The organism is Bartonella sp. AA97HXZ (genome assembly GCF_042196985.1).
Lineage (GTDB): Bacteria > Pseudomonadota > Alphaproteobacteria > Rhizobiales > Rhizobiaceae > Bartonella.
The window spans coordinates 1-57,671 of record NZ_JBHIRC010000008.1 but is presented as its reverse complement, the minus strand read 5'-3'; the positions used below and the strand labels follow the sequence as shown (position 1 = coordinate 57,671).

44 protein-coding genes and 2 other RNA genes are annotated in these 57,671 nt (G+C 39.0%); 31 read left to right on the top strand and 15 right to left on the bottom strand.

From position 1 onward, the window contains the following. Positions 1-960 precede the first annotated feature (960 nt). The 22 genes from ACFINE_RS05870 to ligA all read left to right on the top strand — a co-directional run bounded on the left by ACFINE_RS05870 (position 961) and on the right by ligA (position 28,548). Positions 961-1,338, top strand: a complete 378-nt coding sequence (locus ACFINE_RS05870; protein WP_375613361.1) for a hypothetical protein — start codon at positions 961-963, stop codon at positions 1,336-1,338. A 1,361-nt stretch (positions 1,339-2,699) separates the two neighbouring features. Then, complete coding sequence (locus tag ACFINE_RS05865; RefSeq protein WP_375613362.1) at positions 2,700-3,209, top strand: lytic transglycosylase domain-containing protein; 510 nt, start codon at positions 2,700-2,702, stop codon at positions 3,207-3,209. A gap of 83 nt (positions 3,210-3,292) precedes the next feature. Further along, an RNA gene (rnpB, locus tag ACFINE_RS05860) (RNase P RNA component class A) lies at positions 3,293-3,683 on the top strand. A 264-nt stretch (positions 3,684-3,947) separates the two neighbouring features. Continuing rightward, on the top strand, positions 3,948-4,946 hold the full coding sequence (rsmH, locus tag ACFINE_RS05855; RefSeq protein WP_375621372.1) for a 16S rRNA (cytosine(1402)-N(4))-methyltransferase RsmH: 999 nt from the start codon (positions 3,948-3,950) through the stop codon (positions 4,944-4,946). Next, the gene (locus ACFINE_RS05850) at positions 4,943-5,347 is read left to right on the top strand and encodes a hypothetical protein (RefSeq protein ID WP_375611988.1); all 405 of its coding nucleotides are present in this window, start codon (positions 4,943-4,945) and stop codon (positions 5,345-5,347) included. The genes rsmH and ACFINE_RS05850 overlap by 4 nt, the downstream gene beginning before the upstream one ends. Beyond that, positions 5,347-7,089, top strand: a complete 1,743-nt coding sequence (locus tag ACFINE_RS05845) for a peptidoglycan D,D-transpeptidase FtsI family protein (RefSeq protein WP_375613364.1) — start codon at positions 5,347-5,349, stop codon at positions 7,087-7,089. The genes ACFINE_RS05850 and ACFINE_RS05845 overlap by 1 nt, the downstream gene beginning before the upstream one ends. A gap of 23 nt (positions 7,090-7,112) precedes the next feature. Beyond that, positions 7,113-8,564 carry a UDP-N-acetylmuramoyl-L-alanyl-D-glutamate--2,6-diaminopimelate ligase gene (locus ACFINE_RS05840; protein ID WP_375611990.1) on the top strand — a complete coding sequence of 484 codons (1,452 nt, stop codon included), beginning with the start codon at positions 7,113-7,115 and terminating at the stop codon, positions 8,562-8,564. Beyond that, entirely contained in the window at positions 8,561-9,982 is a 1,422-nt protein-coding gene (gene murF, locus ACFINE_RS05835) for a UDP-N-acetylmuramoyl-tripeptide--D-alanyl-D-alanine ligase (protein ID WP_375613366.1), read from the top strand. Before ACFINE_RS05840 ends, murF begins: the two co-directional genes overlap by 4 nt. A 22-nt stretch (positions 9,983-10,004) precedes the next feature. Next, positions 10,005-11,075: a phospho-N-acetylmuramoyl-pentapeptide-transferase gene (gene mraY / locus ACFINE_RS05830; RefSeq protein WP_375611992.1), complete on the top strand. Its 1,071-nt coding sequence runs from the start codon at positions 10,005-10,007 to the stop codon at positions 11,073-11,075. Positions 11,076-11,079: 4 nt separating this feature from the next. Then, positions 11,080-12,474, top strand: a complete 1,395-nt coding sequence (gene murD / locus ACFINE_RS05825) for a UDP-N-acetylmuramoyl-L-alanine--D-glutamate ligase (protein WP_375621371.1) — start codon at positions 11,080-11,082, stop codon at positions 12,472-12,474. Between the two features lie 143 nt (positions 12,475-12,617). Beyond that, entirely contained in the window at positions 12,618-13,772 is a 1,155-nt protein-coding gene (locus ACFINE_RS05820; protein WP_375621370.1) for an FtsW/RodA/SpoVE family cell cycle protein, read from the top strand. Beyond that, complete coding sequence (murG, locus tag ACFINE_RS05815; protein ID WP_375621369.1) at positions 13,765-14,901, top strand: undecaprenyldiphospho-muramoylpentapeptide beta-N-acetylglucosaminyltransferase; 1,137 nt, start codon at positions 13,765-13,767, stop codon at positions 14,899-14,901. The genes ACFINE_RS05820 and murG overlap by 8 nt, the downstream gene beginning before the upstream one ends. Next, entirely contained in the window at positions 14,885-16,312 is a 1,428-nt protein-coding gene (gene murC, locus ACFINE_RS05810; RefSeq protein ID WP_375621368.1) for a UDP-N-acetylmuramate--L-alanine ligase, read from the top strand. Before murG ends, murC begins: the two co-directional genes overlap by 17 nt. Beyond that, positions 16,290-17,267 carry a UDP-N-acetylmuramate dehydrogenase gene (gene murB, locus ACFINE_RS05805; RefSeq protein ID WP_375621367.1) on the top strand — a complete coding sequence of 326 codons (978 nt, stop codon included), beginning with the start codon at positions 16,290-16,292 and terminating at the stop codon, positions 17,265-17,267. The genes murC and murB overlap by 23 nt, the downstream gene beginning before the upstream one ends. A gap of 237 nt (positions 17,268-17,504) precedes the next feature. Continuing rightward, the gene (locus tag ACFINE_RS05800; RefSeq protein ID WP_375611998.1) at positions 17,505-18,425 is read left to right on the top strand and encodes a D-alanine--D-alanine ligase; all 921 of its coding nucleotides are present in this window, start codon (positions 17,505-17,507) and stop codon (positions 18,423-18,425) included. Further along, the gene (locus tag ACFINE_RS05795) at positions 18,413-19,324 is read left to right on the top strand and encodes a cell division protein FtsQ/DivIB (RefSeq protein ID WP_375621366.1); all 912 of its coding nucleotides are present in this window, start codon (positions 18,413-18,415) and stop codon (positions 19,322-19,324) included. The genes ACFINE_RS05800 and ACFINE_RS05795 overlap by 13 nt, the downstream gene beginning before the upstream one ends. Continuing rightward, positions 19,321-20,622, top strand: coding sequence for a cell division protein FtsA (gene ftsA / locus ACFINE_RS05790; protein WP_375621365.1), 1,302 nt, complete (start codon positions 19,321-19,323; stop codon positions 20,620-20,622). Before ACFINE_RS05795 ends, ftsA begins: the two co-directional genes overlap by 4 nt. Positions 20,623-20,685: 63 nt before the next feature. After that, positions 20,686-22,458, top strand: coding sequence for a cell division protein FtsZ (gene ftsZ, locus ACFINE_RS05785; protein ID WP_375621364.1), 1,773 nt, complete (start codon positions 20,686-20,688; stop codon positions 22,456-22,458). 214 nt (positions 22,459-22,672) lie between these two features. Further along, entirely contained in the window at positions 22,673-23,557 is an 885-nt protein-coding gene (lpxC, locus tag ACFINE_RS05780) for a UDP-3-O-acyl-N-acetylglucosamine deacetylase (RefSeq protein WP_375621363.1), read from the top strand. A 158-nt stretch (positions 23,558-23,715) separates the two neighbouring features. Further along, the gene (locus ACFINE_RS05775) at positions 23,716-24,609 is read left to right on the top strand and encodes an outer membrane protein assembly factor BamD (RefSeq protein ID WP_375621362.1); all 894 of its coding nucleotides are present in this window, start codon (positions 23,716-23,718) and stop codon (positions 24,607-24,609) included. A 6-nt stretch (positions 24,610-24,615) separates the two neighbouring features. Then, the gene (recN, locus tag ACFINE_RS05770) at positions 24,616-26,277 is read left to right on the top strand and encodes a DNA repair protein RecN (RefSeq protein WP_375621361.1); all 1,662 of its coding nucleotides are present in this window, start codon (positions 24,616-24,618) and stop codon (positions 26,275-26,277) included. A 111-nt stretch (positions 26,278-26,388) separates the two neighbouring features. Beyond that, complete coding sequence (gene ligA / locus ACFINE_RS05765) at positions 26,389-28,548, top strand: NAD-dependent DNA ligase LigA (protein WP_375621360.1); 2,160 nt, start codon at positions 26,389-26,391, stop codon at positions 28,546-28,548. A gap of 595 nt (positions 28,549-29,143) precedes the next feature. Here the strand turns inward: ligA and ACFINE_RS05760 are convergent. From ACFINE_RS05760 to ACFINE_RS05750, 3 genes are read right to left on the bottom strand one after another with little or no spacing between them, the layout of a single operon-like run. Then, positions 29,144-30,970, bottom strand: coding sequence for an aminopeptidase P family protein (locus tag ACFINE_RS05760; RefSeq protein ID WP_375621359.1), 1,827 nt, complete (start codon positions 30,968-30,970; stop codon positions 29,144-29,146). A 22-nt stretch (positions 30,971-30,992) separates the two neighbouring features. Further along, positions 30,993-31,862, bottom strand: coding sequence for a 50S ribosomal protein L11 methyltransferase (locus ACFINE_RS05755; RefSeq protein WP_375621358.1), 870 nt, complete (start codon positions 31,860-31,862; stop codon positions 30,993-30,995). Between the two features lie 26 nt (positions 31,863-31,888). After that, positions 31,889-32,470, bottom strand: a complete 582-nt coding sequence (locus ACFINE_RS05750; RefSeq protein ID WP_375621357.1) for an SCO family protein — start codon at positions 32,468-32,470, stop codon at positions 31,889-31,891. A gap of 136 nt (positions 32,471-32,606) precedes the next feature. Between ACFINE_RS05750 and ACFINE_RS05745 the strand changes: the two genes are divergently transcribed. After that, positions 32,607-33,236 (top strand): chloramphenicol acetyltransferase, encoded by a 630-nt coding sequence (locus ACFINE_RS05745; RefSeq protein WP_375621356.1) that lies wholly within the window; start codon positions 32,607-32,609, stop codon positions 33,234-33,236. 56 nt (positions 33,237-33,292) lie between these two features. Here ACFINE_RS05745 and ACFINE_RS05740 read toward each other — a convergent pair whose 3' ends face one another. From ACFINE_RS05740 to ssrA, 5 genes are all read right to left on the bottom strand, one after another. Next, a complete protein-coding gene (locus ACFINE_RS05740) occupies positions 33,293-35,632 on the bottom strand; it encodes an ATP-dependent helicase (RefSeq protein WP_375621355.1) in 2,340 nt (779 codons plus the stop codon). Between the two features lie 120 nt (positions 35,633-35,752). Then, the gene (locus ACFINE_RS05735; RefSeq protein ID WP_375612010.1) at positions 35,753-36,004 is read right to left on the bottom strand and encodes a ribbon-helix-helix domain-containing protein; all 252 of its coding nucleotides are present in this window, start codon (positions 36,002-36,004) and stop codon (positions 35,753-35,755) included. A gap of 10 nt (positions 36,005-36,014) precedes the next feature. Further along, entirely contained in the window at positions 36,015-36,197 is a 183-nt protein-coding gene (locus ACFINE_RS05730) for a DUF4169 family protein (protein ID WP_375621354.1), read from the bottom strand. An 8-nt stretch (positions 36,198-36,205) separates the two neighbouring features. Beyond that, positions 36,206-36,757, bottom strand: a complete 552-nt coding sequence (locus ACFINE_RS05725; RefSeq protein WP_375621353.1) for an SspB family protein — start codon at positions 36,755-36,757, stop codon at positions 36,206-36,208. 179 nt (positions 36,758-36,936) lie between these two features. Beyond that, positions 36,937-37,293: a transfer-messenger RNA gene (gene ssrA, locus ACFINE_RS05720) on the bottom strand. 96 nt (positions 37,294-37,389) lie between these two features. Here ssrA and ACFINE_RS05715 point away from each other — a divergent pair. Further along, positions 37,390-37,695 carry a DUF2853 family protein gene (locus ACFINE_RS05715; protein WP_375612013.1) on the top strand — a complete coding sequence of 102 codons (306 nt, stop codon included), beginning with the start codon at positions 37,390-37,392 and terminating at the stop codon, positions 37,693-37,695. A 69-nt stretch (positions 37,696-37,764) separates the two neighbouring features. On the opposite strand, the gene ACFINE_RS05710 is transcribed toward ACFINE_RS05715, so the two are convergent. The 3 genes from ACFINE_RS05710 to ACFINE_RS05700 all read right to left on the bottom strand — a co-directional run bounded on the left by ACFINE_RS05710 (position 37,765) and on the right by ACFINE_RS05700 (position 43,294). Beyond that, positions 37,765-39,072 carry an MFS transporter gene (locus ACFINE_RS05710; protein WP_375621352.1) on the bottom strand — a complete coding sequence of 436 codons (1,308 nt, stop codon included), beginning with the start codon at positions 39,070-39,072 and terminating at the stop codon, positions 37,765-37,767. A gap of 650 nt (positions 39,073-39,722) precedes the next feature. Further along, a complete protein-coding gene (locus ACFINE_RS05705) occupies positions 39,723-41,033 on the bottom strand; it encodes an MFS family transporter (protein ID WP_375621351.1) in 1,311 nt (436 codons plus the stop codon). A gap of 953 nt (positions 41,034-41,986) precedes the next feature. Then, entirely contained in the window at positions 41,987-43,294 is a 1,308-nt protein-coding gene (locus ACFINE_RS05700) for an MFS family transporter (RefSeq protein WP_375621350.1), read from the bottom strand. A gap of 213 nt (positions 43,295-43,507) precedes the next feature. Between ACFINE_RS05700 and ACFINE_RS05695 the strand changes: the two genes are divergently transcribed. The 7 genes from ACFINE_RS05695 (at position 43,508) to ACFINE_RS05665 (ending at position 52,332) form a co-directional block, all read left to right on the top strand. Next, positions 43,508-44,302 (top strand): thymidylate synthase, encoded by a 795-nt coding sequence (locus ACFINE_RS05695; protein WP_375612017.1) that lies wholly within the window; start codon positions 43,508-43,510, stop codon positions 44,300-44,302. Then, complete coding sequence (locus ACFINE_RS05690) at positions 44,299-44,808, top strand: dihydrofolate reductase (protein ID WP_375621349.1); 510 nt, start codon at positions 44,299-44,301, stop codon at positions 44,806-44,808. The genes ACFINE_RS05695 and ACFINE_RS05690 overlap by 4 nt, the downstream gene beginning before the upstream one ends. 119 nt (positions 44,809-44,927) lie before the next feature. After that, positions 44,928-46,067, top strand: a complete 1,140-nt coding sequence (gene hflK, locus ACFINE_RS05685) for an FtsH protease activity modulator HflK (protein WP_375621348.1) — start codon at positions 44,928-44,930, stop codon at positions 46,065-46,067. A 2-nt stretch (positions 46,068-46,069) separates the two neighbouring features. Beyond that, on the top strand, positions 46,070-47,008 hold the full coding sequence (gene hflC / locus ACFINE_RS05680) for a protease modulator HflC (protein ID WP_375621347.1): 939 nt from the start codon (positions 46,070-46,072) through the stop codon (positions 47,006-47,008). A gap of 151 nt (positions 47,009-47,159) precedes the next feature. Beyond that, positions 47,160-48,683, top strand: coding sequence for a Do family serine endopeptidase (locus ACFINE_RS05675; protein ID WP_375621346.1), 1,524 nt, complete (start codon positions 47,160-47,162; stop codon positions 48,681-48,683). A 706-nt stretch (positions 48,684-49,389) separates the two neighbouring features. Beyond that, positions 49,390-50,262 carry a tRNA (adenosine(37)-N6)-dimethylallyltransferase MiaA gene (gene miaA, locus ACFINE_RS05670; RefSeq protein WP_375621345.1) on the top strand — a complete coding sequence of 291 codons (873 nt, stop codon included), beginning with the start codon at positions 49,390-49,392 and terminating at the stop codon, positions 50,260-50,262. A 270-nt stretch (positions 50,263-50,532) separates the two neighbouring features. Next, positions 50,533-52,332: an acetolactate synthase 3 large subunit gene (locus ACFINE_RS05665; RefSeq protein ID WP_375621344.1), complete on the top strand. Its 1,800-nt coding sequence runs from the start codon at positions 50,533-50,535 to the stop codon at positions 52,330-52,332. A 1,145-nt stretch (positions 52,333-53,477) separates the two neighbouring features. Here ACFINE_RS05665 and ACFINE_RS05660 read toward each other — a convergent pair. The 4 genes from ACFINE_RS05660 to ACFINE_RS05645 form a co-directional block, all read right to left on the bottom strand. Continuing rightward, positions 53,478-53,831, bottom strand: a complete 354-nt coding sequence (locus tag ACFINE_RS05660) for a hypothetical protein (RefSeq protein ID WP_375621343.1) — start codon at positions 53,829-53,831, stop codon at positions 53,478-53,480. A 973-nt stretch (positions 53,832-54,804) separates the two neighbouring features. Continuing rightward, complete coding sequence (locus ACFINE_RS05655) at positions 54,805-55,233, bottom strand: MFS transporter (protein WP_375621342.1); 429 nt, start codon at positions 55,231-55,233, stop codon at positions 54,805-54,807. A gap of 230 nt (positions 55,234-55,463) precedes the next feature. Next, positions 55,464-56,390: a D-2-hydroxyacid dehydrogenase family protein gene (locus ACFINE_RS05650; RefSeq protein WP_375621341.1), complete on the bottom strand. Its 927-nt coding sequence runs from the start codon at positions 56,388-56,390 to the stop codon at positions 55,464-55,466. 236 nt (positions 56,391-56,626) lie between these two features. Then, on the bottom strand, positions 56,627-57,664 hold the full coding sequence (locus ACFINE_RS05645; RefSeq protein ID WP_375621395.1) for a tyrosine-type recombinase/integrase: 1,038 nt from the start codon (positions 57,662-57,664) through the stop codon (positions 56,627-56,629). Positions 57,665-57,671 lie beyond the last annotated feature (7 nt).

The following is a 57,671-nucleotide window of genomic DNA, read 5'->3' as shown; positions in this document are numbered from 1 at the left end:
TGGTTATTGTAAAATGGTTTATCGTTATTTGGAATGACGATGGGGCGTGATTCGAAAAAAATACCTTCAGAGTTCTCATTTTCTCATAAGATTAAGCTGTTTAAGTTCCTCATTGATTGTTACATGAGGGATGTAACAATATTTTAATGATCATTTACAGAAATTTTTTTATAAAGATAGATAAGATTTTATTTTCTCTAATTTATTGTTTTATTTAAATAATTCATAGCTTTCTTGCAAGAAGATGTTTTCCATTTTTTACGGTTATTTGTGTAAGATTTTAAAAATCTACGTTTTTCTTTTTGTGGTGATTGCTGTTGGAAAAGTGATTCTACTTTTACGTAGTTTGATTTTTATAGGGTGGATACGTAGAAATTACGGTTTTTTAATATGATCATCAGAGTTATGAAAGAAACTATTTAAAAGTTATAATGATCGTAGATTCTAATTGATGCTTATTGAAATAAAATTGCTTCAAATTGGGTCATTTTAAACTTTTTTTGCCTAAATTTAAACATTTTTAAATAATTTATAATTCTTTTATGTTTTTTTGCGTAGAAGATGATAAGAATTTCTTGTTGTTTAAAGAATTTTATTCCATAGCAAGAATATTGCATCGGCTATCTTAGTGGTTGATGTAAGAGGACAATCGGGGAACCTCCTCCCCCCCCCCCCGCGTGGATCCCCTAGATTGTCTGGCCTGACTGAGGATTTCCTCAGTCAGGCTTTTTGTAATTATTTTAGGAAATGTAAGGTGTTATTAGGGGGGGAGTGTAAGATCTGTTATTGTTTCGCCTATAGTACCTAAATACATAGAGGGGCGAGTCTTATTGGGCGGATAGTGTTAGCGTATTCATTTTTAATAATTTGATTTTTCTTTATTGAGGCATTGTTGCATGTTATAAGAAGAATCATAAAAGGAAGCTATGTTTGTATTCTGTGATCTTTAGGTAAGAGATAATGGGATCTTTTTCACATCGTATTATTTTTATTTTATTTGTATTTTTTATTTCTGGCGCTGTCTTTTTTGCTTCTCAAAGTAGTGCTGTTTATCAGTTTTTTTCCGGTCGCTCTTCTTTTTCTTCTCAGCAGCTTGATGTAACAGAGGAGGAGTTGTTAGAGAGATTATCCGTATCTTTTCCAGATATTATCAAGCATCTTTCTAAGATGACCCCTCAACAGCAGGAGTTGTTTATTGCGCAGCTGCGTCGTGATGTAATTGCGCTTGCTTCTAAAAGTGGTCAGAGTCGTGAGCAGGCTCAAAAATCTGGTGAAACTGTTGCTATGGCTCTCTCAAAAGCGATTTCTCGTCCTTCCGTTGCTAATGCTTATTTTTAGCTATTTTTTAATTGCGCTTTTGGGTTTTATTTTAAGGAGAAAGAGCTTTTCGTGAAATTTTGAAAAGTGCGAGGAGATAATCAATTTTTAAGGTATTAACAAAATTTATCTCTCAAAAGGTAAGCAATTGGAGTATAAGGGTAATGTTGCAATCATTACAGGAGTGATAGAAAGTCTATCAAGGGTATTGGTCCAAGTTAATTGCATTATCAATCGCTACAATGACAAAAGCAGTATTGATTATAATAAAACACGTTAACTGCATTTTATATGCCGGTTATTTTTTTATTTGATATGAGAAAATAAAATTTTTTAAAGGATTTAAGCTTTTTTTGTTCTACGGATTTTAGGATATTTATCCACTTGTATGATTTCTGAAAATGAGGTGCAAGACTGATAAGATGATAGTCTGTAACAAAGAAAAAATATTTGAATGAAGATGAGAGGTCTATTTTTATTTAAAAAGGCTTTGGGGGTATTGAGTTTTCTAACATTTTTCAAAAAAATAGACACAAGTAATTTTTAAGCTTTGTTGTAGGGATAAAAACGGATATAACTTTTTTAGTATATTGTTTTATAATGATAATTTATCATTTTATATTGAATGAGAATCTTAAGAATTGTAAAATCCTCTCATTTTAAATTTATCCATGGTGAAAAAATTAAAATCAGTTTCTTGTATACCACAAGTAGAGGCTTGTGTGGATAAAAACTCTTTTAAAAAGGAATTAAAAAGCTTCTTTGAGACATCTTGAGAGCTAAAAGTCTGTTCCAATATTTTGAATTGGTAAAGAGTATGATGGTTTTAATATATTTATGAATTTTTTATGCGCAATGATGGGGAGATTTGTTTTGTGATTTTTTGAGGTTTTATCGGACATAAAGAGTGCAGTGGGTGTTTATTAATCAGAGAGAAGCGTTGATAACGGTTTATATTTTTTGTGAACCTTTTTTGATATCGAGCATCTTCGGTAAAAAGATGCTCTTGTCTCTCTTTCTTTGAGGGATTGATCTCAATAAAAAAATTAATAATCTTATGTAAAAAATATTACATCTAGTTCAGATGCTATTTTTTTAATATAAAAATTGATTGATACAACAGTGATAGCCGAAAGTTATAGATTATATCATTTTATTTGATACGCTATAAGATTAATTATAGTCTTTTTATTTTTTTATTTTATGATATAGAGAAATCTGAGACTTGTGCATAAAGATATATTCTGTTATTTCATAATTTTAGCTTGAAATTGTCTTACTATTTCCTTTTTAAAGACGTTCTTTTGCTTTCTTTTTTGTATAATACATTTGCAAATTACTTGCGGCTAGAATTTGAGAATGTTTGAGTGAAGAGAAAGAAAATGCAATTTTTGAAAATCTTGTTAAATACAGCATGTGCTGTATTTTTTGTATTTGATATAAGTTGGACTCATAGTGTCTTAAATGTTGCGGAATCAGGAGAAACCTCAGTGATTGTTGCTTCTAAGATTTCTGCTCGTCCTTATGAGTTTCTTATTCAGAAACTTGCGAATAAATATAATGTTCCCGTTAATTTAGCACATGCTGTTGTAAAAGTTGAAAGTAATTATAAGGCAGGTATAAAGGGGGCTGCTGGTGAAATAGGTTTGATGCAAATTAAACCCTCTACGGCACGAGGATTGGGTTTTAGTGGTTCTGTACAGGATTTGTACGATCCTGCGACCAATCTTGAATATGGTATGCGTTATTTGGCACGGGCCTATAAACTCAGTGGTGGAAGTACGTGTGGTACAATCCTTAAATATAACGCAGGTCATGCTGCAAAAAAAATGAATTCCATTTCAGCGAAATATTGCGCAAAAGTAAAGACTTATCTGGCTTCATTAAAATAAAAACATCTGTTGAGAGAGGTTTGTCATAAAATATTTTAAGATGCTATTTTCACGGAGCAGAAAATGTTTTATAAACTAGTATGTCAGTCGGCTGGGCAGCCGCGCTTGTCTGATACTGAAATATGGCAGGTGAGGAAAGTCCGGGCTCCATGGAAAGACGGTGCCGGGTAACACCCGGCGGGGGTGACCCTAGGGAAAGTGCCACAGAAAGTAAACCGCCTATTTTTATAGGTAAGGGTGAAAGGGTGGAGTAAGAGCCCACCGCGCATTCAGTAATGAATGTGGCAAGGTAAACCCCACCGGGAGCAAGACCAAATAGAAATGACGTGCAAAATTTAATTTGCAGCCGATTTCCGGGCGAGTCATTCGGGTAGGTTGCACGAGGCGGATGGTAACATCCGTCCCAGATGAATGGTTGCCATGTAAAGTGTAAGCTTTACTCTACAGAACCCGGCTTATAGGCCGACTGATATTTCATGATGATACGCGATATTTTATAAGATCAATTATATACGGTCTTTTATGGAGTCTATGTGTTTGAAATAGACACTTGAGCAAAGAGTGTTTTAAAAAATTATAACATTTCTTTAAGTATAATGCGTTAGGATCTGTTTTGGGATAACTTTAGTTTTTTCGTTCATTGTGATTAATGTGAAAGTTGAAGGCCAGGTTATTCTAAGATCAGTTGCCATGAGAGAGCTGTTGATTTAAGACGGCATAACTTCAAGATGGATTATTTTGATAAAGCAGGATCAAAGAGCTGAACGCCATATTCCAGTGTTGTTACAGCCAGTTTTGGCTGGGCTTATGCCATTGGTTGGAGCAAAAGTGATTGATGGCACCTTTGGTGCTGGTGGTTATACGCGCGCTTTGTTAAAGGCAGGGGCACAGGTGATTGCTCTTGATCGTGATCCTCATGCTATCAGTGCAGGACAATCGCTTGTTGAAGAATTTTTTCCACGCCTTCGTTTGGTCCATATGGCGTTTTCACAGCTTGATCGTGTCGTTGAAGAGAAGGTGGATGCAGTTATTTTGGATATTGGTGTCTCTTCAATGCAGCTTGATGAAGCAGAAAGAGGTTTTTCTTTTCAAAAAGATGGTCCATTGGATATGCGAATGGCTCAGACTGGTTTTACAGCCAGCGATGTTATCAATCATTTAAAAGCAAGGGATTTGGCACGTATTTTTAAGATATTAGGGGAAGAGCGTTATGCGGGGCGAATTGCACGGATGATTGAAAAGCGTCGTGTTGTGCAGCCTTTTTTGCGTACAGGTGATTTGGCGTATGCTATCGAAACGTTGATAGGACGTAAGCTGGGAGATCGTATTCATCCGGCAACACGTGTATTTCAGGCTCTTCGTATCTATGTTAATGATGAAATTGGTGAATTGGCATGTGGTTTATTTGCTGCTGAACGCGTTTTAAAAGCTGGAGGCCGTTTGGGGGTTGTCAGTTTTCATTCTCTTGAAGATCGTATGGTCAAAAGATTTTTTTCGGCTCGTTCTGGAGAATGTATGAGATCACGCTATCTGCCAGAAATAAAGGCTGCTCCAGCGACATTTTTTCCTTTGTTTCGAGGTGGGATCACGGCAACTAAAGAGGAGTTACAGAAAAATCCTCGTTCACGTTCTGCGAGGTTGCGTATTGGTGTACGGACTGAAGCAGAGGCTCTTGCAGCAGATATGAAATTATTTGGTTTAGCAGAGATTGCCAGTTTTGAAGGCAGCAAAAAATGACAGTTTTTCGTACATTTGATATGATTTTAGTGTTGATTATGATTTGTATGGCAGGACTTACTTATAAGGTAAAATATGATGTTCAAAAGCGAATGAACGAAGTTCTTCATCTTGAGCATGAAATTGCTGCAGCAAAAAATACGGTAAGTTTGCTTCATGCTGAGTGGGCTGTGATGATAAGGCCTTCACGCATGCAAAAACTTGCGAAACGTTATCAGAAAGAACTTGGGTTAGAGGTTATACAGCCGCGTCAAATCGTGGAGTTTAAAGACATTCCGGTACGGGTACATGATCAAATTGAAGAAGTGATTAAACAAAATATCTTGGAAGATAATCAAGATATTTTGACAAATAATCGGGCTTCTCAGATCAATAGTGTTGTCCAAAAAGGCGCGCAGTAATGAAATCGACTTTTTTATTCTCACAGAAGAAAAAGCGCTTAAAGAATTCGTTGAATAATCATAATGTTTCTGTTCGTCGTCCCTATTCTAGTCGTCCACGTTTGCTTTTTTCGTTGTTCTGCTTTTTAATTTTATATGGCATCATGGGGGCTTGCCTTATTTCTTATGGGTTGGAAGGTGGACAGATTGAAGAAGCAAAAGGGCCTGGAGTTCTTCAATTGATGGCACGGCCTGATATCGTTGATCGTAATGGTCGTTTATTGGCAACAGATATTAAAACTTATTCACTTTTTGCTGAGCCACGACGTATTATTGATGTGGATGAAACAATTGAATTGCTCTCAACAGTTTTGCCTGATCTTAATTGGCAGGAAACCTATAAGCGCTTAAAAAGAAAATCTAGTTTTTCTTGGATACAGCGGGGGTTAACACCAATGCAGAAGACGCAAATTATGGCTCTTGGTATACCAGGAATTGGTTTTCGGACTGAAATTCGTCGTTTTTATCCTGATGGACCTGTAACTTCCCATATTCTCGGTATGGTGAATGTTGATAATCAGGGCATTGCAGGTATGGAAAAATATATTGATGATGCGGGGTTGAGTGCTTTGCGTGCCGCTGGTCTTGCCATGGAAGAATCGTTAAAACAAGTTCAGCTTTCGATTGATGTGCGTGTTCAGGCAATTGTTCATGATGAACTTATTCAGGCTATGAAGCGTTATAAGGCAATTGCTGCAGGAGCTGTTATTTTAAATATACATACGGGGGAAGTTTTGGCTTTGGCATCACTACCAGATTTTGATCCTGGAAATCCTATCGAAGCTTTAAAAAGTGATCGTCTCAATCGGATGACGGCAGGAGCTTTTGAAATGGGATCAATTATTAAGAGTTTTACGACCGCCATGGCACTTGATTCCAATATTTTTCATTTAAACAGTATTATTGATGCTTCAAAGCCAATAAAAGCAAGTAGTGGGTATACTATTCATGATTTTCATGGAAAAAATCGACCCTTAACGTTATGGGAGGTTTTTATTTATTCTTCTAATATTGGTTCTGCTAAAGAGGCATTGGCGATAGGGATTGATAAACATCGTGGTTTTTTACAAAAACTTGGATTACTGGATCGTCTCACAACAGAGTTGCCTGAAGTTGCCCACCCTATTGTGCCACATCATTGGAAGGATATACATTCTATGACGATTTCTTTTGGGCATGGTATGGCAACAACACCCTTGCAAACAGCTGTCGGGGCTGCTGCTTTAATGAATGGTGGTTGGTTAATTGCTCCGACATTTTTAAAACGCACAAAAGAACAAACTCTGCACCATGCAAAACGGGTTTTGCAGGCTAAAACAAGTCAAAATATGCGTTACCTTTATCAATTAAATAGTGATATTGGTTCTGGACGTAATGCAAAAGTAGAAGGCTATCGTGTAGGTGGTAAGACAGGAACAGCTGAAAAAGTTGAAAATGGAAAATATTCTAAAACAAAAAATTTCAATAGTTTTCTTGCTGCTTTTCCTATTGAAGATCCTGCTTATGTTGTTTTAACAATTATCGATGAACCAAAGCCAGAGGAGGGACAGCGTTCAGCAACAGCGGGAATGAATGCTGGACCAATGCTTGCTAATATTGTTCGTCGCACAGCTAGTTTTCTTGGTGTAAAACCCGATTTTAAAAAAGAATATGAGCCTCTTTTAAGTAAAAAGAGCAATTCAAGTTTCGTTAAACAACGGTAAAATGAATATAAAGGTGCGTTATTATGTTGTTGGGAACAGTTTTTACAGAATGTGTTGAAGATGAAAGTCTTTCTTCAATAGAAATAACAGGAATAAGTGTGGATTCTCGGCAAGTTTTGCCAGGCTATGTTTTTGTCGCTGTTCAAGGAAAAAAAAGTGATGGAAGGCACTATATAGATGATGCGATAAAGCGTGGCGCACGAGCAATCGTTACAGATTATCATGCTGTTCTTGAGGATTTATCTGTTCCCATTTTACGTGTTTCTAATGTTCGTCATAGTTTAGCGTTGGCAGCTGCACGTTTTTACGGTTCTCAGCCTGAAACGGTTGTTGCTGTGACTGGTACAAGTGGTAAAACATCTGTTGTCTCTTTTCTTCGGCAAATTTGGACTTATGCTGGATTTTGTGCTGCGAGTATAGGAACGGTTGGTGTTGTTTCTCCTAAACGGAATGTTTATGGTTCTCTCACAACACCTGATCCGGTCGTCTTGCACCGTCTTCTTTATGAAATTTCTCATGAAGGTGTGACTCATGCAGCTCTTGAAGCTTCTTCGCATGGGCTTGACCAAGGACGACTTGATGGAGTCCGTTTAACGGCTGGTGCCTTTACCAATTTAGGGCGAGATCACATGGATTATCACACGGGGGTAGAGGATTATTTGCGGGCTAAAATGAGGTTGTTTGATACACTTTTGCCTGTATCTGCTCCTGCTTTGATTTTTGCTGATGATGTTTATTCACAAAAGGTTATTGATGTTGTTACACAAGCGCGCCGCCGTGTCTTGACAATTGGTCGTAAGGGGCAATTTATCACGATTAATCGTGTCGAACATCAACGCTCAAAACAGTGTATTGAGTGTCGTGTGGAAAACAATATTTATACATTTGATTTGCCTTTAGCTGGAGATTTTCAGGTCGCCAATGCGCTTATGGCAGCGGGGTTAGCAATTGCAACGGGCGTTTCACCTCGTAAGGTTTTTTCTGCGCTTGAAACTTTGCAGGGGGCACCTGGGCGGTTAGAGTTTGTGGGAAAGACAGAAAATAATGCGCTTGTTTACATTGATTATGCCCATAAACCAGAAGCTTTGGAGCAGGTTTTGCTTTCTGTTCGTCCCTTTACGCAAGGGCGCTTGATCGTTGTTTTTGGTTGTGGAGGAGATCGTGATCAAGGGAAAAGACCTTTGATGGGAAAAATTGCGGCGGATAAAGCGGACATTGTTATTGTAACGGATGATAATCCTCGCACAGAAATGCCAGAAAAAATACGCAAGGATATTTTACAGGCGGTGCCAACAGCAATAGAGATAGCAGATCGTGGAGAGGCTATTTCTTACGCGGTGGAGCTTTTGAAAGTTGGTGATACATTAATCATTGCTGGAAAAGGTCATGAGGATGGCCAAATTATAGGGCAGACAACTTATCCTTTTTCAGATCGTCTGAAAGCGATAGAAGCTTTAGAGGACCGAAAGAAATGACAGCTTTATGGGATAAGCAAGCACTTGTTGCTGCAGTTAATGGTGTTGTAATGGGAAGCCTGCCAGAAACTTTTTCTGGGGTTTCCATTGATAGCCGTACTCTTGCGGAAGGGGATGTTTTTTTCTGCATTAAAGGGCATCATCTTGATGGTCATGATTTTGCTGCGCAAGCTTATGAACGAGGTGCAGGCGTTCTTATCGTTACGGAACACCGTTTGAGGGATATGAAAAAGATATCGGCTCCACTCATTGTCGTTCCTGATGTTTTGAAAGCCTTAGAACAACTTGCACAAGCTGCACGCAAACGTTCAAGAGCTAAGATTATCGCGATAACAGGATCGGTGGGAAAAACAACGACAAAAGAAGCTTTGAAACAAGCACTTGCAACGGCTGGGAATGTTCATGCGAATCTCGCTTCTTTAAACAATTGCTGGGGGGTTCCACTCACTTTAGCGCGGATGCCTGTGGAGAGTGATTATGGTATCTTTGAAATTGGCATGAATCACAGAGATGAAATTCGCCCTCTGGTCAAACTGGTTTGTCCGCATGTTGCTCTCATTACGCATATTTGTGCAGGACATATGGGTTTTTTCAAGGATCTTGAAGAAATAGCAAAGGCAAAAGCTGAAATTTTTGAAGGATTGGATGAGGAAGGCATTGCCATTTTAAATGCGGATAGTGATTTTTTTTCTTATCTCGTTCAAAAAGCAAAGAAATGCGGTGTAAAAAAGATCTTAAGCTTTGGTGAGACTAAAGATGCTGATTATCAAGCGCATGATATACGTCTTCTAACCGATAGTTCTTCTATGATTGTGCGTATGGGGGGGCGGGATAGGGAGGTCCAAATTGGTGCTCCTGGGCGCCATATTGTGCAAAATAGTTTAGGGGTTATTGCTGCTTGTGATGCTATGGGGGTTGAGCTAGAGCCTGTTTTTCTTTCTTTTCGCCATTTTTCTTCTCAAAAGGGGCGAGGTGTTCGTTATCGACTGTCTTTATCAAATGGGGGTGAATTTTATCTCATTGATGAAAGCTATAATGCAAATCCTGCTTCTATGCGTGCTGCACTTGAGCTTCTTGCTACAGGGCCTGTAGGGAAAGGGGGGCGGCGAATTGCTATTTTAGGAGATATGCTAGAGTTAGGGGAGTATAGTGAAAAGCTTCATCGTGATTTAATAAAACCAATACGTCTTTCTGGTGCTAATCCGGTTTTTCTATTTGGTGAGGCGATGAAATCTTTAGTCAGTGATTTGTCTGCTGGTGTTAAGGTTCATTATGCTGAAAATATTGAGAAAATTTTATCGCTTCTTTTAGCAGAAATTTCTTCTGGGGATCTGCTTATGGTTAAATCATCCAATAGCCTTTGTTCATCAAATATTGTGACTGCATTGCTTGATCGCTATAAAGCGGTTTCTTCATAGTTTTAAGAGGTTTTTTTATTCCATGATGCTATTTTTTTCTTCGTTTAGTGATTGGCTTCCAGGTGTGAATGTATTTCGTTATATTACTTTTCGCACGATAGCGGCTATGCTTACTTCGGGGCTTATCGTCTTTTTGTTTGGACCTAGCATCATTGCTTCTCTTAAATTGCGGCAGGGTAAGGGGCAACCGATTCGTGCTGATGGTCCTCAAACACATTTTAAAAAGGCTGGAACACCTACAATGGGTGGATTGATGATTTTAATCGGCATTGTGGTATCGGCATTTTTATGGGGTAATTTATCGAATATTTACTTTTGGGTATCGCTATTGGTTATGCTTTCTTTTGGGGGAATTGGATTTTATGACGATTATCTTAAGGTCACAAAACAAACAGACAAAGGATTTTCTGGGAAAGCACGATTAAGCTTGGAGTTTTTTGTTGCGGCAATTGCGGCTTTTGCCATCTTGAAAATTGGCTCATCTGGATTAGCTTTGCCTTTTTTAAAAGATTATCTTATCAATTTGGGCTGGTTTTTTATTCCTTTTTCTGCTTTCGTCATTGTTGCGACGGGTAATGCGGTTAATTTAACGGATGGACTCGATGGGCTTGCTATTGTTCCTGTGATGGTTGCAGCTTTATCTTTTGCTCTGATTGCTTATCTTTCTGGTAATATGAATTTTGCTGATTATCTCCAAATCCATTATGTATCGGGAACAGGTGAATTGGCTGTTTTATTGGGAGCTGTTGTTGGGGCAGGGCTTGGTTTTTTATGGTTTAATGCACCACCTGCAGCTATTTTTATGGGAGATACTGGTTCATTGGCTCTTGGAGGACTCTTAGGGACTGTTGCGGTTGCTACGAAACACGAAATTGTTTTGGTTCTTATTGGTGGGCTTTTTGTTGTGGAAGCTTTTTCGGTCGTTATTCAGGTTGGTTATTTCAAATTAACAAGAAAACGCGTGTTTCTTATGGCACCGATACATCATCATTTTGAGAAAAAAGGCTGGACTGAAAGCCAAGTCGTGATACGCTTTTGGATTATTTCGATTGTTCTCGCTCTCATAGGTCTTTCAACACTTAAATTGCGGTGAGAATGTGATTTCTGTTGCGTGTTATAAAGGTCAAAAAGTTGCTCTGTTTGGATTGGGACAGTCTGGACTAGCAACGGCACAAGCATTGATGTGCGGTGGCGCAGAAGTGGTGGCGTGGGATGATAGTTCTTCAAGCGTGCAAATGGCTTTTCGGCACAATATTCCAACACGAGATCTCCGTTATGAAGATTGGTCAGAATTTGTTGCATTGATTGTAGCTCCTGGAGTTCCTTTAAGTTATCCTCAGCCCCATTGGATTGTTGAAAAAGCACGAAAAAAAAATATAGAAATTATCGGTGATATTGAATTATTTGTTCGTGCGCGCCAGCATTTTTTACAACATTATGGTTTGTGTGACCAAGATGTTCCTTTCATTGCGATTACGGGGACGAATGGCAAGTCAACCACAACGGCTTTACTTGCGCATTTGTTGGAAAAAATGGGCTATGATGTGCAGATGGGGGGAAATATCGGAAAAGCAATATTGACGCTTAAGCCATTTGTTAAAAAACGTATCTATGTGATTGAATGTTCATCATTTCAAATTGATCTTACTCCCTCTCTTCAGCCGACCATTGGACTTTTATTGAATTTAACACCTGATCATATTGATCGACATGGGAGTTTTGCCTGTTATGTGCAAACCAAAAGGCATCTGATTGCTCAGGCTTCTCAGGCTTTCATTTCAGTTGATGATGCAGCTTGTCGGGTTTTATATCAACAGTTACTTCATGATGGGAAGCAAATTGAGGCAATTTCCAAGGATCATTTTGTTGAAAATGGTTTTTATGCAGATGGGACCAAGCTCTTTTCTGTTCGTCAAGGACAGAGTCATATGCTTGCAGATCTTGCTCCTATGGCGGGGTTACGTGGGAGTCATAATGCGCAAAATGCCCTTATGGCATTAGCAACATTGCAGGCTTTAAAAATAACCGATCCTTCTGTGAACAAGCATTTGGCAAGTTATAAAGGGTTGGATCATCGTATGCAGCAGGTGCGTAAAATGGGGGCGGTTTTGTTTATCAATGACAGCAAGGCTACTAATGCAGATGCAACAGCTCCTGCGCTTTCCACCTTTAATGATATTTTTTGGATTGTTGGAGGACAGGCAAAAAAGGGAGGGATAGAGTCTCTTAGAGAATTTTTTCCTAAAATTCGTAAAGCCTATTTGATTGGGAGCGCGGCGGAAGAATTTGCTCGCACTATTGGATCTGCTTTTCCCTTTTCTATGAGCTTAACTTTGAAAAATGCGGTGTGTGAAGCAGCTGTTGACGCAATGGATTTTCAGGCAAAAGAGGTGACGGTTCTTTTGTCACCTGCTTGTGCAAGTTATGACCAATTTAAAAATTATGAAATGCGAGGCGAAGCATTTGTCTCTTTTGTGATGCAGTTACAATAAAAAAGCATCAGTTATAAAAAAATATTTTTGCGTTAAGACTCCAGAATCTTTTTTTGTGTAATTTAGTTTTTAAAGTGTTTGTTAAACAGGCTGGGGAACCATATCACTTTGAGATAATTTATAAAATGGATAAGGTGGATACCATGGTGACGCGTGCAGATAGAGATCCAATTGCTAATTGGTGGTGGACGATTGATCGCTCTATCTTTGCAGCTTGTTTAATTTTAATGGGAATTGGCATTATGCTGTCTTTTGCTGCCAGCCCTATTATTGCAAAAAAAATCGGAATTGCTGATAGTTTTTATTTTGTTCGGTGGCATATCATTTTTAGCATTTCAGCATTTTTTACGATGGTTACCATTTCCTTTTTTTCGCTTTCTAATATTCGTCGTTTATGTGCTCTTTTGCTCATTGTAACGCTTGCTCTTATGGTTGCAACCTTATTTTGGGGTCCAGAATTAAAGGGAGCACGGAGGTGGATTCTACTATTTGGTTTTTCTGTACAGGCGTCAGAGTTTATGAAGCCAGCTTTTGTGGTTATGTCCGCTTGGCTTTTTTCGGAACAGATACGCAAGAGGGGCATTCTGGGTTATACGTTAGCGATTCTACTTTATGCCATTTGTTGTGTGCTTCTGGTTTTGCAGCCTGATATTGGACAAACAGTTTTAATAAGTGCAACATGGGGGGGGCTGTTTTTTATTGCTGGTGTCCCTCTTACTATTATTTTTCTCTTTCTCATTTTAGGCGTTGTAGGAATTATTTTAGCTTATTTTTTTCTGCATCATGTGCGCGAGCGGATCAATGGTTTTTTGACAGGTGAAGGAGATACTTTTCAAGTGGATGTGGGACGTGAGGCTATTTTGAATGGTGGTTGGTTTGGGCAAGGTCCTGGGGAGGGCACAGTAAAACGTATCATTCCTGATAGCCATACAGATTTTGTATTTTCCGTTGCTGCTGAAGAATATGGTATTATTCTTTGTTTATTAATTATGATGCTGTTTGGCTTTATCGTTATGCGTTCATTGTATATAGCCATGAATACACGTGATTCCTTTATACGTCTTGGTATTACTGGCATAGCAATGATGATTGGCTTTCAATCAGCTATTAATATGGCCGTTAATCTTCACTTAATTCCTCCAAAAGGTATGACATTGCCTTTTATTTCTTATGGTGGTTCTTCGATGGTGGCGATTGCGTTTTCAATGGGCATTTTGCTTAGTTTAACACGTCGTTGGCCAGAAGCGCGCCTTTCAGCTTTTTCTTCCTCTTCTGTCTTGGATACCCCTTATGAATGATAAAAAAGTTATTATTTTGGTGGCTGGTGGTACAGGTGGACATCTTTTTCCTGCTGAAGCCCTTTCTGTTGAATTAAGGCAGCGTGGATATGATGTTCATTTAATAACAGATGAAAGAGCACGCTCTTTTGTTCGGTGTTTTGATGAAGAGCATATTCATATCGTTTCATCGGCAACATTTACACGACGCCATCCTTTTGCTCTGATAAAGACGTTTTGGTCTTTGCTAAGGGGTATGGGGCAATCGTTGGCGTTGTTTTATAAATTACGTCCTGTTCTTGTTGGAGGATTTGGGGGGTATCCGAGCTTTCCTCCTCTTTTTATTGCGGCTTTAACGAGGCGTGTGACATTTATTCATGAACAAAATGCTGTTATGGGGCGTGCCAATCGGATGTTGGCAATTTTTGTGCGTGCAATCGCTGGTGGTTTGTTGTCACCAAATGGCGCTTATGCTCATAAAATACTTTTGACGGGGAATCCTGTCCGTGAGGCTGTGTTGAAGGCGGCCAAAATTCCTTATCATTCTTCAGAGGGAGAAAAGCCATTTAATTTTTTGATTTTTGGAGGTAGCCAAGGGGCTTCTGCTTTTTCACATATTGTTCCAGAAGCTATTGCTTTATTTGATGATAAGAACCGTAAACGTTTACGAATTGTACAGCAAGTCCGCGGTGAAGCAGGAAGGTTGATCAAAATCTATCGTGATATGGGGGTACAAGCAGAAGTTGCTCCTTTCTTTGATGATATGGCTGAACGTATGGCACATGCTCATTTTATTTTGTCGCGCGCTGGGGCTTCGTCCGTTTGTGAGATAGCGGTGATTGGTAGACCTGCTCTGCTTGTTCCCTATCCCCATGCTTTAGATCATGATCAGGCTGCCAATGCAGCTTTGCTTGCTCGTGTGGGGGGAGCGCAAATTATATCAGAAAAAGATTTAAATGCACAAAAGCTTTCTTCTCTTTTAATGCACGCTTGTTGTGCGCCCCATTTATTGGAAAAACAAGCGCTTGCTGCAAAAAAAGTTGGACAACCTCATGCAACCCGTCGCCTTGCTGATATGGCTGAATCCTTAATTGCAGGGCGATTGTTGTCAGATATAAAAGAGGAGCTTTTTAATGAAAATGCCACTTGATATAGGCGTTATCCATTTTATCGGAATCGGGGGGATCGGTATGAGTGGAATTGCGGAGGTTTTTTATAATCTTGGCTATAAAGTTCAAGGGTCAGATCAAGTTGAAAGTGCAAATGTTGAACGTTTGCGGAAAAAAGGAATTAACGTTCATATAGGTCATTGTGCTGAAAACTTAGGGAATGCAGAGGTTGTTGTTTTTTCTACTGCCGTTAAAAAAACAAATCCTGAGTATATTGCTGCAAAGGAAAGACATTTGCCGCTTGTCAGACGTGCAGAAATGCTGGCGGAGCTGATGCGGTTTCGGCGTGCAATTGCGGTGGGTGGTACACATGGTAAAACAACAACCACATCAATGGTCGCAGCCCTTCTTGATGCTGGTCATTTTGATCCAGTGGTGATTAATGGCGGTATTATTAATGCTTATGGTACGAATTCTCGTACAGGAGATGGCGATTGGATGATTGTTGAAGCTGATGAAAGTGATGGTACATTTTTAAAGCTGCCTGCTGATATTGCTGTTATTACTAATATTGACGCTGAGCATTTGGATCATTATGGAAGTTTTGATGCTGTGCGTGAGGCTTTTCGGCAATTCATAGAAAATGTTCCTTTTTATGGTTTTGCTGTTTTGTGTCTTGATCATCCAGAGGTTCAGTCATTGGCGGGCCGTATTGATGATCGTTGGGTGATCACTTATGGTGCAAATCCACAAGCGGATGTTCGTTTTCTTAATCTTTCGATGGATGGTCAAAAAACGCATTTTGATGTTCTTGTTCGCTCACGCAAAACAGGAAGAAAGATTGAGTTGAAAAATTTGCTTTTGCCCATGGCAGGGCAGCATAATGTTGCCAATGCAACGGCGGCGATTGCTATTGCACATGAACTTGGTATTTCAAATGAAGCTATAAAAAGGGGCTTAGCAGAATTTGGCGGAGTAAAACGGCGTTTTACGCGAACAGGAAGTTGGCGTGGCATTGAAATATTTGATGATTATGGACATCATCCTGTTGAAATAAAGGCAGTTTTGCGTGCTGCACGTGAGAGTGCAAAAGGGCGTGTTATTGCGATTGCACAACCCCATCGGTATTCGCGTTTGTATCATTTATTTGATGATTTTGCTGCTTGTTTTAATGATGCAGATACAGTGTTGATTACGCCCGTTTATGCGGCTGGTGAAGAGCCTATTGTAGGATTTGGTTCTCAAGAATTGGTAGAGCATATTAAAATGGCGGGTCATCGTGATGTGCGCTTGATACATGGTTTGGAAGATGTTGTGTCTCTTGTCTCAAAATTTGCTCAGGCAGAGGATTATGTTGTTTTTCTTGGTGCTGGCAATATCACACAATGGGCTTGTGCGTTGCCTCATCAGTTAGCGGTATTGGATGGTCATGATAAATTTTCAGCACATTGATGGTGAGGCGCTATTGGCGCAATTGCAACCACTGTTGGGTGGCGTGAGAGGAAAGCTTACACCTAATGTTGAGATGCGTAAGGTAACGTGGTTTCGCACGGGCGGGTTGGCAGAGCTTTTTTATCAGCCTGTTGATGAAGAAGATTTGGCTCTCTTTCTTCAAAATTTGCCTGAATTTGTTCCTGTAACAATTGTCGGTATTGGTTCTAATCTTCTGGTGCGTGATGGGGGGGTTCCTGGTGTTGTGATTCGTCTTTCGCCAAAAAAATTTGGGCAAGTGAAACAAGTTTCTCCAAAAGGCTTTTTAGTTGGTGCTGGTACGGCGGATAAACATTTAGCTGCTGCCGCTTTAGAAGCTGAGATTGCAGGTTTTCATTTTTATCATGGTATTCCTGGAGGTCTTGGGGGAGCTCTCAAAATGAATGCGGGTGCGAATGGTGTTGAAACCGCAGCGCGTGTTGTCGAGGTCTATGCGCTGGATCGTAAAGGGCAACGTCATATCTTGAGTGTGAAAGATATGCATTATTCCTATCGCCATTGTGATATTCCTAAAGATTTTATTTTTACGGCTGCTTTATTAGAAGGAAAACTCGGCAATAAAGATGATATTCGTGCTGCTATGGATGAAGTTGCCCTCCACAGAGAAACAGTGCAACCTATTCGCGAAAAAACAGGGGGATCAACTTTCAAAAATCCTGAGAATATATCCGCGTGGCGCGTGATTGATGAAGCAGGGTGTCGTGGTTTACAGATTGGTGGCGCTCAAATGAGTGAAATGCACTGTAATTTTATGATTAATACAGGGCAAGCAACAGGATATGATCTTGAAGCATTGGGAGAAACAGTGCGTGCGCGTGTTTTTGCAAATTCAGCCCACCTTTTACAATGGGAAATAGAGCGTATTGGTCAATTTGAGCGTGGTCGAAGTGTTTCTCCTTTTGATCCATTTCATTGATTTATTGTTCACTAAAAAGTGAAAATAAAAAATTGAGTCATTTCAAAGAGATAATAAAAAATTTCTATTAAGAATCAATAAATTAACAAAGAATCTCTTGCATCAGGCTTTTGAGTCTGATTCATTATGCAAAATGCTAGGTTATTGATTCGCAAGGATAAACTTTGTTTTTCCTGTATGTAGTGCTGATGTATTCTATATAGGCTACATATAGTATGCGAAAGAGGGTGATTTATTATGAAAGATAAACATATAGCTGTGTTAATGGGAGGTTTTTCTTCTGAACGGTCTATAAGTTTATCTTCAGGGGCGGCGTGTGCTGATGTTTTAGAGGTGCAGGGGTATCGCGTGAGCCGCGTGGATGTTGATGCTCATATTGCTTCTGTTCTTGAACAGTTGCAGCCCGATATTGCCTTCAATGCATTGCATGGTCCATTTGGTGAAGATGGTCGGATTCAGGGGATTCTTGAATATTTAAAAATTCCTTATACTCATTCTGGCGTGATGGCATCTGCTTTGGCAATGGATAAGGGACGTGCAAAAATTATCGTTGCAAATGTTGGGGTTTGTGTTGCTCCTTCTCGTATCATGAGCCGCTTTGCTTTGGGCCGAACGCATCCCATGGAGCCTCCTTATGTAATTAAACCTGTGTGTGAAGGATCAAGTTTTGGTGTTGTCATTGTTCAAGGAAATGAAGCTGCACCGCCGCATAATATTGGGGGAGCTGAGTGGGGGTATGCCGATGAGGTGATGATTGAAAAATATATTCCTGGTCGTGAATTGACTTGTGCTGTTTTGGGGAATGAAGTGCTGGATGTGTGTGAAATTCTTCCCGATAAACACTTTCCATTCTACGATTATGACTCAAAATATAAAACGGGTGGTTCTCTTCACATTTGTCCTGCACAACTTTCACTAAATATTTACCAAAGTGTGCAAAGAATGTCTTTAGCAGCCCATCAGGCGATAGGGTGTCGAGGTGTTAGCCGTTCTGATTTTCGTTTTGATGAAAAAACGGGAGAATTGGTTTGGCTTGAAATTAATACGCAACCAGGTATGACCTCGACGTCTCTTCTTCCTGATATTGCAAAAGCGAGCGGCCGTACTTACGGCGATATTGTTCAATGGATGGTGGAGGACGCATCATGTATGCGTTGAATGTTAATAAAACAAATGTTCCGATGAAGGTGCTTTCAGTGCCGGCTTTGCCACGTCTTTATCGTCGTTTTCTTCGGTTTATGTTTGAGTTTGTTTTTGTCAATATTCATATTCCACGCCATTTCGGCTCTTTTGCTGTTGTGTGGTTTTTCTTTGTTACGGCTTTTTATGGACTTTCATCAAGTGGTCAGATGGCTGTGATCGTAAATACGATCATATTGGATAGTAGTTTTGTGGTCACTCATGTCGATATAAGCGGTAATAAGCGCTTGGCAAAGCAGGATATTTTTAAAATTTTAAAACTTGATGTTGCGCCTTCTATATTCACTTTTGATGTTGAAAGAGCGCGTTCTCTGTTGGAAAAACAGGCTTGGGTGCAATCGGCTAATGTTCAGAAAATTTATCCCAATAGAATGCGCATTTCCATCGTGGAGCGTGAACCCTATGCCATTTGGCAACATGATGGCATAATGGATATTGTTGATAATACAGGTCGTGTCATTGTGCCTTTTAAAGGAGAAATTGTTCGGGATTTACCTCTTGTGGTTGGGCAGGGTGCACAAAATGCTGCTAAAGTGTTTATTCAAGCGCTGTCAGTCTATCCGGAAGTATATGATCGTATTCGTGCTTTTGTGCGGGTAGGTGATAGACGTTGGGATCTTGTTTTGAATAATGGAATGCGCGTTATGTTGCCTGAAAATGGTGCTCTTGAAAGGCTTTCTTCTCTTTTTTCGTCCGGTATAATGCAAGATCTTTTATCTCGCGATATTCTCAGTGTTGATTTACGTCTTGCTGATCGAATTACTGTTTCTTTATCAGATGAAACGTTGGAGCGTTATCATGCTACTGTAGCAGAAGAAGAACGTATTTTAAAAGCGCGAAAGGCAGGAAGCCTATGATGCTACTCAGATCACATCATTTGAAGGGGCGTAAAACACGTTTTTTAACGGTACTTGATGTCGGTTCAAGTAAGATTGTTTGTCTTATTGCTTGTTTGCGTCCTTTGAAGCATGCGCACTATTTACATGGTCGTACACATTCTACGGAAATTCTAGGCTTTGGAGTGCAGCGTTCACGTGGTATTAAATCTGGTGTTGTCATGGATATGTTTGCAGCAGAACAATCAATAAGATTGGCTGTTGATGCGGCAGAAAAAATGGCGGGTTTGGTGGTGGATTCAGTGATTGTGAATTTTTCCTCAAGTCGATTACAAAGTGCTTTGATTAATGGAAAGGTTCATTTGAATGGTCGTGAAGTCACCAAGCGTGATATGCGTATGGCCTTTTCAGATGTTTCGCGTAAAGCCTTTGATGCTGAACGTCATGTTATGCACTCAGTTCCAGTTTCGTATGTATTGGATGGAGATAAAGGAATTTTTGATCCTATTGGCATGGCAGGGGAAACATTTGGTGTCGACGTGCATGTGGTAACAGCAGAAACAGCCTCTTTGCGTAATTTGGAAACTTGTATTAATCGTGCACATTTGAGTGTTGAAGCAATGGTTGCTACTCCCTTTGCAAGTGGTCTTGCTGTCTTGATGAATGATGAGGCGCGTTTAGGGGCTGCATGTATTGATTTTGGTGGTGGAACAACAACATTTTCAGTGTTTTTTGAGGGGAAATTTATTCATGCAGATGCTTTTGCTGTTGGGGGGCATCATGTCACTCTTGATGTTGCGCGCGGATTTTCTATGTCTTTAACAGAGGCGGAACGTTTAAAAGTTGTTTATGGTTCAGCACTTTTAACAAGTGCTGATGAGCGGCAAATGATTAATGTAGCAGAAATTGGGAGTGAACAGCGTGGAACTCAATATCCTCGCGCGGTTCTTGGGCGTATCATTCGTGCGCGTGTTGAAGAAATTTTAGAAATGGTCCGTGATTGTTTAAATCGTTCTGGTTTTGGTCACATCATTGGTAAACGTGTTATTTTGACTGGGGGAGCAAGCCAGTTAACAGGATTGCCAGAAATGGCACGTACTATATTAGGAAGAAATGTTCGTATCGGGCGGCCTTTAGGTATTTCGAGGCTTCCTTCTCTTGCAAAAGGGGCGGCGTTTACATCTGCTGTTGGGTTGTTAATTTATCCGCAATTGGTGGGTTTTGAAGAAAAAACAATGCAGGCGGCAGGAAATCATTTATCGATGGGCACGCGTGGATATTTTCAGCGTGTTGGTCAGTGGTTGCGTGAGAGTTTTTAGTTAAGTCTAGTTGGATAAATTTCATCGCTTTGGCTTGCGGTGTCTTATGAGAAGGAAAAGAAAATGACGATTAATCTGCATCGGCCAGATATCGCGGAATTGAAGCCACGCATTACCGTTTTTGGTGTTGGAGGTGGTGGCGGGAATGCCGTGAATAATATGATAAATGCTGGTCTTCAGGGAGTTGACTTTGTTGTTGCAAATACGGATGCACAGGCTTTGGCTATGTCAAAGGCTGAACGTGTTATCCAACTTGGGGCAGCTGTGACAGAAGGTTTGGGTGCTGGGGCTTTGCCTGAAGTTGGACAAGCGGCGGCGGAGGAATGTATTGATGAAATTATTGATCATCTTGCAGACTCTCATATGGTTTTCATTACTGCTGGTATGGGGGGAGGAACTGGAACAGGGGCTGCTCCCGTTGTTGCTCGCGCAGCGCGTGAAAAAGGTATTTTGACTGTTGGTGTTGTGACAAAGCCGTTTCAGTTTGAAGGCGCACGTCGTATGAAAACGGCAGAGGCAGGTATTGAAGAATTACAAAAGTCTGTCGATACATTGATTGTTATTCCCAATCAAAATCTTTTCCGTATTGCAAATGATAAGACAACGTTTGCTGATGCTTTTGCTATGGCTGACCAAGTGCTTTATTCTGGTGTTGCTTCCATTACGGATTTGATGATTAAAGAGGGTTTGATTAACCTTGATTTTGCTGATGTTCGTTCTGTTATGCACGAAATGGGTCGAGCCATGATGGGAACGGGTGAGGCATCTGGTGATGGGCGTGCTTTGGCTGCGGCTGAAGCTGCTATTGCAAATCCATTGTTGGATGATACCTCTATGCGTGGGGCGCGTGGTTTATTGATTTCTATTACGGGTGGTCGTGATATGACTCTCTTTGAGGTTGATGAAGCTGCTAATCGTATTCGTGAAGAAGTAGATGCTGATGCGAATGTGATCTTTGGCGCTATTGATGATGAGTCATTGGAAGGTGTTATTCGTGTTTCTGTGGTTGCCACCGGTATTGATCGTGAAGTTAGTGATGTGGTTCAGTCCTCTCATCCTCAGATTCAAAGGCCTGCTTCTTCAATACGCAAGAGCGATCCTGGAACGTCACACAGTTCTTTTCATGTTCAATCATCGCCTCTGCGTTCTGAGTCAATGGTAGAAGTGATCGAATCACTTGAAATAGAGAAGGGTAAATCAACCGGAGAACAGTTCCGTCCCAAAAGTCAAATTTTTGCACAACCTGCAGAAGCAATGACGACACGAAGTGCCACGAATGCTGTTGCGTATGGTTCAAATGCTGTTCAGGAACAGAGATCCAATGTGCCTCGTATGCAAGTAAGCCGTGGTTCTCAACAGGCGATGACGGCTCCTGTGAGTATGGAGGCAACAGCGCATGTTCTTGATGAGATGACAGGGCTTGTGAAGCAAAAAGAAAAGCCAGTGCAACCAAAACAAATGCAACAAATGCAAGCGCGCGCTCCAATGCGTATGCCTGAGTTAAAGGATTTTCCACCTGTTGCTCATGGACAAAGTCAAAGAACATTTGTGACTGATCAAGGTCCTCGTAATCTTTGGCAGCGTTTGAAACAGAGCTTGACACATCGTGAAGAAGCTGAGCCAGAAGCGAGGCTGGAGCCTGCTGTTAGATCGTCTCAGCAGAAAGATTCTCATGTTTACAATAAAAATTCTCAGACGCTTTCTCAAGATGCTTCTGTTTATGTTCCACGTCGTTCTGGTGAGCTGCATCCTCAGGTACCACAAGATCAGCGTACTTTTATAAGTGAAGAAGATCAGTTGGAAATACCAGCATTTTTACGTCGTCAGGCAAATTAATTGATGAAAAATGAGGTAAAGTAAGAAATTTTATTATTTCTTTAATGCTCAGTCAAAAATTATACAGTAAAATATATTACTGTTTTTTGGATAAAATACTTTGTTTTAAAAAGACCGCTTACAATAAGCGGTTTTTTTTTATTATTTACTATGAATATTTTTTATAGTTTTATAAATTTTGTTAAAAGATGTACAAGCAATTTAATAAAATGATATGATGAATTTAGTACCAAAATATCAGTCTACTCTTAAAAAAGCAGTAACATTTAAGGGGATTGGCGTTCATAGTGGCTGTTTATCAGTGGTAAAGGTTTGTCCAGCGGATGTTGGGTGTGGTATTGTTTTTAAGCGTTGTGGATTAGACGGAACAGAGAAAGTATTTCAAGCCCATGCATCGCAAACAGGAAAAACTGAATTATCAACAGTACTTGGAGATGGAGATGTAAGGGTTGAAACAATTGAACATTTGATGGCGGCAATTGCTGCTTATAATTTGGATAATCTTGTTATTGAAGTATCACATAATGAGATTCCTATTTTGGATGGTTCAGCGTGGCTATATTGCCAAGCTTTTGAAGATGTTGGTATTGTAAAGCAAAATGCGTTGCGTTCTTATTTCATTATAAAAAAGCCGGTGCGGGTTGAAGGAGCTCATGGTGTTGCAGAGCTTTTGCCATTCGATGGACGTCGTTTTGATATAACGATCTCTTTTCCTTCTTCTGCTATTGGTAAGCAACATTTCAGTTTTGATCTTACCACTCGAGGGTTTAGGGATGATTTGTCACGTGCGCGCACTTTTGGTTTTATCAAAGACGTGGAAGAATTAAGGCTTTCTGGAAAGGCGAGAGGCGCTTCTTTGGAAAATTCTCTTGTTATCGACCTTAATGATAAAATTTTAAATCCCGATGGTCCTTATTGGGAGAATGAATGTGTTCGGCACAAGATGCTTGATGCGATTGGTGATGCTGCTTTGCTTGGGGCACCTTTTATTGGATTATTTCGTTCTTATTGTAGTGGGCATAGAATTAATGCGCAATTGGTGAAGGCTGTTTTGGCAGACGAATCATATTATGAAAAAAGCTTTTTAGAGAAAAAGTAAAAAAATTGGCAAGATTTTTTTATCGTTTATTTGATTTTTAAGGGGATGATTGACCTAAACTGCTAAATTGGTTATGTGGATTTTAAAGTGATATGGTATAAAACCTTTGATAAATTGTTTTTGCTACAAGGTGATATTCTGTGGAGGCCGGAAAAACTATGAAAAAATCTCATGTGTGCATTGGAAATATGACATATAGAAAATCTAACATTGTACGCAAGATATTGGGGGTGGTGCTTTTGGGAAGCACCTGTATGTTAGCGGGATGCCTCTTTAAAGAGAAAAATACCCTTGATCCATCTGCTTATGTTTTGAAAATAGAGCCACCAGATGTTTTATATAATCAGGCGCTTGCTAGCCTTGAAAGTGGGCGGCTTGGGGATGCATCGAAGAAGTTTTTGAAGATTGAAAAACAGTACGCTTATACAGACTGGGGACGTAAATCTTTGGTCATGGGTGCTTTTACTAATTATCGACTCGGAAAGTATGATGATTCAATTAGTATGGCTCAACGCTATATTACTCTTTATCCAGGGTCGACTGATTCGGCTTATGCATACTATATTATTGGTCTTTCTTCTTTCCGTCGGATTCCTGATGTTACGCGTGATCAACGTGACACGAAACGTGCTATTGCTGCTATGCAGCTTCTTATAGAGCGTTATCCTAATTCTGAGTATGTCAAGGATGCTAAGGATAAAATCCGTTTTGGTCGCGAACAACTGGCTGGTAAAGAAATGCAGATTGGCCGTTATTATGAAGAGGGGCGGCGCTATCTTGCGGCAAGTAGACGGTTTCGTACCGTGGTTGAAGAGTATTCTGATACAAATCAAATTGAAGAAGCACTTTTCCGCTTGACTGAGGTTAATCTTGCTCTCGGCTTAACGTCGGAAGCACAGACGGCAGCAGCTATTTTAGGACGTAATTATCCCAAAAGTGAGTGGTATAAATTTTCTTATAATCTCTTGCAGAAGAATAAAATATCACCACGTGAGCATAAATCTTCTTGGATCTCAAATGCTTTAGGTGGTGACAAGAAGAGGGTACGTTGATTCTCTATGTTGGTGCAGCTTTCGATTCATAATATTGTTTTGATCGAAACGCTCGATATTCATTTTACAGCGGGGTTGACGGTTTTAACTGGAGAAACGGGTGCGGGGAAGTCTATTCTCCTTGATGCTTTATCACTTGCTCTAGGGGGGCGGGGTGATGCTTCGCTTGTGCGTCATGGGGCTGACCGCGGGCAGGTCACAGCTGTTTTTGATGTGTCTGTTTCACATCCTGCACGTCAACTTATTCGTGAGAATGGTCTTGATGATGAGGGTGATATTATTTTACGACGTGTGCAATCAAGTGATGGACGTAGCCGTGTTTTTATCAATGATCAGGCGTCTAGTGTTGCATTGATGCGGAGTGTTGGCCGTTTGCTGGTTGAAATCCATGGACAACATGATGATCGTGCGCTTGTTGATGTTGCTACACATCGCCAATTATTAGATGCCTTTGGTGGTCTTGAAAATGAAGTGGAAAATTTGCGTCAGTGTTATCACACATGGCGTGAATTTGAGGAGCGTTTGCAACGGCAGCGTCTTAAAGTAGAGAGTGCTGTACGGGAGGTTGATTATCTTCGTGCGTGTGTAGAAGAGCTTGAAAAGCTTGATTTTAAAGTTGGTGAAGAGGAAGCTCTTTCTCTTCGTCGTGCTGATATGCTTAAATTAGAAAAAATAGCGACAGATATTAAAGAAGCGGATGATCTTTTAACGGGTCAAAAATCACCAATCCCAGTGCTTTCTAATTTGGTGAGGCGTTTGGAGCGGAAAATTCCTGAGGCGCAAGAACTTATTGCACCAGTGGTGAAATCTATTGATGAGGCATTGCATGCACTTGCAACAGCACAAGAAGGTATTGAGACGGCAATACGAGCATTAGATTTTGAACCTGATGAATTGGAACGGATAGAAGAGCGTCTTTTTTCTCTTCGGGGTTTTGCTCGTAAATATCAAGTTTCTGCGGATGAATTGATTCAGTTACGCGATAAAATGGACGCAGAACTCGCTGATTTTGAAGAGGCTCAGACTATATTGACATGTTTTGAAGATGAGGCAGAGCAGGCAAAGAAAAATTATGATACATTGGCGCAAGCCTTAACAATAAAGCGTCGGGAGACAGCAAAGCATTTATCTGAAAGTGTTATGGCTGAGTTGCCGGCATTGAAATTAGAGAGGGCTGAATTTATTGTTGAAATGCAAAGTGATATGGAAAAGCGGAGTGCAGAGGGATGTGATCGTATTGAATATTGGGTGCGAACAAATCCTGGAACACGTGCTGGGCCGATGCTTAGTGTGGCTTCTGGCGGTGAATTATCTCGTTTTTTGCTGGCATTAAAAGTTGTTTTATCTGATCGAGGATCAGCACCGACGCTGATTTTTGATGAAATTGATACAGGCGTTGGGGGGGCTGTTGCAGCGGCTATTGGGCATCGGTTGCAACGCTTATCAGAACATGTCCAAGTTTTTGCTATTACGCATGCTCCACAGGTTGCATCGAAAGCGCATGGTCATTTTCTTATTTCAAAAATTGAGAGTCATGATAAAGGACGCTTTGTTACTGCGATTCATAAAATGAAAGAACATGAGCGTGCAGAAGAAATTGCCCGTATGTTGGCTGGAGAACAGATTACTGAAGAAGCGCGTGCAGCGGCTCAAAAGCTTCTAGCATAAAGGTAATTAGTCAGCGATAAAAATACTAGAAAGCTTATATTTATTGAGATTCACTTGATGAGGAGGCGTGGGAGGCCCTTGTGGCAGCGCTTGTAATGTGGAATAGATTTTATGAACAAAGATGCATATAAAAATCTCACAGCTGTTGAAGCAGAACGTGAATTAGAGTGGTTGGCAAAAGAGATTGCACGTCATGATGTGCTTTATAATCGTGATGATCAGCCTGAAATTTCTGATGCAGAATATGATGCTTTACGTCGTCGTAATGCAGAAATTGAAGCTCTTTTTCCAGAGCTTATACGTATTGATTCTCCTTCACATAAAATTGGAGCACCAATTTCTGAAAAATTTGAAAAATCTGTTCATGCACAGCCTATGCTTTCACTTGATAATGCGTTTAGCTCTGAAGATGTTACTGAATTTGTTGAGCGTATTCGTCGTTTTTTACGGCTTCCAGAAACACAAGTGTTGGAAATAACAGCGGAGCCAAAAATTGATGGTTTATCTTTGTCTTTACGCTACGAAAAGGGGCGGCTTGTGCGTGCGGCAACGCGTGGGGATGGAACTGTCGGTGAAAATGTGACGGCAAATGCCCGAACAATTGCTGATATCCCACAAGTTTTGCAAGGTGATTTTCCTGATATCATTGAGGTGCGTGGTGAAGTTTATATGGGGCGGGAAGATTTCCAAGCGCTGAATATCAGCCAACAAGAGAAGGGCAAGTTAACCTTTGCCAATCCTCGAAATGCGGCGGCTGGTTCACTCCGTCAGCTTGATTCACGGATAACCGCTAGCAGAAAACTTCAATTTTTTGCTTATGCTTGTGGTGAGGTGAGTGAAATATTGGCAGAAAGTCAAATGGAGATGATGAAAAAGCTAAAAGAATATGGCTTTTTTATCAATCCATTAACAAAAGTCTTTAAGACAGTAAAAGAAATTATTTCGTATTATCACGATATCGAAGAATGCCGTCATTCTTTAAGCTATGATATTGATGGTATTGTTTATAAGGTTAATGATTTGATGCTCCAAAAGCGTTTGGGGTTTGTTTCTCGTTCGCCGCGTTGGGCTATCGCCCATAAATTTCCAGCAGAAAAAGCGATAGCGCTTTTGGAAGATATTGACATTCAAGTTGGTCGCACGGGAGCTTTGACACCTGTTGCACGTCTTACGCCTATTACTGTTGGTGGAGTGGTGGTGACCAATGCTAGTTTGCATAATGAGGATTATATTAAGGGAATTGGTCATAAAGGAGAGCCCATTCGTGAAGGACGTGATATCCGTGTAGGTGATAGCGTGATTGTACAACGTGCTGGTGATGTGATCCCTCAAGTTATTGATGTTATCATTGAAAAACGCCCGAAAGATGCTGCTGTTTTTATTTTTCCTCATTTGTGTCCAGCTTGTGGGAGTCATGCTGTTCGTGAAGTGGGAGAAGCCGTGCGTCGCTGTACAGGGGGGCTTATTTGTCCTGCACAAGCAATTGAACGTATTCGTCATTTTGTTTCACGCAATGCTTTTGATATTGAAGGCTTGGGTAAAAAACAGGTAGAGTTTTTTTTCCATGTTCAAGATGAGGCGCTTTGTATTCATACACCAGCCGATATTTTTACTTTACAACGGCGCCAAGAAAAGTCTTTGATACGTTTGGAAAATATGGAAGGTTTTGGTACTGTTTCAGTGCGGAAATTGTATGATGCCATTAATGCGCGCCGAGAAATTCCTTTGAGCCGTTTTTTGTTTGCATTGGGGATTCGTCATGTTGGCGAAGTGAATGCACGCCGCCTTGCACGTGCTTATAAAAATTATACAGCTTTTGAGACTGCGGCTATGGAAGCATTTATGCCATGTGATAAGGAAAATGAAGAAGGAAATGAGGCTTGGATAGAGCTTACCAATATCGAAGGAATTGGACCACAGGTAGGGAGCGCAATTGTTGATTTTTATCAAGAAGAGCATAACCGTGAGATTTTATCTGTTTTGCTTGAAGAAGTAACTCCTCTTGATGAGGAGCCTATCATAGCAGATTCTTCACCAATAGCGGAGAAGATCATTGTTTTTACAGGAACTTTGGCGCATATGTCACGTGATGAAGCAAAAGCATTGGCAGAGCGATTGGGGGCTAAAACATCTGGTTCACTTTCTAAAAAAACAGATCTTCTTGTTGCAGGACCTGGAGCGGGCTCCAAATTGGCTAAAGCTGAGGAATTAGGTGTTGAGGTTATCGATGAAGAGGCTTGGCTACAGCTGATTGAGAAACATAATGTTTAGAGGATGTTTTCTAGAAGATCGTATGCTGTTTGTATGATTATCTCTCTTACATTTTTTGGGGGATGAAATCAAAAAGAGGGATAATAGTGGCTGTTTTTTGCAAAAACAGAGCGCCATATATTTTAATATTTATTACGTTATTTAAAATAATTAACGTTGAGCTTAAATATTAAACTTAAACTATTATGATGAAGAATATACAAGGTTATTATTAGTAAAATTTATAAACTATCATTGTGAAGCAAGGTAAAAATTGTAAATAAATATGTATAATTTAATCCAAAATGCCGTAATAAACCAATTATAATGACGTAATAGAAATATAATGCGGAAAATTACAAAATATAACGAAAGTTTCCATATAAAGGAAATAGGGATATAATAATGTCTAGATGGAGATCGCCAAGATAAGTATTACCACGTATAGGTGTATCTCATCTTGCTTCACCTAGGTTAGCGTTTACCATACCAGCAAAAAACTTGAAGTATCTTGTAGAAATATTTTTCATATTTCCTGACGCAGATAAATATTTTTCCCTTAAAAAGAGAAAATCCTGTGTTTTGTAGAAAGAGTAAAAGTTATAGGTTGCTTCATTTAAAGGGGCATTGTTGCTTCTTTTGCCCATTTTTTATCTTCTTCATTTAAGTAAGGTGCATTCATCTGATAAACGCGCGCATGGTAATCATTGAGCCATTGTCGTTCTTCTTGTGTCAAAAGCTCTGGAAGGATTAACCGTCGATCAATGGGGCAATGTGTGAGTGTTTCGAACGAGAGCATTTCTATATCTCCGCCATCAATTTTTTGTGCTGGTTTCACAATCATCAAATTTTCAAGACGGATACCAAAAGCGCCTTCGCGGTAATAGCCTGGCTCGTTTGAAAGAATCATACCGGAGATGAGTTCTTGGCACCCTTTGCGAGAAATATTTTGCGGTCCTTCATGGACAGAAAGATAAGATCCAACACCATGACCGGTGCCATGGGCATAATCAAAACCAGCTTTCCACAATGCAATGCGTGCAAGAGCATCAAGGTCTTGCCCTCGTGTGCCTTTTGGAAATCTGATAGTTGAAAGAGCAATCATGCCTTTGAGGACAAGCGTAAAACAGCGTTTTTCTTCTTCTCCAATATTCCCAATTGCTACGGTGCGTGTGACATCAGTCGTGCCATCACGATATTGTCCACCTGAATCAACGAGGTAAAGTTCACCGGCTTTGAGTTGTTTATTTGTTTGCGTTGTTACACGATAATGAATAATGGCACCATTTTCTCCTGCTGCTGAAATTGTATCAAAAGAAAGATCTTTAAGTTTTTCTCCCATTTCTTTTGCTGTATTTATGCGAAATTCTTCTAATTTTTGAGCAGCAGAAATTTCACTTATTGACCCTGGTATTTGTTTATCTAACCAAGAAAAAAAACGGGTTAGGGCAACACCATCGCGTAGATGCGCTTTGCGTGCGCCATTGAGTTCTGTGTCATTTTTAATGGCACGTGGTAGAGCAGCAGGATCGGTAAGTGTGATAAAAAAGCTATTTTTTTCTTCAATAACAGTTCGTAATTTTTCGCATGTTAGCTGTGGATCTAAGGCAAACACTGTCCCTTTTTGAACATACTCTTTGATCTTGGGAATAAGCTGTTCTGGTTCATATAATTTTGCATAACGTTCTAGATATTGTTTCTGTTCTACACCAAGTTTTTTGCTGTCAATGAATAAAGCTGGTGTTTCGTTAAGTGGAATGAGAGCAAAACAAAGGGAAAAAGGCGTGTTGGAAACATCATTGCCCCGTATATTGAATGTCCATGCAATGGAAGAGGGGTCTGTAAAAATAAAAGCATTTGCATGAGTTTGCTGTATATCTTTGTAAATCAAAGCGAGTTTTTCATCTGTATCGCACCCAGCATATTTGAGAGGGTGAATTGATAAGGCAGATTGTGGTAATTTTGGTTGATTATGCCAGAGCAAATCAATGGGATTATGTTGAACTTCTACAAGTTTTCCACCTGCTTTCATTTCTAATGCATTTCTCAATGCATTGGTGGCAGCAATCGTGTGGAGCCATGGATCAAAGCCAATAGAAAGTTTTTGACCATTTTTTTCAAGCCATTGTGAGGGAGGACAAGTTATGAGATCTTCATAATTAAAAATATCAGGATCAGTTTGTTGGCGAATTTGGAGCTTATATCGCCCATCTGTAAATATGATGGCTTTGTTTTTTAAAATCAGTGCAATCCCAGCTGATCCAGTAAAGCCGGTTAACCAGCTAAGGCGTTGAGCATGAGGAGGGACGTACTCTCCTTGATGCTCATCACACCGCGGAACAAGAAAACCATCGAGTCCAAGGTGATCGAGTTCTTTACGAAGGCAAGAAATGCGTTCTGCTGCATAAGCAGGATTTGTTGTCGCCTCAAAAGATTGATACATAACGACGTCCTTTTCTTTTATTTTATTTCAGATGTATCGTAACCCATCCTTGCCGGTGGTATGTTTCGATATGCTTCATTCCTTGTTTTATATAAGTCTCCAAAACATGGGCATGTTGTTCTTCAAGAATTCCAGAGAGTATAAGTGATCCCCCTTTTTGAAGTGCCTTTACCACTTCTTGCGCAAGTTCAATAAGCGGATTAGCAAGGATATTGGCAACGATGAGATCAAAAGGGGTTCGTGATGCAATTGCATCATGGGCAAAATCTGTTGCTGTAATAGCTGTAATATATTCCTTGACACCATTGAATTCGATATTGTGTTGTGCAACTTGAACAGCAATTGGGTCAATATCGGATGCAAGCACAGTAATTGGTTTGAGCATTGCTATACCAATGGCTAGTACACCGCTCCCAGTACCAAGATCAAGGGCATTTTTTGGATTTTCGTGTTTCATGACTTTGGCAATCATTTCTAAACAACCGGCTGTTGTTCCATGATGTCCGGTGCCAAAAGCTTGATTAGCTTCAATTTCAATAGGGAGAACATTTGCTGGAATGGCGTTTCGGTTGTGACTTCCATGAAGGAAAAAAGGACCAGCTTGCACAGGTTTTAGTCCTTCTAGGCTTTTTTGTACCCAATCAATGTTGGGTAAAACTTCCATATTAATTTTATCAAAATCTATAGAGAGAACGCTTGCAAAATGTTTTAATGCGTTCTCTTGATTGTCTTGATCGACATATAGAGAAAGCTCATATACAGCATTTTGTTCATCTATCTCTGTAAGAGCAAGAGGATAACCTTCTTCGTCAAAGGCTGTTTCTATAAGGGTATAGAACCGTTCTGCTTCATTTTTAGAAGCAGTATAATAGAGGCGAATTTGTTGCGACATGCTGTTCTTTCTTTTGATCGGTTTTTTTAGTTTAAGACGAGTTTTTTTAACCGTTCAATGGCGATTTCATCTTTTAATTCGCTATCGCTTTCTTTCGTGTCATAACGGATAACGCCAGCTAATTTTCCACCTTTTTTAAGTAAAAAAATTGCTGCTGTATGGTTATATGTATAGTTTCCATCTGTTTCAGGAACTTTTTCAGCAACGATGTTGAAAGAATTGACCATTTTATGAACCTTATCAGGATCTCCACTAATGCCAACAATTTTATTGTTAAAATTACTGAGATAATCATGGAGTACTTTTGGTGTGTCACGTTCAGGATCAACAGTCACAAACCATATACCTAATTTATCAGCTTCAGGCCCAAGGGCTGTAAGCCATCGATCAAGATTCATCAGTGTGGTAGGGCAGCTTTCAGGACACATAGTGAAGCCGAAAAAAATTATTGAAGGCTTGCTTCGAACATCAGCCTCAGTAATATTTTTTCCATTAGAATCAGTGAGAGTAAAGTTATCACCTAAAGGCTTATTTGTCAGCGTATCATAAATAAAAACACCTGCAAGAAATATGATTGTCAGCCCCAAGATGCGTATTACATTTTTCATAGTTTGACTCTCTTAGATAGATCGAGAAATTGTAACATCGGCAGGTTTGTTTTGCAATGTTTGTTTCATGGTTGATTTTATTGTCTTGATTGGTATGTCTTTCCATATCTATTGATAAAACATTGGTGAAAGATGTATGAATATTGAGAAAGATCTTCGATTTCATGAAAGTGAACCTCGTATCCATACGACAGCGCGGCTGCATGGTTGTAAATTAGGGCGCTATGTGGAAATTAATGAGCGGGTGATTTTACGGGATGTAACCGTTGGAGATTTTTCTTATTTAGAGCGTAATAGTGAGGCTATTTATAGCGATATTGGGCGTTTTTGTTCTATTGCATCTCATGTACGGATGAATGCGTTGGAGCATCCTATGGAGCGCGTTTCAACGCATAAAATAACCTATCGTCCAAACGAATATTTTCGTTATATGGCATTAGATAGTGGTTTTCGTGAAAGGCGTTGTGCAAAACGTGTTATTATTGGGCATGATGTGTGGATTGGACATGGTGCGGTTATTATGCCTAGAGTGACAATTGGTCATGGCGCTATCATTGGCGCGAACGCTGTTATAACGAAAGATGTTATGCCTTATACGATTGTCGTTGGGGTGCCTGCTAAGCGATTGCGGATGCGTTTTCCCAATCATGTGATAGAATACCTTTTAGATATGGCTTGGTGGGATTGGCCACTTGATAAAATTCACGACGCATTGCCTGATATGCAAAATCTGCCCATTGAAGCCTTTGTTCGTAAATGGAAATGATAGTCAGAATAAAACAAAATGATCTCTTGGAAAAACGGATCATGGTTTGCTTGTAATTAAGCTTTGTTTACAAAATTGTCTAGTACACGCTTTTCTCCGGCTTTTTCGAACATTATTGTCAATTTATGATCGTCTATTGCTGTAATATGACCATAACCAAATTTTATGTGAAAAATCCGATCATTGACAGAAAAATCTGATGGTACATGAGAGATTGATTGCGTGATAATTTTTCCTTCAATATTCTTGTTTTTTTGTGCACGCTTTTGTCTTGGTGTTGCATAGTCATTATAAAAAGAATCGTGATATTGAAAAGAAGATTTTCCATAACCACCATAGGATGTTTCCATTTCTACAACTTCTATATGTTCTGCTGGTAATTCATCTAGAAAACGGGAGGGAAGAGCAGGTTGCCAAAGTCCATGAATTCTTCGATTCGATACAAACCATATATGCAAATGTTTTTTTGCTCTTGTTAGACCTACGTAAGCAAGACGCCGTTCTTCTTCTAATCCTGAACGTCCACCTTCATCTAATGAGCGCTGGTGGGGAAAGAGTCCTTCTTCCCAACCTGGAAGAAAAACTGTTTCAAATTCAAGTCCTTTGGCTGAATGAAGTGTCATGATGTTGACTGCATCCATATTTTCATTATTTTCCGTTTCCATAACGAGTGCAACATGTTCCAAAAAACTTTGAAGATTTTCAAATTGTTCCATGGAACGAATCATTTCTTTAAGATTTTCTAGTCTTGTAGGAGCCTCTGGTGAGCGATCTTCTAACCACATGGTTGTATAACCAGAATCATCAAGGACGATCTCGGCAAGTTCTCTATGAGGAGTGTCTTGAAGCATATTTTGCCAGCGGCGGAAGTTTTCAATGAGGCTTCGTAACGCACTGCGTGCCTTAGGCTTTAATTCATCTGTTTCAATGATGTCAGCGGCAGCAGAAAAGAGAGGAACAGCACGTGCACGTGCACTCTCATAAAGAATGCGCAGGGTTGCATCTCCTATGCCGCGTTTGGGTGTATTAATAACACGCTCAAAAGCTAAATCATCAGTGGGTTGGACAACAACGCGTAAATAAGCCATGGCATCACGTATTTCCATTCGCTCATAAAAACGAGGACCACCAATGACGCGATAATTAAGGCCAAGCGTTACAAAGCGATCTTCAAATTCACGCATTTGAAATGATGCGCGTACCAATATAGCCATATGATTTAATGCATGACCGGTTTGTTGTGCACGTTCGATTTCTTCTCCGATTGCTCGTGCTTCTTCTGCCGAATCCCATGCTGAATGAATTTTTACCTTTTCTTCCTCACTCTTTACTTGAGCAGAAAAAAGGACTTTTCCCAGTCTTTCTTCATTATGAGCAATGAGATGGGAGGCGGTTTTAAGAATATGAGATGTTGAGCGATAATTGCGTTCTAGACGAATAATTTTAGCAGAAGGAAAATCTTTTTCAAAACGTAATATGTTTTCGACTTTTGCACCACGCCATCCATAAATGGATTGATCATCATCGCCAACACAACAAAGATTAACATGTTGACCTTGAGGATGTTGGGCCAAAAGCCGAAGCCAAAGATATTGTGCTGTATTTGTATCTTGATATTCATCGACAAGAATATAACGAAATTGAGAATGATATTCGCGAAGAATATCTGGATTATGTTGGAAGATAGAGATAGAATGAAGTAGAAGGTCACCAAAATCACAAGCATTAAGATCTTTTAATCGATTTTGATAACTGTGATAAAGTTCACGTCCCATGCCGTTACCAAAGGAATGAGCATCACTTTTTGAGATATGTGTTGGTGAAAGTCCTTGATTTTTCCAAGAATCAATCATCATGGCAAGGTTTCGTGCGGGCCAACGCTTATCGTCTAATCCTTCAGCTTGAATAAGTTGTTTTAAAAGTCGAAGAACATCATCGCTATCGAGAATTGTAAAGTTTCTTTTTAAATCAACAAGCTCTGCGTGACGGCGTAAAATTTTAGCTCCAGTGGAATGAAAGGTTCCAAGCCAAGGCATACCTTCAACAACTTCTCCAATAAGTTCACCAATACGTATTTTCATTTCACGGGCTGCTTTGTTGGTGAAAGTGACAGCAAGTATTTGCTGAGGAGAGGCAAGTCCAGAGCGTAAAATGTGAGAAATACGGGTTGTTAAAACGCGTGTTTTTCCTGTACCAGCACCTGCAAGAACTAAAAGAGGTCCCTCAGTACTCATAACAGCTTGTTGCTGTTCTGGATTGAGTTGTTCTAAATAGTCTGTGTTATATGATTTTTGTTCTTTTAGAGTATGGGAGAAAAAACCAGAGCTCTTCTTATCATGGTCTGGAGGGGAATCTTCTTCAAAGAAAGGTATGGTGTGATCAGAAAAATTACTCATTATATCTCTTTTGTAGTCTTTTTTTTATTGAAGTTCTAGATTAAAAAAACTTCTCTTAAAAAGTCACAACAGTTTCAGTTGAACAGACAGAAAGAGAACGTAAAAAAATAAGCACAACCATTAAAGGCTTTGGGTGAGAACGCTTTGAAGGGCATAAACGCGTAACGAAGCCGAAAGATTTACTTGTTGTGGTCTTTTGCTATCAATATCGGTAATAATAAAGGCTAAAGATTGTCCTTTTTTGCGGGCTATATCTTTTAGAATATCTAAAAATGGTGGTTCTAAAGAGACGCTTGTTGCGTGTCCATCAACGCGAACAGATATCTTTCGTGGAATGACTTTTGACCAATCGATAGAATTATTTTCGTGCATTTTTCCACCTTTATTCGTCGTTTCGCAAACGATTTTGATCAAGAAATTTTTGCATTTTTAAAGATTTTTGCCGCTCAAAATTTTTTTCAGTTTTTGTTCGTCCAAAACGATAACGATTTTGCTCAGCACAAAGAGATTTTTCTGTACGTTTTTTTTGTTTTCGAAATTGGCGAAGATTAATCAATTCAGTCATGAGAAAAATTATTTTTTCCGAAAGGAATCTAAAGAGACAACATCAGCACTTTGATTTTGTTTTGCATCGTTATTTGAAGGTTCTTTATTTGTACTGAGATTTTGTTCTTTTGTAAGCGTATTTTCTATTTTTTGTTTGTTTGATAAGGTAATAGGCGTAGTTGAGGTATTTTCTGAATTTTCACTTTCTCCAGAGGTCAGATTTGAGGGCAGATCAAATGCTGCTTCAAATGCTGCTACAGGATCATAAAAGACCTGAATGGAAGTAAAAGGAATCACGAGCTTTTCGGTTATTTCCCTGAAAGAGAGGGTTACTTCGAAAGCTGTTTCTGAAACACTGAGATTTCTAAATTGATGTTGTAAGACGATTGTCATTTGCTCGGGATAGCGATTTTTTAGCCGAGGGGAAATTTTAACGCCTAGGGCATTTGTCAAAAAAGTTATAAAAAAATGATGATTTCCCGGAAGACCTGCTTTGGCAACTTCCGATAAAACTTTACGGATAACTCCACGAAGCGCATCCTGAACGAGAATATCGTAACGGATTTGATCTTTAACCATCGAAGTTTATTCCTTTTATTTCACGTAGCAGAATGGGGCGTATTGATATTGTGTGACAGAATATATTTTAAATTAGCAGATTTTTTCTACGATGCACCTCAATAAATCGAATAAATACGAAACTCTATGGTAAATAATGTCTGATAATGTCTGAAAGATCAATCAACAACATTTAAAAAAGTGAAGGCTTCTGTTGCCAGGTGCCTCCGAACCCCGCTTAAACCTGCGACGGTTTAAGACTTAAATTGAAACATTCACACCACCTTAAGCGGCGAGACGTGCTTCCGCATAGTTGTCATTTGCAACTACTCATTTAGCCCGATAACGGTGGTACAATGCCGAGTAAAAGAGCGATCTTTACACCCTTGTCGATCCTATTTCGCCCCCACCAAAATATAATTTTGATTTTTTATATTTTGGTGGAGGCGCCGGGTACCGCCCCCGGGTCCAATAGGTTTATTTCACCGTCCATTTATTACCATAGCTGGTAAACCAGCCCTCTAAATATAGATGAAGAACAGTCTTAGGAAAAGGGGGGTTGTTAATATTTTTAATCCTCTAATTATTTATGGAGCTATATGATGCGGCTGTAAAATATAGACCGCTCATTTTTGGAGAGGAGATGATGCAAAATGACAAATAATCTAGCAGATATTAAACTATATGATTCAAATCCCGATGAAGCAGCAGTAGAACGACTTAGCCGTCGTTTAGCTTTAGTGATGAAAAAGCAGGATGCAGCGCTTGTTGCTACATCGGATCCAAAAGAGTTAGAACGTGTTGAAAAATGGGTTCAAGATGTTTTAGAAGCCGATGAGAAGAGTGCTAAAATGGCTGTTTCAAAAGTGGCTGAGATGATGTCTGGAGAGCGTAGAAAAAGTCGTGTGACTTTTTATTATCTAGTTGCTAAGCACCTTAATGCACTTCATAAAATTTAAACAATATTAAATTTGTGATAATGATAAAAAAAAGCCCAATTTCTTGGGCTTTTTCGTTGATAAAAAGGGTTAATGTTTTTCATCCTCTTGGAGGTAGCCTCCTTTACGCATACTCGGGACAAAGAGAAGAGCAATGAATGCCATGATCATCACGACGGTTATATAAAAATAAAAGAGTGATTCATGACCGTACTTTTTTAATCCAAGCGCAACGTATTCAGCAGAACCACCAAATAAGGCGTTGCCAATGGCATGAGAGATGCTAACGCCTAATGCGCGTATTGAAGAGGGAAACATTGCTGATTTGACGACACCAGAGATGGATGTATACATGCTCATAATGAAGAGCAAGCCAATAATGACGGAAAAGGCAACCCATATACTATGCGTATTACCGATTATCCAGAGTCCAGGAAATGTAAAGATGGCAGAGAGTATACTCCAAATAATAAGTAAAGTTTTTGTTCCAATTTTATCGGCTATGATACCAGCTATGGGTTGGAATAGGATGAAAATGAATAGTACAGCTGTCATAATCGTTGTTGCGGTATGTTTATCAAAGCCGGTGGTTGTGATCAGATATTTTTGCATATAAGTCGTAAAGGTGTAAAACGTGAGTGATCCTCCTGATGCAAAGCATGCAATTACGACAACGGCTTTTGTATGCTTGGTGAGAAGTTCCTTAAGACTGCCAGAGTGTTTGTGAGAGCGGCTTTCTTTCGTGGTTGTTTCGTGGAGAGAACGACGCAGATAAATCGCAATCACTGCCCCGAATCCACCAATTACAAAAGGAATACGCCATCCCCATGCTTTTAACTGATCTTCAGAGAGATAAGATGCTAGAATAAATATAATGAAGCTGGCAAGAAGTTGACCTGTAATAAGGGTGGCTGATTGGAAAGAAGCAAAAAGCCCACGATGTTTTTTGAGAGCAACTTCGCTCATATAAGTGGCTGCTGTACCATATTCACCACCCGCTGAAAGTCCTTGCATCATCCGAGCTAAAAGTAAAAGGATTGCTGATGTTATTCCTAAGGTTTCATAGGTGGGAAGTATGGCGATGAAAAAAGAGCCACCACACATCATAAAAATGGATATAAGCATCGAGCGTTTACGTCCATAACGATCGGCGACAAATCCTAAAAACCAAGCTCCAATAGGGCGCATAAGAAAACCAATAAAAAACACACCTGCGGTTTTTAACAGTGGTGTAATCGTATCACCATCGGAGGGAAAAAATTGTGATGCAAAATAAATTGATGCAAATGAGTACACGTAAAAATCATACCATTCTACGAGATTTCCTGATGCGCTTGCTATAATAGCAAAAACACGTTTTCTTGCATCCTGTGATGCTGAAGTTGTTTCATTTTTCATGAATTGTTCCCCTTTTGGATTTATAGTTCATATTTTCTAAACATAATTGTTTATGATTTCCAGAAAAATTCAATGGTATTATAACAATTTCTTAGGGAAACTCTTTAAGATGATTTATTAGAGTTATGTTGTCATTCGTTTTAAGATTTTTACTTGTGTTATAGAATAAAAAGTTATCACGTTGCATTTAAAGGGAGAGGACATTGAAAAGTAGATCAAGATACCTTTAAACTTTATGAGAAGAATGCAATTATTGGCATACCGGAAGATTATAGAAGAGATGGTCTTTATGAGCAGAAAGCCCCAAAACTGAAAATATTTCAAAAAGCTTAAGTAATGTAAAAGGGGATTTTGTGTCCTTAATTATCTTATTGTATCATAACACATCATCATTTAGGAGGGTGAGGTAAGCCTCAGATAAGGTTTTCCGTATGAGGTGTTTTTTAGATATCGTGATAAATATTTAGGGTAGGGCTGCCCATAGAATCTTATCAAGTAAATTACATAAAGAGGGCAGTAACTATAGACAATTTAAAAGAAACTGAGTTGTTTGTAAGACGAATGCGGGGCGGGTTTTCGTTCTTTACTAGGGTGGAGAGGAGATCAAAAAAAGCCCAATTTCTTGGGCTTTTTTTATCCAGAAAATAAGTTTAATGAAGTCTATCGTCTTTATCGAGATATCCTCCTTTATCTATATCGGGCATAAGAAGAATAGAGATGAGTGCAATGACCATCATACCAACGATGTAAAAAAAGAAAACAGATTCGTATCCCATATTTTTTAATCCAAGCGCTACATATTCAGCAGAACCGCCAAAGAGTGCGTTGCCAATGGCAAAAGCAAATCCAACACCAATTGCTCGGATTGAAGCAGGGAACAATTCTGCTTTTATGATACCAGCAATGGACGTATAAAAACTCATAACACAGAGTATTCCAATAATAATTAAGAGTGCTGTCCATGGATTATGGGCATTACCGATCATTTTAAGTACAGGAATGGTGCAGATAATGGATAATGCCCCCCAACTAATGAGTGAAGCTCTTGCTCCAATTTTATCGGCTAGGGAACCAAAAAGGGGTTGGAGTAGCACAAAAACAAAGAGGGCGGCAGTCATTATCGTTGTTGCGGTTTGTTTATCAAAACCAGTGGTTGTGATCAGATATTTTTGCATATAAGTGGTGTATGTATAAAATGTGAGAGATCCACCAGCTGTAAAGCCAACAACCAAAAAGAAAGCTTTTTTATGATTACGAAAAAGTTCTTTAAGACTACCAGCGTGTTGTTCAGAGCGGCTTTTGAGGGTTGTTGTTTCATGAAGCAAGCTACGCAGATAAATTGCAACGATTGCTCCAAAGCCACCAATGATAAAGGGAATACGCCATCCCCATGCTTTTAACTGATCCTCGTTAAGGTAAATGGCTAAAATAAATATTATAAAACTTGCCAGAAGTTGACCTGAGATCGTTGTTGCATATTGAAAAGAAGCAAAGAGACCACGACGATTTTTGGGCGCAACTTCACTCATATACGTTGCTGCTGTACCATATTCACCGCCAACGGAAAGCCCTTGAAACATACGGATTAAAAGGAGAAGAAATGCTGCTGTTATTCCCAAGGTTTTATAAGTGGGAAGTATGGCAATGAGAAAAGAGCCACCACACATCATAAAAACAGAAATAAGCATTGAGCGTTTACGTCCATAACGATCCGCAATGTATCCAAAGAGCCATGCTCCAATTGGACGCATAAGAAAGCCAATAAAAAAGATTCCTGCCGTTTTTAACAGTTGTGTAACAATATCTTCATCTTCAGGAAAAAATTGTGATGCAAAATAAACCGATGCAAAGGAGTAAGCATAAAAGTCGTACCATTCTACCAGATTTCCTGATGCGCTGGATATGATAGCAAAAATACGTTTCCTTGTATCATTTGGATCTAAAGTTGTTTGATTATTCATGAAGTATTCCCCTTTTAGATTTATAACTTTTCTTCTTTTTAAAGCTATTTACGATGTGCATTATAAAAACGCTATTGTATCATGATAATTTTTTAGGGAAACATAAAGATTTTTTCTAGAGCTATCAGTGGTGTTTTGGGCTCATGGTGTTGTTACATTGCGTAAATTATACGCTTTTTACTATCCTTAAGGAAATATTATTTTTTGTTTGATTGTGAATTATTTGCATATGCAGAGTGTTTATGAAGATATGATACTCTTTAGTTTATATGCTTGATGTTGTTTCGTAAAATGATGTTACTGACTATTGCATGCTAGGTTGGTGTATCAGTTAAAATACTTTTTAGGAATGATCTTAAGTGTTAAGGGGGAGTACAATATTAAGAGTTCCTCAATAGTATAATGATAGCGGCTTGCACTTTTATTAAGTGTAAAGAGAGTGATGCCTATGTTTATACTTTACGGGGCTTTTACGTGATGTCATTCACGGGTGCCGTTGTGAAATGGAGTTGGGTGCATTGAGAAATGTTTCTCAAAAAAGTGTGCGAATTTATAATAAAATGGTATTTTCTATTTTTCATGAAAGGATTTGTTTTGCATGAGGGGGTACTATTAAGAACGTATTAAACAAAATCATGAGTGTAATCTTTATTATTGATAAAATTTCTTGAAAGATAATCACTTTTCTTCGATTTTGAGTGGGCATGGGAATATTAAAATAAATCAAACGTTTTTTATCTTCAGTGAATTAAATTCAGCTAAAGAAGTATTTATTACATAATAATATGAAGCCATTTATTTTTATAAGCGGCGTGTGCAGGAGGGAACATTGCTTCTTTAGAGTGTTTGAAGGGATAAAAAATTGTGAGCTTTAAACTTCTATCGGAAAGGATATAAAAAAGCCCAGTACTCTGGGCTTTTTTATTAAAATCCTTGTTTGTTAACATTAAAGGTTAATGAATATCGTCTCCTTGTAAATACCCTTTTTTGCGAGCATCTGGCATTAAGAGAACAGCAATGAATGCAATAATCATCATGCCGGTTATATAAAAATAGAAGACAGATTCATATCCAAGATCTTTTAATCCAAGCGCGACATATTCAGCAGAACCGCCAAACAGTGCGTTGGCAATAGCATAAGAGAGCCCAACTCCTATTGCTCGTACTGAAGCGGGAAACATTTCTGATTTTACAATGCCAGAGATAGATGTATAAAAGCTCATAATGCAGAGCATTCCAGTAATGACTGATAAAGCAATCCATGTACTATCAGTACTACCAATCATATTAAGTCCAGGAATGGTAAAGATAATAGATAAGACACTCCAAATAAGGAGTGAAGTTCTTGTTCCAATTTTATCTGCAAGAGCACCAAAGAGGGGTTGGAGTAACATGAAAACAAAGAGTGCAGCTGTCATGATTGTTGTGGCTGTATGTTTATCAAAGCCAGTGGTTGTGATCAGATATTTCTGCATGTAAGTCGTATAGGTGTAGAATGTGAGCGATCCTCCAGCTGTAAAGCCAATAACCAGAAAGAAAGCTTTTCGGTGGTTGCTCAGAAGTCCCCTAATACTACCAGCTTGTGCACTAGAACGACTTTCTTTGGTCGTTGTCTCATGGAGTGTGCGGCGTAGATAAATCGCAACAATTGCGCCGCATCCACCAATGGCAAATGGAATACGCCAGCCCCACGCTTTTAGCTGATCTTCGGTGAGATAAAGCGCTAAAATGAATATAACGAGACTGGCTAGAAGTTGACCTCCAATCAGTGTGGTATATTGGAAAGAGCTAAAAAATCCCCGGCGATTTTTGAGGGCGACTTCGCTCATATAAGTTGCTGTTGTACCATATTCACCACCGACAGAAAGCCCCTGAAGCATTCTGAGTAAAAGTAAAAGAATTCCTGCTGCCATTCCAATGGTTTCATAGGTAGGAAGTAGGGCGATTAAGAACGAACCACCACACATCATAAAAACAGAGATAAGCATTGAGCGTTTGCGTCCGTAACGATCGGCAATGAAGCCAAAAAGCCATCCGCCGATTGGGCGCATAAGAAAACCAATAGCAAAAACACCCGCCGCTTTTAAAAGTTGCGTAACGTCATTGCCATCTGAGGGAAAGAATTGTGATGCAAAATAAATAGATGTAAAGGAATAAACATAAAAGTCATACCATTCTACTAGATTACCTGATGCACTGGACACGATAGCCCAGATACGTTTTCTTGTATCATGTGGTTTTAAAGCTTCTTGTTTTTCCATAGTCGATCCCTTTATTTGATGTTCATCCATCTTTGTTCATTTATGTCATTTTTTTAGAAGCTGTCTATAGTATTTTATCTTTTGCATCAAAAATTTAGTCAGATCATGATAATTTCTTGTGTAAGATGTTTTTGGAAAAAGATTTGAATTATGTTTGTACGGATTTTACAGTTTTTATTTTCTATAATAAGAAGAATCGGACATAATACCCTCATGAAATCATATCTTGCTCTTTTATCTCATGTTTTAAATCAGGGTATTGATCGGACAGATCGAACGGGTGTTGGAACGCGATCTATCTTTGGGTATCAGATGCGCTTTGATTTACAAGCAGGATTTCCGTTGTTGACAACAAAGAAACTACACTTACGTTCAATTATTTATGAACTTTTGTGGTTTCTTAAAGGCGATACAAATATCGCTTGGTTGAAAGAGCATGGTGTGTCAATTTGGGACGAGTGGGCTGATGAAAAGGGAAATCTTGGTCCTGTTTATGGTTATCAGTGGCGTTCTTGGCCTGCTCCTGATGGACGCCATATTGATCAAATTAACAATCTTTTAACGATGATTAAGGAAACGCCAGATTCTCGTCGTTTGATTGTATCAGCTTGGAATCCTGCATTAATAGAGGAAATGGCGTTGCCTCCGTGTCATTGTCTTTTTCAATTTTACATTGCGGAGGGGAAATTATCTTGTCAACTTTATCAGCGTTCGGCGGATATTTTCTTAGGTGTTCCATTCAATATTGCATCCTACGCATTGCTAACGATGATGATTGCGCAAGTAAGCGGTCTTAAAGTAGGCGATTTTATTCATACTCTGGGAGATGCTCATCTTTATTCTAATCATTTTGAACAGGCAAAATATCAATTGTCTCGTAGACCAAATGCTTTGCCATGTATGCGCATAAATCCAGCGGTAACAGATCTTTTTTCTTTTCAATTTGAGGATTTTGAGTTGCTTAATTATGAAGCACAACCCCATATTAAAGCGCCGGTAGCAATATGACGATTTCCATTTGTTTAATTGCTGCTGTTGCAGAAAATGGTGTTATCGGTCGTGAAGGTGTAATGCCGTGGCATTTATCAACGGATTTGCAACGCTTTAAAGCTTTGACATTGGGTAAGCCCATTGTTATGGGGCGAAAAACTTGGGATTCTATTGGGAGACCTTTACCAGGGCGTACAAATATCGTTATTACTCGTGATTGTACCTTTTGTGCTGAAGGGGCTGTTGTTGCTCACTCTTTATCGCAAGCTTGTTCTCTTGCAACAAATGTTGCTTCTCAAAATGATGTAGAGGAAATTTTTATTATTGGTGGTGGTGAAATTTTTCAACAAGGGTTGCATATGGCTGATAAAATATTCCTTACAGAAGTTTTAGCTTCTATAGAAGGTGATAGTTTTTTTCCTGTTTTTGATAAAGAAAAGTGGACTATTGTGCAAACACAAGATATTCCAAAAGGGGATAAAGATAGTCATCCGACACGTTTTGTTGTTTATGAGCGGAAATAATTTTTTGTAATATGAAGTGGAAGGGTTTATCAGTTGTATTGTAATGAGGTAAGAGACACCCTATAAGATCAAGCAAATGGTTGGTGTTCGAGTAGTGGTAATCAGTTAAAGAGGTGATAATGCCCTGGACAAATCAAAATGGTGGTGGCCCGTGGAGTGGCGATAAAAACAGTGGTGACAAAAAAACACCAGCTAAGAATCTCTTTGGTTCTGGTGGCGGTAATGGTGGCGAAAATGGTCCTAATCTTAATGAAATTTTGCGCAAAGGGCAGGATCAATTTAAACAATTCGGGAGAAGTAGTTTTTCTGTTTTATTCCTTCTGCTTATTGTGTTTTTTTGGCTATATCAGTCAATTTATATTGTTCAGCAAAATGAACAAGCGGTAGAGTTGCGCTTTGGCATCCCTAAAGAAGGCATTATTGGTGATGGGTTGCATTTTCATTTTTGGCCAATTGAGACCTATATGAAAGTCCCTTTAACGGAAAAAACAATCGCGATTGGTGGGAAGCCCGGTCAGGCGCAACAAAGTGATGGTTTAATGCTTTCGAGTGATCAAAATATCGTTAATGTTAATTTTTCCGTTTATTATCGGATTTCATACCCTAGTCAGTTTTTATTCAATGTGAATGATCAAGAGGGAACTGTCCGCCAAGTTGCTGAGAGTGCAATGCGTGAGGTCATTGGTTCGCGGCCGGTTGATGATGTTTTACGTGACAAGAAAGAAGAAGTTGCTAATGACGTTAGAAAGATTATCCAGTTGACTGTGGATAAATATCAACTTGGTGTCGAAATAAGCCGTGTTTCTATCAGTGAAGCTGCTCCTCCGACAAAGGTTGCTGCTGCGTTTAATTCTGTTCAGCAGGCGGAGCAGGAACGTGGAAGAATGATTGAAGAGGGGAATCGTGTGCGTTTTACGAAAATTGGTTTAGCAAATGGTGAAGCTTCACGCACACGGGAAATCGCAAAAGGTGAAAAGGCACAAATGGTTGAAGAGGCAACAGGGCGTGCTGAACGTTTTCAGGCGATAGCTCGAGAGGCTGCGATTTCACCAGAAGCTGCTCGCTACCGTCTCTATATGGAGACGATGGGGCGGATTCTTTCTTCACCAAATAAGCTGGTTCTTGATCAGGCAAATTCTCCAGCGGTGCCTTATTTACTTTTGAATGAATTGTTGCGTAGCAAGTCATCGGAAAAAGTAAAGGCAACAGCAGCGCGTCCTGCGTTACTCTTAGATTCTCGTATTTCTGGAGGAGATTAATTATGCAGCAATCTCGCTTTTTGTTTGTTTTTAGTGCTATAGTGTTTGTTTTGATGATTTTGTGGATGTCCGTATTTATCGTCTATCCTCGTCAACAAGTAGCAATTAAGCGTTTTGGACAAATTGTTCAGGTAGAATCTAATCCTGGAATCTATTTCAAGGCGCCCTTTATCGATAAGATGATCATTGTTGATAATCGGTTATTGCGTTACGATGTTCCTACACAATCTGTACAGGTTCGTGGTGGTGCGTATTATGAGGTGGATGCGTTCTTTATTTACCGTATTACAGATCCTAAGTTGTTTTTACAGCGCATTGCTTCTGGGCGTCCACAAATTGCGGCACGTGAAAACCTTGCACCACGGTTTATTGACGCTTTGCGTGCTGTTTATGGTAAGCGAGAATTTAAAGCAGCCTTATCGGATGAACGAGGCGCGATGATGGCTGAAGTACAGAAGCAATTTTCTGTAGATGCAGGCTCGTTGGGTATTACCATTGTTGATGTGCGTATTCGTAAAACCGATTTGACTGATGCTGTTTCAGAAGATGTCTATCGGCAAATGGCAGCTGAACGTGAAGCTGCTGCGGAAAATATCCGGGCTCGTGGTCAGCAGGAGCGAGATCGTATTGTGGCAGAAGCTAATCGTGAATATGAAGAAATTGTAGCAGCTGCAAAGCGTGATGCTGAAATTACCCGCGGTGAAGGTCAAGCTGAAAGTATTCGTCTTTTATTGAATGCGAGGGAGGCTAATCCGTCTTTTTACGATTTTTGGTTGGCGATGGAACAATACAAGAATTTAGAGAAAACACCGATGGTGATTTCTCCAAATGAGGATTTCTTTTTCTATTTTCGTAATCCGCCGCAGGCAAATAAAGCATTCTTACCGACAATGAATACTGGCTTCAGTAAAACTGATCCAAAATCGGGAGAGAATAGATAAAATAATGGATTGCAGATACGAGATTTTGCATGAAAAGAATGATCTGTGACCATTTTCTTTTATGGTAAAAGTGGTAGAGAGTATCGAGCCGTGCTGGTTTTACGTAGATAAATTTAGTGGGGCTCTTTGCATCTTTGATTAAAGGCATGTCATGGATAGAAGTGTCGTGAGTAAAAATACGTTTTTAAAGTTTTTTATCACAAGAGTTGTTTTTTGTGTGACTTTGTTTCTATCAGGATCAGTGAGTTTGTCTTGGGGAGCCGAGACAAGCAAGGCATTGCTTTCTATTCCTGATTTAGCTTCTGAGCTTTTGGAAACAGTTGTGAATATTTCTACGGCGCAGACTGTTGAAGGAACAGAACAGGATGCAAACACCTCGGTACCCGTTATCCCAAAAGGTTCATTGCTGGAGGAATATTTCAGTGATTTTTTTACACCCAAGGATGGTCAAAAAGATAGTCAATTTCAAAAGGTGCGTTCTTTAGGTTCTGGTTTTGTGATTGATGCGCAAAAAGGGATTATTGTTACAAACTATCATGTTATTGTAGATGCTGATGATATTGAAGTTAATTTTACGGATGGTACAAAACTAAAGGCAAAGCTTCTTGGAAAGGATAGCAAAACTGATTTGGCGTTGCTTCAAGTCGATGCAGGAAGTAAAAAATTAAAAGCTGTGCGTTTTGGTGACTCAGAAAAAGCACGTATTGGTGACTGGGTTATGGCTATTGGTAATCCTTATGGTTTTGGTGGAAGTGTGACGGTTGGTATTATTTCTGCACGTAACCGTGATCTTAATGCTGGTCCCTATGATAATTTTATTCAAACAGATGCAGCAATTAATCGGGGAAATTCTGGTGGGCCGTTATTTGATAGAAATGGTGAAGTCATTGGCATTAATACAGCAATTGTTTCACCTTCGGGAGGATCTATCGGTATTGGATTTGCTATTCCATCGGATATGGCTCTTTCTGTTATTAATCAATTGCGTGATTTTGGAGAAATAAGGCGTGGTTGGTTGGCTATTCGTATTCAGCCGGTAACAGAGGATATTGCAAAAAGTTTAAAATTGGACAATGCTGTGGGAGCATTGGTGGCTGGTAAAATAGAACAGACGGAAGAAAATAATGTAGATAATAGCCAGTTACAAACTGGAGATGTTATTCTTTCCTTTGGTAATTCCAAAATTAAGCATGCACGTGATTTGCCGCGTTTAGTTGCAGAAAGTTCAGAAGGAAAAGTGGTGGACGTTACTATTTTACGCAATGGGCAAGAAGCAACAGTAAAAGTTAAGCTTGGACGTTTGATTGAAACAGATCCAAATGAAGATACAGAAGAAGTTGATGATAAAAAAAATCAAGATCTGTCGAAAAACGTGACAATGCAATTTATGGGAATGACGTTATCTGAACTGACAGAGGATTTGCGTCATCGTTATTCAATTTCAGATAAACTTCGAGGACTAGTGGTGACATCTGTTGCACAAAATAGTGCCGCGGATAAAAAGCGTATTCGCGTTGGTGAAGTGATTGTTGATATCAATCAGAGTTCTATCACAACAATTGATGAGGCTAAAAAACGTATTCATAAATTACGTGAAGCTGGACGCAAAAATGCTCTATTTATTGTAGCGCGTCCAGATGGAGAGTTACGGTTCGTAACGCTCCTAATGGATTGATCCTTAAAAAATTATTTTTTGTTTTTTATCAGCCTTAGTGTGTGGGATATTTTGCAAGTCAGCCATGTGATGTCCAATATTTCTCAAGCTCATTTCACGATAGAGAGCATGGGGTGTGCAATATAAAATCCATTGGAAATCATTATATCTTTATGCTGAATATCAAAGTATAAATTGGTGTCATCATAGTATTTTTCAGTTCTCAATATTGTAACAGCCTAGACTTTGAAATGCTGCATAAGAGATATTGGTACACCTTTCTTAAGTCAATTTTTATCTCTGCTTGTGATGCGCAAGTAAATGGTATTGATATGATGCTTTATGAGGCTCTTATTATAAACCGGCGTAGCATGCTATTTTTATAGGAAAAAATAAAGCTATTTGATTGTATAGATTAAACTTAGTATTATTTTCATAAATGATGACAAAGAGTATATTTTTAATGGCCTTAACGGACAGAATTATTATAGCTGTGGTTTGTTATTGAATTACGATAGCAAAAAATGCTTGGAAATTCCTTTGGTGTTGTTATTAAGTCCATTTTTTCTTTTTTATAAGTTTCATAAGGGGCTTTGTCTTAAGGGGAATTTGTGTTCGTATTTTTTGTTTGAAGTATTTACTCTATGATAATGGAGAGAAAATACAGGAAGGCTTTGGGGGTGTCTGCATGTTGTAATAAATTATTGATTGGGAGAAATTGCTATTCATGGCACAGAGAACAGTTACATTAATAGCGGGGCCAACGGCAAGTGGGAAGTCAGAACTTGCCTTGCAAATGGCTCAAGAAAAAAATGCTCTCATTATTAATACTGATTCAATGCAGGTTTATGATGTTTTAAATATTTTAACGGCACGGCCGGGGGAGGCTGATACCGCGATTGTTCCCCATTATCTTTATGGTCATGTGAGTCCTATTTTGAATTATTCGGTAGGGCAATGGTTGTGTGATGTCGAGAAGCTATTGACTACTTTTTCTTTAAGATCAGTTATTTTTGTTGGTGGGACAGGACTTTATTTTCGTGCTCTTTTAGAGGGGATTTCGGAAATCCCTCATGTTCCAGATGTTGTGCGGCAGAAGTGGCGTTTGCTGCTTGATAAAGAGGGACCTGAAAGTCTTTATCGCCAGTTGTTGCAGATTGATACTGTTGTTGCTGAAAAAATTTCTTCGCACGATAGACAGCGTATTGTCCGTGCTTTGGAAGTTTATGATGCAACCGGTAAGACGCTCAGTTGGTGGCAGAAACAAAAAACAACACCTATCATTGCGCCGAATTTGACCGAAAAAATTCTTCTCATGCCACCACGTTCTCTGCTTTATGAACGTATTCATAAACGCTTGGATTCTATGATTGAAAGAGGAGCTTTAGAAGAAGTGGTGGCTATGAAAAAACTTAAACTTTCCCCTTCTTTACCAGCAATGAAGGCTATTGGTATACCTGAATTTATGGCTTATTTGGATGGATATAGAAGCTTTGAGAATGCTCTTGAAGCGGTAAAAATACAAACGAGGAGATATGCAAAAAGACAAATGACATGGTTTCGTAATCAATTTGATGAAGAATGGATGCTTACTTTTTGATAAAAGAGTTAGAGCTTTGCAAAGAAACTTATCGAAAGATAAAAGATAATTCGTGAAAAAGAAATTTTTTAGAAAATATAATTTTTTATTGACGAATGGTATCAATGGAATTAGAAATCTCTCTACAAGGAATTTTTTATATATTTTATACGTTGGAATAATGGGGGTAATCATACAGTATGTGTTGTGTAATGGGCTCCTTTGGGGGCTTTTTTTATGGGCTCCGTTAGGGGCTTTTTTATTGTCCTATAAAGTAGGTGAGTGGGAAAAATGAGAAATGATCCAAGAAAGCAAGAGAGTGCAGATGGAAAAATAATGTCGGGCGCTGAAATAGTGGTTCAAGCTCTTATAGATCAAGGCGTTGAACATATTTTTGGTTATCCTGGTGGGGCTGTTTTGCCTATTTTTGATGTTCTTTATCACCAAGATACACTCCAGCATATTTTGGTGCGCCATGAACAAGCCGCAGGGCATGCAGCTGAAGGCTATGCACGCAGCACAGGGAAGGTAGGGGTTATGCTTGTGACTTCTGGTCCAGGGGCAACGAATGCTGTTACACCTTTGCAAGATGCTCTTATGGATTCGATACCTCTTATTTGTTTTTCTGGGCAGGTGTCAACAACGGTGATTGGAACAAATGCTTTTCAAGAGGCTGATACAGTTGGAATTACAAAGCCTTGTACGAAGCGTAATTGGCTGGTTAAAAATGTCAATGATCTTGCGGCTATTATTCATGAAGCTTTTTTTCTTGCTCAATCAGGTCGTCCTGGGCCGGTTTTGATTGATATTCCTAAGGATGTTCAATTTGCTTCAGGATTTTATAGAGCACCTCAAGTTCAGGAGTCTTTACATTCTTTTCCATCGTTGAAAGGGAATACTAAGGCTATTGAATCTGCCGTTTCTCTTTTAGTTGAGGCAAAACGCCCTATTATTTATTCTGGTGGTGGTGTTATTTCATCGGGGATGAAAGCTATACAGCTTTTACGTAATTTGGTTCAATTGGGGGATTTTCCGATTACTTCAACATTAATGGGACTTGGTGCTTATCCTGCTTCCGGTAAAAATTGGCTTGGAATGCTTGGAATGCATGGAACCTATGAGGCTAATATGGCCATGCATGATTGTGATGTCATGTTAGCTGTTGGAGCACGATTTGATGATCGTATCACCGGGCGCCTTGATGCATTTGCACCTCATGCGCGTATTATTCATATTGATATTGACCCTTCTTCTATCAATAAAATTGTAAAAGCAGAAGTTCCAATTATTGGTGATGTGGCTTGTGTTTTAGGAGATATGACGCAACTCTTAAAGATACAGCAACCAGCGTTTAACAGTGAAGTCCGTGAGGCGTGGTGGACGCAAATTAACCGTTGGAAAGCTCGTAATTCATTGGCATATGCGGAGAAAAAAGATGTCATTATGCCGCAATATGCTCTTGAACGGCTGTATGCTTTTACCAAAGATGCGAATGCTTATATTACAACGGATGTCGGGCAGCATCAGATGTGGGCAGCGCAGTATTATCATTTTGATGAACCAAAACATTGGATGACTTCTGGTGGTCTTGGAACGATGGGATATGGTTTACCTGCTGCTATAGGTGTTCAAATAGCGCATCCTGATGCGCTTGTTGTGTGTATTTCTGGTGATGCCTCCATTCAGATGAATATTCAAGAGCTTGCAACAGCTATTCAGCATGACACACCGGTGAAAATTTTCATTTTAAATAATCAGTATATGGGAATGGTCCGCCAGTGGCAGCAATTGCTGCATGGTAATCGTCTTTCTCATTCTTATACGGAATCTATGCCTGACTTTGTGAAATTGGCACAAGCTTATGGAGCCGTGGGAATTCATTGTTCAAAACCCGATGAACTTGATGATAAAATTCAGCAGATGATTGACTGTGATAAGCCTGTTCTTTTTGATTGTCGTGTTTATCATTTAGAAAACTGTTTTCCTATGATCCCATCGGGATGTGCTCATAATGAGATGTTATTACCCGATGAGGCAAGCGAAGAAGCTATTGCAAATGCTATTTCTTCCGCGGGAAAGATTCTTGTATAAAATGAATATGTTAACAAAATGCTGAAGGATGGTGATGATGAAGTCTTTGGAGTCTTCATCTCTGTCACTTCTTTGTGGAGAGTTCTTATTATCCTTAGAGCTCATTTTATGATTTTCATTCTTTGTTTAAAGACATGGGGTGTATTATTATTTGTTCATCTAAAAAATGTTATAAGTCGTGTGCACAAGTATGTTTGAATTTATTTGTACGCGATGTTTGTTTTTTTAATTCATATGTTCACATTAATAGCTATTTCGTTGCATTTTTTAGATAATACATTGAATTATCTGTTATAAATTAATTATGTTGTCTCATATATGAATGATTTCATCGTGCAAGAAAAAAAGCCACACTGCTTGAAGGGTGCAACCATGCAAACCGTCATATTTGTGAAAACAATAGAAAAGTTTGTCACTATGTTTTGGTTTCGCATTATGAAATTACTCCAAATCACTCTTTCAAGGGCTTGATAGGAGAATCCCCTAGCGACTTGAAAAGAAGGGCAAATATAACAAAAAGCAAATGCAGTCATAGAAAATCAATTGGCCACCATAGCCTATAATCAGGTAGTAGCCTCACCTGATTATGCGGGAGGAATCTATACATATGAGATATGTAGTCAATATATATAAATCAGAATAATACTCACCATTATATCATTATCAGGACATTAGCATTGAAAATCAAATACTCTTTCTTTTATTTGTTCTACATATCTATGATTCCATAAATCTGCAGACACAAACACTCTTTGAATCCACCGCATTGGGTTTTCATAACGATCAAATGATCCATAAAATTTATCTCTAGAGTGTAGAGCCATTCTGTTATCAATGTATAATAATCTTATGGGTTGTACATCAATTCCAAAAGATACAGCCTTAATAGCTTCATAAAAATGATCTGAAGCTTTCTTGGCTTTTTTGACTGTGGCTCTAACATGCCTGGATAAAAAACAGCGCTGATATCTGGGAATTCACCGTCCCCTTGAACTAGGGGCACTTTACTTGTAGAGGTTACCCCATTTTTTCTCCATCTATAGGGAACATTAATTATATATAAATTATCCCTTAAGCTCCTCAAATCCTCCTCACTTAAAAGTTTTAAAGCTAGACGTGTATCAGATATTCTCGTTAACGGGCCATCAACACCATTGCGAACACCAGATAAAATTATCCCCTTTAGGAGATAAATTTAAACTCGTTATAAATTTTAGTGCAGCATTTTCTGTATGAAAATCTAACTCAACTTCAGATCCTAATCCTGTATAATCTTTTTTATTATCCTCTAAAGGAACTATGTTATTTACTATATGTTCGCCTTCAAACTTAATTGAATAAGGCTCTCCGATCAATAAAGAAAACATCATAATTAAATTTTCGCTAATATAGCCACTTTTACAAGACGCATCTAAATTATAAGGATTAGGTGACGTATTAATTTGTCTATCAATTGGAAGATTTTCAAAGATTAGATATGGTCTGGGAGTAATAGACACCTTTTGGTTCATAAGAATTGTTAATATTCTATGGGGTAGCAGCGAAAATGCTATTTTTTAGCTCAACCGAATATTCAATACCACCCGTATGGATCATAAATAACATGGTCTAAAGCCTCTCAAAGTTTGTCTCTTTCGATATTGCTCAACTCAAAAGTATTTTCATTTATCATTATAATTTCCTCCCCAATTATATTTCCCTACTTTCTTATTAAGAAAAGTGAAAAAACAATAATTAAAATCAGCCATGTTAGTAAATAAGTTTCTGTAAAATCTTGGATTAATCCAAATAATCGTGGAGCAGTAATGATTGCGATTTGATTTATAGACATTCCTAAATCCAGAGAAAAGCCAACGTTTTCTTTCGGCGAAGAGTCTACAATATAAGCAACCCAAGGGCCATACTATCCCATTCCTCCAAAAACTAACCAAGCAGATAAAATAGTTAAATAAATTATCGATCCACTCATGCTCAAAATTAATATTAAAAATCCAAAAACGATTGCAATCATGCAAAACAAGACAGGAAAAAATCGTCCTTTTCTACAATGATCACTCCACGCTGCTAAAATAATTCTTCCTAAGGCACCAGAAGCCTGTGAAACAAAAAATAAATAAGCACTTTTATCTAGAGACAGGTGATAAATTCTATAAAAATAAATCGTTATAAAAATGGTTAAAACATATTAAACGATCACAAGTGAAACGTTTGAAAAAATATTATTCTTCATATGCGGCGCAGCCACATCGCAAGACGTGACCTTACATTTGCATAGAACGAAATTTTTGCCTTGCTTTCTGGAACGATAGTGATAACTTTTGCTGGTGAGTGATAAAAATAATAAATATACATCCACCTAAAAAAGAAACTATGGTACCGACCAAAAACGCACCTTGTATGCCATAGACAAGGGCACTCGCAGGAATAACTATACCCAGCTAATGCCTCTACCTAATGGTAGCCCCGCCTGCCTTATTCCCATTGCAAATCCGCGTTGCGATTGTGGAAACCATGAAGAAACGGATTTAGCACTACCGAGTTGAGCAGAACTATAAATCCCCCTACAATTAGCAAACAAACCAAAAGGGAAATATAGTTATCTGCGATTGCTTCCAACAAAAGAGCGACAGAAACGCCGATCGCGCCAACTCCAATAATATAGTGCTCGTTAAACTTGTCTAGTAATTCACCAGCTACAAGTAATCCAATAATAGGTAGGAACTGCGCTGCTGAAGATAGTAAACCTATCTGAGAGTCACTAAGCGAGAAATCCTTCTTAAAAAATTCAGCTAAAGGACCAATCCCTTGAACAAAGAAGCAGGCTGATGCTTGAGCGATTGTGGCAACAAGTAATACAATCCATCTATAATAATTTTTTTCTATAAATTTATTATTGCCCACTATGCCCCCTCCAATTAAAGTGCATTCCAATGAAGTAGCCTTTTTTAATAATGATTGCAATAATAAATGAGGTATTTTATGCTGATTACATAAAAATCTGTCAATACGATTGGTATGAATATGAAAGCTAAGGAATATGCTTAATTTAAGGAAATAAGCTATTATGTGTCGTACAAATTTGATATGCTAGTGATATAAGATAAATTTTACAAACATTGGCTCAGCCAGCATTAAGTGCTCTTTATAAAAGACGCTATATTTTGGCAAGCTTTTTCAATATAATTCTCAAAGCTTTCTTCAGTCACATAGCCCAGATGCGGTGTGCAAAGAACTCTATCTGATTGCAATAATTTGCTTTCATATACTGGCTCGCTGTCATAAACATCCAGTGCAAAGTAAATTGAATTTTCCAAACTTAGTATTTTTTCTATCGCCCCTTTTTCAACCAAAGCTGAACGCGCTGTGTTGACAAAAATAGCATGAGGTTTCATGCTCAATAGATCATCTAATTTTATGATTTCTCTGGTTTTATCGCTTAAACGTAAATGGACGGATATAACGTCAGGACGTGTAAAAAATTCATCTTTTGAATGCGTAAAATGATAACCTAAATTTTTTGCTTCTTGCGTTGAACGCTCGCTCCCATAAACCAAAATGGACATGCCAAAAGCTTGAGCATATTGAGCAACCATTTTACCAATACGGCCAAACCCGAATATTCCAAGAGTAGCCCCTTTCATTTGGTTGCCAAATGTTGTTTGCCATCGTCCTTTTTTCATATCAGATACAGATTTACAGAGTTTTCTACGCGCAGACATAATTAAGAGCCACGCAAATTCAGCAGCAGAAGTTGGATCTCCACCACCGTCTAATATTTCAATTCCTAAGTCTCTACAAGTTTCTATATCAATATGTGAACCTATAGGGCCTGTTTGGCAGATTAATTTTAAATTTGGCAGTTTCAGGAGAAGATTTCTATCAACTATAGTCCGCTCTCTGATTAAGATAAGAATATCTATCTCTTTGAGCTTATCTTCTAAATCACATTCTTTAGCTAAATTATTTATAACCAGCACTTCATGTGATGTCATTAATTTTGTAATAGACTGTAATGTTAGGGTGGCTTTTTGATAGTCATCTGGAATTAATATTTTCAATTTAAACCTCCCGTTTCATTCATCAATATTTGAGCTCATTATTTCATTTCTAAAACAACCAAAAAGCAATCTCATCGCTGATATTTTGACATAACGCCAAGCCTATTAACAAATTATATCCCTTGATTTATTGTTATTTCTAGCAACGGTAACAAATAATAATTAAATCAAAAAGTTATATTTGTAGTAAGGGATTAGGTGCTTATTGATTCTATTATGTTTTTTTATCTCTATCCCTAACTTTTTTGGAGCTTTTGTATCGATTCAAGGGAGAGTTTTTTGCGATCTGCGCTCTTGGTATAAAGAGATGCCATACTGTCATTTGTCCAGCCAAAGAGTGCTTTCAATTGTGATACTGTTGCACCAGAGTTAGCTGCGCGTGTTGCTGCTAATTTTCTTAAGCCATGCGCTGATTTTTTGATACCTGCTTGGGTACAAGCATTATAAAATGTAATTCCGAAGCTTTTTTTGGGTATTTTTTTCCCGCGTTTACCACAAATGAATGTTTCTTCTCCAATAGGACCAACTTCAAGCGTTTTGGCTAATTCCGGTAAAATAGGTAGAAAGACATCTGTTTTAAATTGGCTCTTTTCTGTTTTGATGTGAATGATATTATCTTTGACGTCTTTCCAGCCAATGCGGACCGCATCACCACGACGCAGACCCGTATATAAAAGAACATCAATCCAAACACGTTCATGGGTACCATGTGACCAGCGTTGGTAATATTTTTCAACATCTTCTTCTGTCCAAACGGGAAAGCCCTCTTTATTTTTAAGAGGAGGTCTTGTGATACCTAAAGTAGGGTTGCTTTCCAAAAGTCCGTGTTCAATTGCCCATTTAAAAAGCCCATTTAGGGATTGTAGAAAGTCTCTAGCCATTGCTGGTGTTTCTTTGCGCCGTTCAACACCGGCTATGATATGTTTCTTTTCGATTGCTTGGTATGAAATGTGACCTATAGTATCGCACACTTTCATAAGAGTGTATTCTCTTTGTTTCTTTGTGGCTTTAGCGAGGTTATGCCAATTGGAGCTATTAAAATACTGTTTAAGGAGCCATGCGAATGAACCTTCGACTAGCTTACCAGTTTTTGATTTAGGAAGTATAAGCCCTTGTAACTCGGCAAGTGCGCTTTTGTAGTTGTCAACAAACTCTTGCGTTCCATAGGTTCCGCGGATTCTAATACGTGGTCCATGACCAATACGTACATACCATATAATTTTACCATGACGTGTGACTTCTTTGACAAGATGAGGAGGACGTGGTTTTGGCATGGTATTT

What these genes read in the sequence shown, in the direction of transcription:
- ACFINE_RS05865 (WP_375613362.1), top strand. Translation starts at nt 2,700, where the DNA reads ATGCAATTTTTGAAAATCTTGTTAAATACAGCATGTGCTGTATTTTTT.
- ACFINE_RS05730 (WP_375621354.1), bottom strand. Translation starts at nt 36,197, where the DNA reads ATGACTGAATTGATTAATCTTCGCCAATTTCGAAAACAAAAAAAACGT.
- ftsA (WP_375621365.1), top strand. Translation starts at nt 19,321, where the DNA reads ATGATGCTACTCAGATCACATCATTTGAAGGGGCGTAAAACACGTTTT.
- murF (WP_375613366.1), top strand. Translation starts at nt 8,561, where the DNA reads ATGACAGCTTTATGGGATAAGCAAGCACTTGTTGCTGCAGTTAATGGT.
- ACFINE_RS05745 (WP_375621356.1), top strand. Translation starts at nt 32,607, where the DNA reads ATGAATATTGAGAAAGATCTTCGATTTCATGAAAGTGAACCTCGTATC.
- ACFINE_RS05675 (WP_375621346.1), top strand. Translation starts at nt 47,160, where the DNA reads ATGGATAGAAGTGTCGTGAGTAAAAATACGTTTTTAAAGTTTTTTATC.
- hflK (WP_375621348.1), top strand. Translation starts at nt 44,928, where the DNA reads ATGCCCTGGACAAATCAAAATGGTGGTGGCCCGTGGAGTGGCGATAAA.
- miaA (WP_375621345.1), top strand. Translation starts at nt 49,390, where the DNA reads ATGGCACAGAGAACAGTTACATTAATAGCGGGGCCAACGGCAAGTGGG.
- ACFINE_RS05820 (WP_375621370.1), top strand. Translation starts at nt 12,618, where the DNA reads ATGGTGACGCGTGCAGATAGAGATCCAATTGCTAATTGGTGGTGGACG.
- ligA (WP_375621360.1), top strand. Translation starts at nt 26,389, where the DNA reads ATGAACAAAGATGCATATAAAAATCTCACAGCTGTTGAAGCAGAACGT.
- mraY (WP_375611992.1), top strand. Translation starts at nt 10,005, where the DNA reads ATGATGCTATTTTTTTCTTCGTTTAGTGATTGGCTTCCAGGTGTGAAT.
- ACFINE_RS05695 (WP_375612017.1), top strand. Translation starts at nt 43,508, where the DNA reads ATGAAATCATATCTTGCTCTTTTATCTCATGTTTTAAATCAGGGTATT.
- ACFINE_RS05845 (WP_375613364.1), top strand. Translation starts at nt 5,347, where the DNA reads ATGAAATCGACTTTTTTATTCTCACAGAAGAAAAAGCGCTTAAAGAAT.
- ACFINE_RS05750 (WP_375621357.1), bottom strand. Translation starts at nt 32,470, where the DNA reads ATGAAAAATGTAATACGCATCTTGGGGCTGACAATCATATTTCTTGCA.
- ftsZ (WP_375621364.1), top strand. Translation starts at nt 20,686, where the DNA reads ATGACGATTAATCTGCATCGGCCAGATATCGCGGAATTGAAGCCACGC.
- ACFINE_RS05735 (WP_375612010.1), bottom strand. Translation starts at nt 36,004, where the DNA reads ATGCACGAAAATAATTCTATCGATTGGTCAAAAGTCATTCCACGAAAG.
- ACFINE_RS05705 (WP_375621351.1), bottom strand. Translation starts at nt 41,033, where the DNA reads ATGAATAATCAAACAACTTTAGATCCAAATGATACAAGGAAACGTATT.
- recN (WP_375621361.1), top strand. Translation starts at nt 24,616, where the DNA reads ATGTTGGTGCAGCTTTCGATTCATAATATTGTTTTGATCGAAACGCTC.
- murC (WP_375621368.1), top strand. Translation starts at nt 14,885, where the DNA reads ATGAAAATGCCACTTGATATAGGCGTTATCCATTTTATCGGAATCGGG.
- lpxC (WP_375621363.1), top strand. Translation starts at nt 22,673, where the DNA reads ATGATGAATTTAGTACCAAAATATCAGTCTACTCTTAAAAAAGCAGTA.
- ACFINE_RS05840 (WP_375611990.1), top strand. Translation starts at nt 7,113, where the DNA reads ATGTTGTTGGGAACAGTTTTTACAGAATGTGTTGAAGATGAAAGTCTT.
- ACFINE_RS05665 (WP_375621344.1), top strand. Translation starts at nt 50,533, where the DNA reads ATGAGAAATGATCCAAGAAAGCAAGAGAGTGCAGATGGAAAAATAATG.
- ACFINE_RS05870 (WP_375613361.1), top strand. Translation starts at nt 961, where the DNA reads ATGGGATCTTTTTCACATCGTATTATTTTTATTTTATTTGTATTTTTT.
- ACFINE_RS05725 (WP_375621353.1), bottom strand. Translation starts at nt 36,757, where the DNA reads ATGGTTAAAGATCAAATCCGTTACGATATTCTCGTTCAGGATGCGCTT.
- ACFINE_RS05700 (WP_375621350.1), bottom strand. Translation starts at nt 43,294, where the DNA reads ATGGAAAAACAAGAAGCTTTAAAACCACATGATACAAGAAAACGTATC.
- ACFINE_RS05795 (WP_375621366.1), top strand. Translation starts at nt 18,413, where the DNA reads ATGTATGCGTTGAATGTTAATAAAACAAATGTTCCGATGAAGGTGCTT.
- ACFINE_RS05710 (WP_375621352.1), bottom strand. Translation starts at nt 39,072, where the DNA reads ATGAAAAATGAAACAACTTCAGCATCACAGGATGCAAGAAAACGTGTT.
- murG (WP_375621369.1), top strand. Translation starts at nt 13,765, where the DNA reads ATGAATGATAAAAAAGTTATTATTTTGGTGGCTGGTGGTACAGGTGGA.
- murB (WP_375621367.1), top strand. Translation starts at nt 16,290, where the DNA reads ATGATAAATTTTCAGCACATTGATGGTGAGGCGCTATTGGCGCAATTG.
- ACFINE_RS05775 (WP_375621362.1), top strand. Translation starts at nt 23,716, where the DNA reads ATGAAAAAATCTCATGTGTGCATTGGAAATATGACATATAGAAAATCT.
- hflC (WP_375621347.1), top strand. Translation starts at nt 46,070, where the DNA reads ATGCAGCAATCTCGCTTTTTGTTTGTTTTTAGTGCTATAGTGTTTGTT.
- ACFINE_RS05645 (WP_375621395.1), bottom strand. Translation starts at nt 57,664, where the DNA reads ATGCCAAAACCACGTCCTCCTCATCTTGTCAAAGAAGTCACACGTCAT.
- ACFINE_RS05715 (WP_375612013.1), top strand. Translation starts at nt 37,390, where the DNA reads ATGACAAATAATCTAGCAGATATTAAACTATATGATTCAAATCCCGAT.
- ACFINE_RS05800 (WP_375611998.1), top strand. Translation starts at nt 17,505, where the DNA reads ATGAAAGATAAACATATAGCTGTGTTAATGGGAGGTTTTTCTTCTGAA.
- ACFINE_RS05755 (WP_375621358.1), bottom strand. Translation starts at nt 31,862, where the DNA reads ATGTCGCAACAAATTCGCCTCTATTATACTGCTTCTAAAAATGAAGCA.
- ACFINE_RS05690 (WP_375621349.1), top strand. Translation starts at nt 44,299, where the DNA reads ATGACGATTTCCATTTGTTTAATTGCTGCTGTTGCAGAAAATGGTGTT.
- ACFINE_RS05850 (WP_375611988.1), top strand. Translation starts at nt 4,943, where the DNA reads ATGACAGTTTTTCGTACATTTGATATGATTTTAGTGTTGATTATGATT.
- ACFINE_RS05760 (WP_375621359.1), bottom strand. Translation starts at nt 30,970, where the DNA reads ATGTATCAATCTTTTGAGGCGACAACAAATCCTGCTTATGCAGCAGAA.
- ACFINE_RS05740 (WP_375621355.1), bottom strand. Translation starts at nt 35,632, where the DNA reads ATGAGTAATTTTTCTGATCACACCATACCTTTCTTTGAAGAAGATTCC.